General features: G+C 46.8%; 53 protein-coding genes, 1 tRNA gene, 2 rRNA genes and 1 riboswitch (2 of these 57 only partly in view). Of the genes, 19 read left to right on the top strand and 37 right to left on the bottom strand.

Features of this window, described 5'->3' with window-relative positions; all coding sequences use genetic code 11:
* From rho to rpoE, 6 genes are all read right to left on the bottom strand, one after another.
* Positions 1-625: the beginning of a transcription termination factor Rho gene (gene rho, locus MKX46_RS16195; protein ID WP_029514891.1), read on the bottom strand. Its footprint begins 713 nt before the window's first position; only the first 625 of its 1,338 coding nucleotides appear in the window; its start codon is at positions 623-625; its stop codon lies beyond the left edge, outside the window.
* A gap of 259 nt (positions 626-884) precedes the next feature.
* Entirely contained in the window at positions 885-2,138 is a 1,254-nt protein-coding gene (locus MKX46_RS16190; protein ID WP_029514892.1) for a UDP-N-acetylglucosamine 1-carboxyvinyltransferase, read from the bottom strand.
* A gap of 226 nt (positions 2,139-2,364) precedes the next feature.
* Entirely contained in the window at positions 2,365-3,219 is an 855-nt protein-coding gene (gene fba, locus MKX46_RS16185) for a class II fructose-1,6-bisphosphate aldolase (RefSeq protein WP_013308219.1), read from the bottom strand.
* A gap of 248 nt (positions 3,220-3,467) precedes the next feature.
* Positions 3,468-3,836, bottom strand: coding sequence for a response regulator (locus MKX46_RS16180; RefSeq protein WP_013308218.1), 369 nt, complete (start codon positions 3,834-3,836; stop codon positions 3,468-3,470).
* A gap of 213 nt (positions 3,837-4,049) precedes the next feature.
* Positions 4,050-5,651, bottom strand: a complete 1,602-nt coding sequence (locus MKX46_RS16175; protein WP_013368772.1) for a CTP synthase — start codon at positions 5,649-5,651, stop codon at positions 4,050-4,052.
* 402 nt (positions 5,652-6,053) lie between these two features.
* Positions 6,054-6,599 carry a DNA-directed RNA polymerase subunit delta gene (rpoE, locus tag MKX46_RS16170; protein WP_029514893.1) on the bottom strand — a complete coding sequence of 182 codons (546 nt, stop codon included), beginning with the start codon at positions 6,597-6,599 and terminating at the stop codon, positions 6,054-6,056.
* Positions 6,600-7,002: 403 nt separating this feature from the next.
* On the opposite strand from rpoE, the gene MKX46_RS16165 reads away from it, so the two are divergent.
* Entirely contained in the window at positions 7,003-8,163 is a 1,161-nt protein-coding gene (locus tag MKX46_RS16165) for a S8 family peptidase (RefSeq protein WP_029514895.1), read from the top strand.
* Positions 8,164-8,177: 14 nt separating this feature from the next.
* On the opposite strand, the gene MKX46_RS16160 is transcribed toward MKX46_RS16165, so the two are convergent.
* The 4 genes from MKX46_RS16160 to MKX46_RS16145 are packed head-to-tail and all read right to left on the bottom strand — an operon-like array spanning position 8,178 to position 13,324.
* Entirely contained in the window at positions 8,178-9,563 is a 1,386-nt protein-coding gene (locus MKX46_RS16160; RefSeq protein ID WP_341071910.1) for an MBL fold metallo-hydrolase, read from the bottom strand.
* Complete coding sequence (locus tag MKX46_RS16155; protein ID WP_341071460.1) at positions 9,560-11,230, bottom strand: ABC transporter permease; 1,671 nt, start codon at positions 11,228-11,230, stop codon at positions 9,560-9,562. The genes MKX46_RS16160 and MKX46_RS16155 overlap by 4 nt, the downstream gene beginning before the upstream one ends.
* Positions 11,231-11,234: 4 nt before the next feature.
* Complete coding sequence (locus tag MKX46_RS16150; protein ID WP_029514900.1) at positions 11,235-12,305, bottom strand: ABC transporter substrate-binding protein; 1,071 nt, start codon at positions 12,303-12,305, stop codon at positions 11,235-11,237.
* Between the two features lie 20 nt (positions 12,306-12,325).
* Positions 12,326-13,324 carry an ABC transporter ATP-binding protein gene (locus MKX46_RS16145; RefSeq protein ID WP_340931157.1) on the bottom strand — a complete coding sequence of 333 codons (999 nt, stop codon included), beginning with the start codon at positions 13,322-13,324 and terminating at the stop codon, positions 12,326-12,328.
* A 202-nt stretch (positions 13,325-13,526) separates the two neighbouring features.
* Between MKX46_RS16145 and MKX46_RS16140 the strand changes: the two genes are divergently transcribed.
* Together MKX46_RS16140 and MKX46_RS16135 are read left to right on the top strand one after the other, a co-directional pair.
* Positions 13,527-14,420 carry a LysR family transcriptional regulator gene (locus MKX46_RS16140; protein WP_029514902.1) on the top strand — a complete coding sequence of 298 codons (894 nt, stop codon included), beginning with the start codon at positions 13,527-13,529 and terminating at the stop codon, positions 14,418-14,420.
* 126 nt (positions 14,421-14,546) lie between these two features.
* On the top strand, positions 14,547-15,407 hold the full coding sequence (locus MKX46_RS16135; protein ID WP_069011481.1) for a hypothetical protein: 861 nt from the start codon (positions 14,547-14,549) through the stop codon (positions 15,405-15,407).
* A 110-nt stretch (positions 15,408-15,517) separates the two neighbouring features.
* Here the strand turns inward: MKX46_RS16135 and argS are convergent, their stop codons facing one another.
* The 3 genes from argS to MKX46_RS16120 all read right to left on the bottom strand — a co-directional run bounded on the left by argS (position 15,518) and on the right by MKX46_RS16120 (position 18,617).
* Entirely contained in the window at positions 15,518-17,197 is a 1,680-nt protein-coding gene (gene argS, locus MKX46_RS16130) for an arginine--tRNA ligase (RefSeq protein ID WP_029514906.1), read from the bottom strand.
* Positions 17,198-17,199: 2 nt separating this feature from the next.
* Positions 17,200-17,634, bottom strand: coding sequence for a DUF1934 domain-containing protein (locus tag MKX46_RS16125; RefSeq protein WP_080658551.1), 435 nt, complete (start codon positions 17,632-17,634; stop codon positions 17,200-17,202).
* 92 nt (positions 17,635-17,726) lie between these two features.
* Positions 17,727-18,617 (bottom strand): LysR family transcriptional regulator, encoded by an 891-nt coding sequence (locus MKX46_RS16120; RefSeq protein ID WP_209950358.1) that lies wholly within the window; start codon positions 18,615-18,617, stop codon positions 17,727-17,729.
* Positions 18,618-18,770: 153 nt separating this feature from the next.
* Here MKX46_RS16120 and MKX46_RS16115 point away from each other — a divergent pair, with 153 nt between their 5' ends.
* From MKX46_RS16115 to MKX46_RS16100, 4 genes are all read left to right on the top strand, one after another.
* Positions 18,771-20,525, top strand: a complete 1,755-nt coding sequence (locus MKX46_RS16115; RefSeq protein WP_340953626.1) for an ABC transporter ATP-binding protein — start codon at positions 18,771-18,773, stop codon at positions 20,523-20,525.
* Positions 20,522-22,261 carry an ABC transporter ATP-binding protein gene (locus MKX46_RS16110; protein WP_340953625.1) on the top strand — a complete coding sequence of 580 codons (1,740 nt, stop codon included), beginning with the start codon at positions 20,522-20,524 and terminating at the stop codon, positions 22,259-22,261. The genes MKX46_RS16115 and MKX46_RS16110 overlap by 4 nt, the downstream gene beginning before the upstream one ends.
* Before the next feature lie 208 nt (positions 22,262-22,469).
* On the top strand, positions 22,470-22,784 hold the full coding sequence (locus MKX46_RS16105) for a MazG nucleotide pyrophosphohydrolase domain-containing protein (protein WP_029514913.1): 315 nt from the start codon (positions 22,470-22,472) through the stop codon (positions 22,782-22,784).
* Between the two features lie 13 nt (positions 22,785-22,797).
* Positions 22,798-23,379, top strand: a complete 582-nt coding sequence (locus MKX46_RS16100; protein WP_029514915.1) for an LOG family protein — start codon at positions 22,798-22,800, stop codon at positions 23,377-23,379.
* Between the two features lie 151 nt (positions 23,380-23,530).
* On the opposite strand, the gene MKX46_RS16095 is transcribed toward MKX46_RS16100, so the two are convergent.
* Positions 23,531-24,823 carry an MFS transporter gene (locus tag MKX46_RS16095; protein WP_341071459.1) on the bottom strand — a complete coding sequence of 431 codons (1,293 nt, stop codon included), beginning with the start codon at positions 24,821-24,823 and terminating at the stop codon, positions 23,531-23,533.
* 272 nt (positions 24,824-25,095) lie between these two features.
* A complete protein-coding gene (gene speE, locus MKX46_RS16090) occupies positions 25,096-25,923 on the bottom strand; it encodes a polyamine aminopropyltransferase (protein ID WP_029514919.1) in 828 nt (275 codons plus the stop codon).
* Between the two features lie 282 nt (positions 25,924-26,205).
* Between speE and MKX46_RS16085 the strand changes: the two genes are divergently transcribed.
* The gene (locus MKX46_RS16085) at positions 26,206-28,263 is read left to right on the top strand and encodes a transglycosylase domain-containing protein (protein WP_318628408.1); all 2,058 of its coding nucleotides are present in this window, start codon (positions 26,206-26,208) and stop codon (positions 28,261-28,263) included.
* A 146-nt stretch (positions 28,264-28,409) separates the two neighbouring features.
* Here MKX46_RS16085 and MKX46_RS16080 read toward each other — a convergent pair whose 3' ends face one another.
* Positions 28,410-28,874 (bottom strand): transporter, encoded by a 465-nt coding sequence (locus MKX46_RS16080; RefSeq protein ID WP_069011486.1) that lies wholly within the window; start codon positions 28,872-28,874, stop codon positions 28,410-28,412.
* Positions 28,875-28,982: 108 nt separating this feature from the next.
* Entirely contained in the window at positions 28,983-30,059 is a 1,077-nt protein-coding gene (locus MKX46_RS16075; protein ID WP_341071458.1) for a hypothetical protein, read from the bottom strand.
* Positions 30,060-30,177: 118 nt separating this feature from the next.
* On the opposite strand from MKX46_RS16075, the gene MKX46_RS16070 reads away from it, so the two are divergent.
* Both MKX46_RS16070 and MKX46_RS16065 read left to right on the top strand, forming a co-directional pair.
* On the top strand, positions 30,178-30,570 hold the full coding sequence (locus MKX46_RS16070) for a VOC family protein (RefSeq protein ID WP_029514926.1): 393 nt from the start codon (positions 30,178-30,180) through the stop codon (positions 30,568-30,570).
* A 118-nt stretch (positions 30,571-30,688) separates the two neighbouring features.
* A complete protein-coding gene (locus MKX46_RS16065) occupies positions 30,689-31,501 on the top strand; it encodes a pentapeptide repeat-containing protein (protein WP_069011488.1) in 813 nt (270 codons plus the stop codon).
* A gap of 225 nt (positions 31,502-31,726) precedes the next feature.
* Here the strand turns inward: MKX46_RS16065 and MKX46_RS16060 are convergent, their stop codons facing one another.
* Together MKX46_RS16060 and MKX46_RS16055 are read right to left on the bottom strand one after the other, a co-directional pair.
* The gene (locus MKX46_RS16060) at positions 31,727-32,080 is read right to left on the bottom strand and encodes a YunG family protein (protein ID WP_318628410.1); all 354 of its coding nucleotides are present in this window, start codon (positions 32,078-32,080) and stop codon (positions 31,727-31,729) included.
* 57 nt (positions 32,081-32,137) lie between these two features.
* Complete coding sequence (locus MKX46_RS16055; RefSeq protein WP_250241640.1) at positions 32,138-32,683, bottom strand: histidine phosphatase family protein; 546 nt, start codon at positions 32,681-32,683, stop codon at positions 32,138-32,140.
* A gap of 141 nt (positions 32,684-32,824) precedes the next feature.
* On the opposite strand from MKX46_RS16055, the gene MKX46_RS16050 reads away from it, so the two are divergent.
* Complete coding sequence (locus tag MKX46_RS16050) at positions 32,825-33,574, top strand: MBL fold metallo-hydrolase (protein WP_165150536.1); 750 nt, start codon at positions 32,825-32,827, stop codon at positions 33,572-33,574.
* A 100-nt stretch (positions 33,575-33,674) separates the two neighbouring features.
* On the opposite strand, the gene MKX46_RS16045 is transcribed toward MKX46_RS16050, so the two are convergent.
* Positions 33,675-34,181 carry a PTS sugar transporter subunit IIA gene (locus MKX46_RS16045; protein ID WP_029514933.1) on the bottom strand — a complete coding sequence of 169 codons (507 nt, stop codon included), beginning with the start codon at positions 34,179-34,181 and terminating at the stop codon, positions 33,675-33,677.
* Between the two features lie 438 nt (positions 34,182-34,619).
* Entirely contained in the window at positions 34,620-35,126 is a 507-nt protein-coding gene (locus tag MKX46_RS16040) for a YwhD family protein (RefSeq protein ID WP_029514934.1), read from the bottom strand.
* Between the two features lie 124 nt (positions 35,127-35,250).
* Here MKX46_RS16040 and MKX46_RS16035 point away from each other — a divergent pair, with 124 nt between their 5' ends.
* From MKX46_RS16035 to MKX46_RS16020, 4 genes are all read left to right on the top strand, one after another.
* Positions 35,251-37,263: a M1 family metallopeptidase gene (locus MKX46_RS16035; protein ID WP_069011489.1), complete on the top strand. Its 2,013-nt coding sequence runs from the start codon at positions 35,251-35,253 to the stop codon at positions 37,261-37,263.
* A gap of 11 nt (positions 37,264-37,274) precedes the next feature.
* Positions 37,275-38,102, top strand: a complete 828-nt coding sequence (locus MKX46_RS16030) for a hypothetical protein (RefSeq protein WP_029514937.1) — start codon at positions 37,275-37,277, stop codon at positions 38,100-38,102.
* Between the two features lie 276 nt (positions 38,103-38,378).
* Positions 38,379-38,516, top strand: a riboswitch (cyclic di-AMP (ydaO/yuaA leader).
* A 5-nt stretch (positions 38,517-38,521) separates the two neighbouring features.
* On the top strand, positions 38,522-39,022 hold the full coding sequence (locus tag MKX46_RS16025; protein ID WP_029514939.1) for a C40 family peptidase: 501 nt from the start codon (positions 38,522-38,524) through the stop codon (positions 39,020-39,022).
* 305 nt (positions 39,023-39,327) lie between these two features.
* Entirely contained in the window at positions 39,328-39,834 is a 507-nt protein-coding gene (locus tag MKX46_RS16020; RefSeq protein WP_209950353.1) for a GNAT family N-acetyltransferase, read from the top strand.
* Between the two features lie 78 nt (positions 39,835-39,912).
* On the opposite strand, the gene MKX46_RS16015 is transcribed toward MKX46_RS16020, so the two are convergent.
* The gene (locus MKX46_RS16015; RefSeq protein WP_007428083.1) at positions 39,913-40,212 is read right to left on the bottom strand and encodes a 4a-hydroxytetrahydrobiopterin dehydratase; all 300 of its coding nucleotides are present in this window, start codon (positions 40,210-40,212) and stop codon (positions 39,913-39,915) included.
* A 117-nt stretch (positions 40,213-40,329) separates the two neighbouring features.
* Positions 40,330-40,623 (bottom strand): hypothetical protein, encoded by a 294-nt coding sequence (locus MKX46_RS16010; protein WP_013308186.1) that lies wholly within the window; start codon positions 40,621-40,623, stop codon positions 40,330-40,332.
* A gap of 187 nt (positions 40,624-40,810) precedes the next feature.
* Between MKX46_RS16010 and motA the strand changes: the two genes are divergently transcribed.
* Entirely contained in the window at positions 40,811-41,605 is a 795-nt protein-coding gene (gene motA / locus MKX46_RS16005) for a flagellar motor stator protein MotA (RefSeq protein ID WP_029514943.1), read from the top strand.
* Positions 41,598-42,425 (top strand): flagellar motor protein MotB, encoded by an 828-nt coding sequence (locus MKX46_RS16000; protein ID WP_029514945.1) that lies wholly within the window; start codon positions 41,598-41,600, stop codon positions 42,423-42,425. The genes motA and MKX46_RS16000 overlap by 8 nt, the downstream gene beginning before the upstream one ends.
* Before the next feature lie 134 nt (positions 42,426-42,559).
* Here the strand turns inward: MKX46_RS16000 and rluF are convergent, their stop codons facing one another.
* Together rluF and MKX46_RS15990 are read right to left on the bottom strand one after the other, a co-directional pair.
* Complete coding sequence (gene rluF / locus MKX46_RS15995; RefSeq protein WP_029514947.1) at positions 42,560-43,261, bottom strand: 23S rRNA pseudouridine(2604) synthase RluF; 702 nt, start codon at positions 43,259-43,261, stop codon at positions 42,560-42,562.
* 51 nt (positions 43,262-43,312) lie between these two features.
* Entirely contained in the window at positions 43,313-45,589 is a 2,277-nt protein-coding gene (locus MKX46_RS15990; RefSeq protein WP_341071457.1) for a PAS domain S-box protein, read from the bottom strand.
* 328 nt (positions 45,590-45,917) lie between these two features.
* On the opposite strand from MKX46_RS15990, the gene tadA reads away from it, so the two are divergent.
* Both tadA and MKX46_RS15980 read left to right on the top strand, forming a co-directional pair.
* On the top strand, positions 45,918-46,418 hold the full coding sequence (gene tadA, locus MKX46_RS15985; protein ID WP_069011491.1) for a tRNA adenosine(34) deaminase TadA: 501 nt from the start codon (positions 45,918-45,920) through the stop codon (positions 46,416-46,418).
* A gap of 60 nt (positions 46,419-46,478) precedes the next feature.
* Entirely contained in the window at positions 46,479-47,045 is a 567-nt protein-coding gene (locus MKX46_RS15980; RefSeq protein ID WP_069011492.1) for a GNAT family N-acetyltransferase, read from the top strand.
* Positions 47,046-47,132: 87 nt separating this feature from the next.
* On the opposite strand, the gene MKX46_RS15975 is transcribed toward MKX46_RS15980, so the two are convergent.
* The 12 genes from MKX46_RS15975 to MKX46_RS15920 all read right to left on the bottom strand — a co-directional run.
* Positions 47,133-48,209, bottom strand: coding sequence for a hypothetical protein (locus tag MKX46_RS15975; protein ID WP_029514954.1), 1,077 nt, complete (start codon positions 48,207-48,209; stop codon positions 47,133-47,135).
* A gap of 199 nt (positions 48,210-48,408) precedes the next feature.
* Complete coding sequence (locus MKX46_RS15970) at positions 48,409-48,564, bottom strand: small acid-soluble spore protein P (RefSeq protein WP_029514956.1); 156 nt, start codon at positions 48,562-48,564, stop codon at positions 48,409-48,411.
* A gap of 72 nt (positions 48,565-48,636) precedes the next feature.
* Entirely contained in the window at positions 48,637-48,807 is a 171-nt protein-coding gene (locus tag MKX46_RS15965) for a hypothetical protein (protein ID WP_007428073.1), read from the bottom strand.
* A gap of 26 nt (positions 48,808-48,833) precedes the next feature.
* Positions 48,834-49,175 carry a hypothetical protein gene (locus MKX46_RS15960; protein WP_029514958.1) on the bottom strand — a complete coding sequence of 114 codons (342 nt, stop codon included), beginning with the start codon at positions 49,173-49,175 and terminating at the stop codon, positions 48,834-48,836.
* A 144-nt stretch (positions 49,176-49,319) separates the two neighbouring features.
* A tRNA-Ser gene (locus MKX46_RS15955) sits at positions 49,320-49,408 on the bottom strand.
* 89 nt (positions 49,409-49,497) lie between these two features.
* On the bottom strand, positions 49,498-50,781 hold the full coding sequence (serS, locus tag MKX46_RS15950; RefSeq protein WP_318628413.1) for a serine--tRNA ligase: 1,284 nt from the start codon (positions 50,779-50,781) through the stop codon (positions 49,498-49,500).
* A gap of 35 nt (positions 50,782-50,816) precedes the next feature.
* Complete coding sequence (gene pdxT, locus MKX46_RS15945) at positions 50,817-51,383, bottom strand: pyridoxal 5'-phosphate synthase glutaminase subunit PdxT (RefSeq protein WP_340931149.1); 567 nt, start codon at positions 51,381-51,383, stop codon at positions 50,817-50,819.
* Positions 51,384-51,399: 16 nt separating this feature from the next.
* The gene (gene pdxS, locus MKX46_RS15940) at positions 51,400-52,281 is read right to left on the bottom strand and encodes a pyridoxal 5'-phosphate synthase lyase subunit PdxS (RefSeq protein WP_025720037.1); all 882 of its coding nucleotides are present in this window, start codon (positions 52,279-52,281) and stop codon (positions 51,400-51,402) included.
* Positions 52,282-52,412: 131 nt separating this feature from the next.
* The gene (locus MKX46_RS15935; RefSeq protein ID WP_029514963.1) at positions 52,413-53,801 is read right to left on the bottom strand and encodes a D-alanyl-D-alanine carboxypeptidase family protein; all 1,389 of its coding nucleotides are present in this window, start codon (positions 53,799-53,801) and stop codon (positions 52,413-52,415) included.
* 336 nt (positions 53,802-54,137) lie between these two features.
* On the bottom strand, positions 54,138-55,595 hold the full coding sequence (gene guaB, locus MKX46_RS15930; RefSeq protein WP_013308172.1) for an IMP dehydrogenase: 1,458 nt from the start codon (positions 55,593-55,595) through the stop codon (positions 54,138-54,140).
* Positions 55,596-55,941: 346 nt separating this feature from the next.
* A 5S ribosomal RNA gene (gene rrf, locus MKX46_RS15925) occupies positions 55,942-56,058 on the bottom strand.
* Between the two features lie 144 nt (positions 56,059-56,202).
* Positions 56,203-57,671 (bottom strand): 23S ribosomal RNA (locus MKX46_RS15920); it runs 1,460 nt beyond the window's last position.

The raw sequence follows: 57,671 nt of genomic DNA, 5'->3' as shown, positions 1-57,671 counted from the left end.
GTTCATCAATCAACAAGACAAAAAGCTCGATCTCGGGATTGTTGGTAGAAATGCTATTGGCAATTTCTTTGAGGAGAAGCGTCTTCCCAGCTTTGGGAGGTGCTACAATGAGTCCGCGCTGTCCAAGTCCGACAGGGGCCAGTACATCCATAATTCTCGTAGACAAATGGTTGGGGGAAGTTTCAAGGACTAATTTGGTTTGCGGATACAGTGGAGTCAGTGCAGGAAAGTGTAGCCGCTCAGCAGCTTGCTCAGGACTTCTTCCATTGACGGCGTTAACTTGAAGCAATCCAAAATATCGTTCATTCTCTTTTGGCGTTCGGCACTTACCGGAAACAAGATCGCCTGTTCTCAAGTCAAACTTGCGGATTTGTGAAGCAGAGATGTAAATATCTTCGGTACTCGGGAGATAATTGATCGGCCTCAGAAAGCCGTAACCTTCAGGAAGGATTTCCAGAACCCCTTGCATAAACATCAATCCGCTCTTCTCAGCTTGTGCACGCAGGATAGCGAAAATTAGTTCTTTCTTCTTGAGCGTTCCGTAGTACGGGATCTGGTATTGCTTGGCCAGCTTGTACAGGTCGGTCAGCTTCATTTCTTCCAGATCGGAAATTTGCAGATCCATATAATAACCACCTATTCAATTATTAAGTCCATTCATACATCTAAATGATAGACAATGATATCATAAACACCATTAACATAATTTTAACCAAAACAAATAAAGTTATGCAGCCATCTGCCTGGATTATACCGAATTATTCCGGTTTTCCGATAATTGATTGTTAGGTATGAACCACAATCTTTTATCAAGCAGCGGCTGCACAGGTGTTGCCCGTTCTATCGCTTTCGTTCCAGGAGTTCGAAAAAATTGCACGGCTTAATTATTCAGTCTGCCGCCATACATCCGCGCCCAAAAGACGCAGGTTAGAGACAAGGTGATCATAACCACGGTCAATGTACTCGACACCCGTCACCTCGGTTACGCCTTCGCTTACTGTAAGTCCAGCAATGACAAGGGCCGCTCCGGCGCGCAGATCTGCCGCTTTTACTTTAGCTGCATTCAATCGACCACCCTCTATAATGGCAGACCGACCCTCTACGCGAATTTTAGCCCCCATACGCACCAGCTCAGGGACGTGCTTAAAACGACTGCTGTACACAAAATCGCTCAATACACTGACACCCTGCGCTTGGGTAAGCAAGCTGGTCATGGGAGATTGTAAATCTGTGGCGAATCCGGGGTATATCAAGGCTTTAACGTCGACATGTTCATAAGAAGGTGCACCCAGTACGCGAATACTTTCATCATATTCCTCGATACCGATGCCCATTTCCTGCATTTTTGCAGTGAGAGCCTCCATATGTTTGGGGATTACGTTGTCAATCAATACATTTCCACGGGTTGCCGCAGCAGCAATCATGTATGTGCCCGCTTGTATACGGTCAGGTATAATGGAATGACGGCAGCCATGTAGCTCCGACACACCTTCAATTCGAATCGTCTCCGTACCGGCGCCTTTAATAATGGCCCCCATAGAGTTTAAAAGGGTTGCTACATCTATAATCTCAGGCTCTTTAGCCGCATTTTCGATAATTGTGGCGCCTTTGGCACGTGCTGCCGCCAGCATAATATTAATGGTAGCGCCTACGCTGCTAACATCCAAGTAAATCTTGGTTCCGCGCAGTTCTTTGGCGTGCAAATGAATAGCGCCGTGCTCGTTCGTAACCGTGGCACCCAGCGCTTCAAAACCTTTGATATGCTGATCAATGGGCCGGGGTTCGAAATTGCACCCTCCTGGCAAACCGATGATCGCTTCCTTGAATCTGCCCAGCATGGCTCCCATCATATAATAAGAGGCTCGTAATTTCTTAACAGGCCCATTCGGCATAGGAATGGATTTAATAGAGGATGGATCTATTTTCATCTGGCTACCTTCCCAGGCAACCGTTGCACCAAGTTCCTCCAGTATCTCGGAATACACCGCCACATCACTTAACAGTGGCAAATTGTCCAAAATGACTTCCGACTCTGCCAGAATGGCTGCGGGAATCAAGGCGATGGCACTGTTTTTGGCACCGCTGATGGAAACTGTACCCTGAAGCGGCCGTCCACCGGTGATCATCAATTTTTCCATAAGCTTGAGGGTCCCCCTACGTGTTTTGCAGTCGGTCAAACAATAATCTCAAATCAAAATTTTTAACTTTTTTAGTGGTGAAAATGGAAAGACACCGGCTAAGCGGTGTGCTTTCCATACCAAACTATTCAACTGTACAGATTTAAGTATTTTGTGCAGCAGAACTACAGCTACAACTAAGAAATACATCTAGCCTGTGCAGACGCACGACCAGTTTAACTTATTATTACGCTTTGTTGTTGGAACCGAACTCACGAATTTTACCGATAACGGTTTGTTTAATCGCTTCACGACCTGGAGCGATGAATGTACGTGGGTCATAAGCATCCGGTTTCTCAGCAAGCACTTCACGAACCACTTTCGCAAATACGATTTGGTTCTCAGTGTTTACATTGATTTTGGAAGTTCCCAAGGAGATTGCTTTTTTAATGTCATGTGTTGGGATGCCAGTACCACCGTGCAGAACGAGTGGAAGTTTGATTGCATTGCAGATCTCTTCCATTTCTTTGAATCCGAGGTTTGGCTCGCCTTTGTATGGTCCGTGTACGGAACCCAGTGCAGGTGCCAGTGTATCGATACCTGTTTCGTTAACGATACGCAGACAGTCGTCCAACTTAGCGTACATTACGTCGCCGACAACATCATCCTCTTGACCGCCAACCATTCCAACTTCAGCTTCAACAGAAACGCCTTTGGAATGAGCATATTCAACCACTTTTTTCGTTGTAGCAATGTTTGTGTCGATTGGGCTGTGGGAATCGTCAATCATAACGGATGTGAACCCAGCGTCGATAGCTTCTTTACATTTTTCAAAGCTGGAACCGTGGTCCAAATGGATCGCAACCGGAACGGTGATTTTCATGTCATGAATAAGACCTTCTACCATTTTAACTACAGTGTAGAATCCGCCCATGTGACGTGCTGCGCCTTCAGAAACACCCAAGATTACTGGGGATTTTTCTTCTTCAGCAGCGCCCAAAATAGCTTGAGTCCACTCCAGGTTATTAATGTTGTATTGACCTACTGCGTATTTTCCTTCGAGTGCTTTGTTCAACATGTCTTTCATAGATACCAATGGCATGGTTACAGTCCTCCTAAAGGTGTTTGGGTTTGTCTATATTTTTAGCCGACATCACATACGGGCTTATTATACCACAACCCATGTTAAATACTAAACAAGCTTTTGCATATCAACACATACAAAAATCACGCTCAGGACGCCGTTTTTCGATAGAATTGTATAAGGAGAGGATTTACTTTCAGTATTTCCCATAATCACAAACAAAAAACCCTGTTGTGTTAACAGAGTTCTCAACCACCGTGACTCACCTAGTCACCTCTGAGTTGTTTGTTCACAGCAATCCGCATTTCGTCAATATCAAAGGGCTTGGTAAAATGCATTAGCGCACCTAGCTCCGTCGCCTCTTTAATCATGTCCAGTTCTCCATATGCTGTCATCATAATAACCTTGATATCGGGATTCATGGTTTTTAGATGTTTCAGAATTTCGAGTCCGTCCATACCTGGAATTTTCATATCGAGCAGAACCAGATCAGGTGGTTCCTTCTCAACAATTTCAAGTGCAATTTTCCCGTTCGCCGCCTGAAAGGTCTCATAACCCTCACTTCCGAACACTTCCATCAGTAAAATCCGTATTCCATTCTGGTCATCGACGATTAATACTTTCTTCTTTTCCAATGTTTTAACCTCCTAAGATCTTAAAACGAGGATCATGCAGCTATTGCCATAACAGCGTCCGATGACGTACAATATCCGTCCCATACCTAAAACTATATTCGCTCCTGCAAAAAGAAAATCCTTCTCTAATACATAATTGTGGAATATTCTTTCATAATCAGGAAGCATGGGATAAAAAAAGACCTCCCGTAGGAGGTCTTTCAAGCCGTAGCATTAACCTTGAAGCTGCAATGCTGCCTTTACAAATTCACGGAACAAAGGCTGCGGACGATTCGGACGGGAAGTAAATTCCGGGTGGAATTGTACCGCCAGGAACCACGGATGCTCAGGGAGCTCCACGATTTCCACCAAGCGTCCATCCGGTGAAGTACCGGAAATGCGAAGACCCGCTTTTTCAATAACTTCACGATATTCGTTATTGAATTCGTACCGATGACGGTGTCTTTCGTACACCAGCTCGTCGTTGTAGCAAGCCGAAGCCAGGGAACCTTCCACCAGTTTGCATGGATACAAGCCAAGACGCATCGTACCGCCCAGATCTTCGATGTCTTTTTGGTCGGGAAGCAAGTCAATGACAGGATAATCCGTTGCCGGATTAATTTCCGAGCTGTTGGCTCCTTCGAGACCAGCCAGGGAACGTGCAACCTCAATGACAGATACCTGCATACCCAGACAAATACCGAAGAACGGAATTTTTTGCTCCCGTGCATAACGGATAGTACTAATTTTGCCTTCAATTCCGCGATCGCCGAAGCCACCTGGTACGAGAATGCCGCCAATGCCGCCCAGCATGTCAGCTACGTTCTCGTCCGTCACTTCTTCAGCGTTCACCCAACGGATTTTTACGTCTGCATTCGCATCAAATCCAGCGTGCGAAAGTGATTCAACCACACTTAAATAAGCATCATGTAATGCAACATATTTACCAACAATAGCAATTTCAACCGTTTTATCCAGCTTGCTGATTCGATCAACTAACCCTTCCCATTCGGTCATATCTGGTGCAGGTGTTGTCAGCTTGAGATGGTTAACTACGATTTCGTCCAAGCCTTCTTCACGTAGGTTCAACGGAACCTCGTAGAGGGTTGAAGCATCGCGGCATTCTACCACTGCATTCGCATCAATATCGCAGAACAATGCAATTTTAGCCTTCATATCGGAGGACAGTTCATGCTCTGTACGGCAAACAATGACATTCGGTTGGATGCCGATGCTGCGCAGTTCTTTTACACTGTGCTGGGTTGGCTTGGTTTTAACCTCACCAGCAGCTTTAATATAAGGAATGAGCGTTACGTGAATATACATCACATTTTCGCGCCCAACTTCGCTTTTGAGCTGACGAATAGCTTCCAAAAATGGCAAGCTCTCAATATCGCCCACAGTACCGCCGATTTCTGTAATAATTACGTCCGAACCCGCTTCACGGCCTGCACGGTACACGCGCTCCTTGATTTCGTTCGTAATATGAGGGATAACCTGCACCGTACCGCCCAAATATTCTCCGCGACGCTCTTTGCTGATTACGCTGGAATATACCTTGCCTGTTGTGACATTGCTGTTCTTGGACAGATTAATATCAATAAAGCGCTCATAGTGTCCCAAGTCAAGGTCCGTTTCCGCACCATCATCCGTTACAAACACTTCACCGTGCTGGTAAGGACTCATCGTACCCGGATCGACATTCAGGTAAGGGTCAAATTTTTGAATCGTTACCTTCAGTCCCCTGTTCTTCAAAAGCCTCCCCAGTGAAGCTGCCGTAATCCCTTTGCCCAAGGAAGACACAACCCCGCCTGTCACAAAAATATACTTTGTCACTGTTCAAAACCCTCCTAGATAAGATGCAAAATTCAGGCGACATTATGATGTTATCGTAACCCGTTTGCACGGATTATCATCCATGAAGAAGGCAGCGGAATCATTTTCCATGTCCGCCGCCCTTAGCCTTCTTTCATGAGTGAAAACACCCCTATAAAAAACAAAAAAGCACTCCCGTAGTACGGGGCACTTTTATAAAAAAAGCAAACATATAAGTGAATCAATCATAAGCCCAAGCAATAGTTTACCCCGTGTCCAATCCGCTGTCAAGGAAGTTATATGTGTTAATTTGTCCATTGAACCAGATTGGAGAGAATCCACCTGAAAGCTTTAAATCAGAAGAGGTTTTCAATAAAACGGTCATGAAAAAGGGGAGAACGCATCTCCCCTTGCAGCCTGTTCCTAACGAAGTGAATCGTCGTCTTCCGTCGACTCATCGTCATTTTCATCTTCTGAATCTTCCTCATCACTGAGGTCCTCGTCGTCTATAACCACGTCTTCATCACTATCATCATCATCTTCTCCGTCGAACAGCTCGTCTTCGCCGTCCTCGTCTTCGCTATCTGCATCGAAGTCGTCATCAGAGTTGTATGTTTCTTCTTCATGATAGTCATCTTCGTCGTCATCGTCTTCGTCGTTAATAATACGAGGACGCTTGGCGCCTGTCAGGGCATCTTCGGATTTATCTACCGGATACCAACGTTTCAAGCCCCACAGATTCGTACCGACACAGGCAAAACGCCCGTCAATGTTGATTTCAGTATATAGCTGAGCAATAACGTCATTAATTTCTTCGTCAGACAAGCCGCGCAATTTGGCGACTTCCTTCATCAGGTCACGGTAATAATATGGAGTATTGGCTGCTTTCAATACCATAAATGCCAAGTCCACCATTGGAGTCTCGTGGACTTTCTCCGGGTCAATCTTCAAGTTGAGTGGGGTACTCACCTAGGGACACTTCCTCTCACACGTAATTCACAAGAACATGTTTCAGAGCATACACGATACATGCAATACTAACATATCCATTATCAAAACTAAGTAAAACCTATTTGGAAGCAAATTGCAAGTTAAAGATGGGTATCGTCATAATTTCCAGGAATATCCCCCTAAACAAGACGGCACACGTAAAAAGACGGGGTCCCCCCCGTCTTCGACTGTACCCGCTTCGGGAGAACCCCCAAAGTTGTTGCACAAGAGCTTATGCCCTCCATGTATCGTATGTGTCCACATCCACTTTGACACGACAAGCAGGCCTATTTACTTAAAAAAGGGGCAGGTTTCCCATGCCGCAGCTGACGCTTGCTCATACTATACCTCAGCATGGCTCATCGGAGGGGGACCGTCTCAAATGGACTATCCGGATTTTTTGCAGCGTTTGCATGAGGGTATTTCGGAGCCGTCCGGCAGTGGACGGAACAAACAGATTATCACGTTCGATAAGCCTCACCAATACCGGGAATGCCTGTCCTATCTCAGGAAGCTGAAACCCGAGCTTGCGGGATTACGGCAAGTACAACCGGCCAGACTAATCCGTGCTTTAATCGCTCCGCTTTCAGGGGGAGACAGGCTGGGCAAATATCACAACGGTGTTACCGTTGAAGAAGATACCCGCATGAAGGTTCACGCTGAAACTGCTCATATACCAAAAGCAGAGAAGAATCTTTCCATGCCATGGGGAGTCAAACAGGTACGTGCATACAAGGCTTGGCCTTCCTCGACAGGGAATCGGGTCAGAATCGGTGTGATCGACACAGGAGCGGATTTTCAACATCCTGATCTTCGCCATTCTCTCGCCAGAGGTATTAATTTGCTTAACCGAACCATGCTACCCTATGACGATAATGGCCATGGTACTCATATTGCTGGAACTATCGCGGCTTCCAACTATGACGAAGGTATGGTGGGCGTAGCACCACGAGCTTTAATTCATCCCGTAAAAGCATTTGATCATAATGGAGCCGCCTACGTCTCCGATATCATTCTTGGTATCGACTGGTGTGTATTAAATCGTGTCGATATCATCAATATGAGCTTTGGTATGAAGTCGCGCAGCAAGGCATTACTTGATATGGTGAATAAGGCATATCATAACGGCATCGTCGTTGTAGCGTCCTCGGGAAACGAGGGCAAGCGCCGAAGTATTGACTACCCCGCCCGCTATTCCCAGACGATCTCAGTGGGGGCTACTGACAAATACAGACGCATTGCACCTTTCAGCAACCGAGGGCAATTTGTAGACGTGTACGCACCTGGCGAAAAGATCACATCCTCCTGGATCCATGGCAAGCATCACGAAATGAGTGGTACCTCTATGGCTACTTCCCATGTGACCGGAAGCATCGCACTTCTCCTTTCACTGAGGCCGGAACTGGGGCCTGGAGAAATCAAGGCGTTGCTTAAGCGTACCGCCACACCACTACGCCTGCGCAAAAGCGCTGGACGTAGCTCTATCTCGACCAAACTTGGCGAAGTCGATGCCTTCCGGTTGATGCAGGAGGGCACAAAGTGAATGATGATGTGATGCTAAACCTCTAGTGTAGCGCCCGGTTCCAGAGAATAGACTTCTCTAGCAGGACCTTCACACCCACTATTCCCTTCTCTTATCAACTCATCTCGTACCAGGTCGGTCTGCAGCTTTGGCGCATGAACGAGTACAACCTGTTTGCTAGGCAATTCCTTCAACATTTGCCGCACATCTGGTAATCCCTGGTGTACCTTGTAAATCAAATGCCGAGCTACACATCTGTCATTTTGATCCACACGTTCCAACAGATGTTTACCAAAAGAACCATGTGGAGCATGCCCGGTCAATATAACACTGTTGCTAATGCTTTCTCCGTTATCATTACCCTCCCTCATGTTGCGATTTTTCGATAGAAACTGATAGTACCAGCGCGCCTGTGGGGAATCCATCATGCCGTCTCTTGTTATGATAATAGCCGTTGGGTTCTGTTCCAGCAGACTCACTCGTTCCGCAGCATCACGAGGCACGAAGACCCTGTCACTGTTTAGCACATGTCTTATTCGCGCTGGGGCTTCCGGACGCAGCCATTCTTTCCAGCGGTTTAACTGTTTCAATCCCTGCCATATGTCGTGCTCTACAATCATTGCCTGTTCAGGAAATTGCTCGCTAGCCCATACGATCATGTCCTGTCCTCTGCCAAAGGCAGGCACCGGCAACAACACATGGCCACCAGACCATAGTATCCGCTCCATCTCGACCCTCAGCCGCTCCAGCTTAACAGGCTGCGGGTCTATATCCATGCCATACGCATTGTCCATAATGGATATGTCCGCTAGATTGGGCTCTGACTTCCATTCAGGCAGGTCATGCAGCCCCTCCCCAACACCCAAGTCTGGCGCATCGGCTGCAAGAAGCTCAGATTCGCGGCTGTAATCTCCAGAAAAAAACAACCGCTTCCCTTCCATTTCTACCACATACCATACTGCACCAGCCAAATGTCCACTGCGTCCCCACATGATTCTCATACCCGGACAAGCCTCGAGCCATTCTCCTGCTGGCGCCTCATCTTCTAGATAGCGATAAGCAATGGATTGGATGTTCTGTTCGTCGTATGGCAGTTCTGCTCCTCTTGATTCAACATAAGTATGCCAGGAGCGAAAATAGGAGCCTAACTGCTCAGCAGTGGCCTTGGTCGTCCAGACCTCCCCCTGGTATCCATACTTGTACAGTAGGGGGAGTGCCATGGAATGATCCTCATGTGCATGAGACAGCAATACAGCGGTCAGTCTCTCCGCCACCTGCGGTGGGAAAACCGGATATTGTCCGGTTCCTTCCTTTTTCACGCCACAATCCAGCATGACGCGATGCTGTTTTCCTTCAAAAACATAGCAGGAACGGCCATGTTCGCCCGCCCCTCCCCAAATCCTAAGCTTGGTCATGATTATTTCCACTTTCTTCGCGAGTTTAAGCTTTCCATTAAAATCAGTAGCAACGTGGTCATTCCGACCGATATGACAGCCATCGCCATCCCAAGCGACACCTGTCCCTGTTCAAATTGTGCAAATATGTAGGTTGCTGACGTCTGAACGGATGGTGGCAAAATCAGTAATGATCCTACCAATTCGCGTGAAGCAATGGTAAATGTCATCATCCAACCAGCGAGCATTCCCGGTACAATCAGCGGCAGTACAATCCGGCGGAATATATAAGACGGTCGCCCGCCAAATACCTGCCCCGCCTGAAAAAGGCCAGCGTCCACCTGTGTAAAGGCGCTTTTAACATACTGCACAGTATAAGGAACAAACAAGATAACATACGTCAGAATGACCATGCCGTATGTGTTATACAATGGAATCGGCATCCATGGTGAGTTCCACCACAAAATCAGGCCCACCACCATAACAATTCCCGGCACCGTATTCGGAAGCAAACTAAATGCATCAACCGTCCGTTGGATTCTTGTGCGTGAGCCGCCAATGACAAGTGCAAACCAAGTGCCCAGCACCACAGCAAGCGTCGATGCGCCCAAAGAGAGAGATACGCTGTTCAGGAGCGCCTCCATACTCTCTGATCCCCAAGACAGCAGTTCCTTGTAAGAGTCGAGCGTCAAATTATCCCAGGCAAGTCCCATTCCCCTCAGCTTCATCGTCGAGGCTGAAAGAATTGAAAAATAGGGAATGCCAATGGACGCAATGAGCAACAATAGAATGAATGCAACACTCAGCCCCGTAGTCCAACCGGATATACGAAGACGGGACGGACGCGAACCTTTACCCCCTACCAGTCTGTACGTAAACTTCCGGTTGATCACCGACTGCGCATACCACATGAGCAGGCAGGCGGTTAACAGCACCGAGGCCATCGACGTCGCTTTGCCAAAATCTATGGGCCAGCTGGAAATGTATTTGTGAATTTCCGAAGTCATGACCTCATACCCGATACGCCGCCCAAAGGTAGCGGGGGTGCCAAACTCGGCAATCGTTTTAACGAAAATGAGCAACGCGCCCATTCCGTAAGCTGAAAGCAGCAGCGGTAAAATGATTCGTCGGAACCTGTACAGAAAGTCGCCGCCCATTACGGCACCCGCCTCCTCCAGACTCCCGCCAATCCTCACCAGCGCCCCGCGCAGCAGCAGGTACAGGAATGGAAATAGATGTAGGCTCATGATCATCAGCATGCCACCAAGGCTAAAGAAGGATGGCGTTAAGAAATACAGGTCCGGGAACAACTGCTCCAGATATCCGTTTTTTTGCATAAACAGAATCCAGCCCATGGACCCGATATAGGGCGGGGTCATAAACGGAATTAGCAGCACGACATCCAACCAGCGCCAGTGCGCAAGACGAGTGTTGGACATGATCCAGGCTAGCGGAAGTGCAAGTACCGTTGTTCCTGCAATCACACAGATACCTAGCCAAATCGAGCTGAATAGCACTCCCGCAAATGGTGAAGCAGCTAACGTTCGAAAAGGTGCATCCCACTGAAATTCTTCATCAACATACACACTTTGGATAAAGATTTGCAGCAACGGCATCACAATCAAGAAAAGAAGCGCGATCAGAGCCAGCGTCAGACACCACGCTCTGATGTGTTTAACGGATAAGCCTCCCATCGGCTTATTTGAACATTTGCGTGAACTTCTCTGTCACGTCTGATCCATGTTCGCCCATCCATTCCCAATTGGTCTTCAGCAATGGGATCTCGTCCAGATTGGCACGCTTGTCAGCTTTGATATCCGTGCGGCCCGGGAGTAAGGAGGCATCCGCTACTAGTTTCTGTGCGTCGTCCGACAACAGATAGTCAATAAATGCCTTGGCATTCTGCTCATGCTGCGTTGACTTGAGAATTGCAGCAGGACGTGGGCTGATGACGGTTCCCTCTGTTGGATAGACGATGTCAATCGGCTCGCCTTTGGCTTTAGCCTTGTAGGTCATGTAATCGACCGCAGCAACGACTATACCTTTAGCTCCGGTAATCACGGGGTCCAGCGCTTCCTGATTGGCACCAGCCATGGCAACACCGTTAGCCTTGTACTGCTCGAACAACGTCCAGCCTCCATCGCCCTTGGCGCTCAGATAGCCTGTCATAAAGTCCAATGCTGAGCCGGACAGTGATGGGTCGGGGATGTTAACCTGATCCTTGTACTCAGGCTTCGCTAAATCGGCCCATGAAGTTGGTGGTGTTTTCACCAGCTTTGTGTTATACGCAATGCCCAGAGCAGAAGCACTGGTACTGAAGTAGTTGCCCTCCTTATCGGACCAGTCTGGATTTAGCTTGTCCGCGTTTTTGGCATCCGGGTAAGGCAGTGTTAGTCCTTCCTTTTTCAAGCCTTGTACAGACGGAAGCGATGCCAGCACAACCACGTCCGCTACCGGATTTGTCTTCTCGGCTTCCATACGGGCCAAAATTTTTCCTGTCGTTCCCTGGAACAACTCTACCTTCACTCCGCTCTGCGCCTCATATCCTGCTATCAGCTTTTTCGCCAGTCCATCCGGGCCTGCGCTGTAGACCACCAACTTCTGATCGGTGGATGCCGCCTCCGCTTGTCCTGCTGATCCATTAGCTGGCGCCCCATCCTTGGTTGGCGTTGCTGTTCCGCAACCCGCCACAGCGAGTCCAAAAGTCAAGGTTAATGCGAGCATCGTCCCTTTTTTCCATCCTGTACGAAAAACATGCCTATTCATCATCTTATATATACCCCTTTTCCTTATGCTTCAAGTTGGTGGATGTGTTGCGGTGATACCCAAATGTGCATTTTTTCGCCAATCGGCAAACGGGTGGAGTGATATGCAGTCCATTGCTCACCGTTCTCGGCTAGTATACGAATTTCATAACGATCGCCGACATAGCTGACATGCAGGATCTCTACTGTAAAAGCGTGCTGATCCGCTTGCTCCTGTTCCCAACGGACATGTTCAGGACGAAATAGTGTCCGTTCCAACTCCAGCCAGTTGGATTTGCCGATAAACCTCGCCACCTCTGGATGAGCTGGGCAACCGTAGATCACCTCTGGTGTTCCGGTCTGCAAAATATGTCCACTTTTCATAACAACCACTTCATCAGACATGGACATGGCCTCGATCTGATCATGGGTGACATATAGGGCGGTCAGCCCCAGATCGCGCACAAGCGACAGCATCTCAATGCGCATCTCCTCCCGTAGCACCGCATCCAGCGCACTGAGAGGCTCGTCGAACAAAACCAGTCGAGGCCGGATAGCAACCGCTCTTGCGAAGGCAACCCGCTGCTGCTGACCACCGGACAGCTGATGAGGATACCGATCCTCCATCCCTGACAATCTGACCATGTCGAGCGCCTCCAGCACCACTGTCCGCAGTTTCTTGTCTCGGGCGCTGGCAAACCCTTTCCCGCGCCTGCCCGCACGCAGGCCGAAGGCCACATTTTCAAACACCGTCATATGCGGCCACAACGCGAAATCCTGAAAGACCATACCAAAGTGGCGGAGATGCGCGGGAATATCCTTTTTTCGTTCTGCCGAAAAAAGAATTTCCTCTCCCATCGTGATTGTGCCGGTATCCGGTGTCTCCAGACCAGCAATCAAGCGCAAGAGCGTTGTTTTCCCACATCCGGACGGTCCGAGCAGTGTTGTGAATTTACCCCGTCGTACGACCAGATTCGTCTCATGCAGCGCTGTTATTTGGCTGAAGGTTTTACTTAATCCGTGAATATATAGATCCTGATTCATCGCATTACCTGCCTGTTCTTCTGACTGACCCCAGTGTAAAACTTGAATTCGCAAGCTGTGTTATTGGAAAGTTAAAACAAAATTAATTATTTCAATGAATTGTGTTAACACTCATAGATTTAATCTATATAGAGGGGATTGATGCTGCTACCCCTACAAATAGGCATGATTGTTCGATTAACCTGAAAGCGAGGCATTCTAAGTGAATTTAAGTCTTCTAAAGTTACATATTGTAGAACTGCTGAATAAGCACCATAAAATTACCACGGTCGCCGAGCTTCTTGGCCTAAAGCAACCCACTGTTACTTTTCATATGAAAAATCTGGAGCGTGAATTCGGCGTAAAGCTGTTTGACACACGCATGGGCAAAATCATCCTGACGGATGCTGGAAATGCGCTACTGCACTATGCCAGCAAAATTAATGCACTGGCTGCCGAAGCTGAGCGAGTCGTCCGCGAGTTCGATACGCTCCAGCGGGGAAGCATACGTATTGGCGCAAGCTATGTACCCGCTACCTACTTGCTTCCTGCTGTGTTGCACCGCTTTGCCCGTGAGCATCCGGGCATTCACATCGCCTTGTCTGTGAAAACTGCGCCCGTGATCAAGGACATGCTCGCTCGTCACGAAATTGATCTTGGCATCATTTCGGCAGAGCCGTTTCAATCCCCAACGCTACTTTCAGAATCCTTGGGCGAAGATGAACTGATGCTCATCTGCTCACCCACTCATCCGCTCGCCAACGAAACCGATTTGACACCCGAGCTTATCGCTTCTTCCTCCTTCGTATTACATGGCAAGGATTCCAGCACACGCCACGTGACCGACAAATGGCTGGAGCGTGGGAGTCGGCGACTTCCCTCCTATCTGGAGTTGGATTCACTGGAAGCCATCAAACAGGCGGTTATGCTGGGAGAACACATCTCCTTTGTCTCTCGCATTGCCGTTCAGTCAGAGGTTGAGCGGGGCTTACTGGTTGTAAGACCTATTCCGGGGCAGTCTGTTGAGCGGTATATTTATATGGTCAGCAACAAAGACCGCCATCGCTCGGCACTCATTCACAGATTCACCGAATATTTATCATGGAACCAAGATTAAATCTTACCTGTCATATAGAAATTATGTCTTTTTTTTACCGGAGTACCCTCTTGCTTTGACATACGACTGACAATACACCCATAAAGTGTAGCGTGTAACCTATTCGGACGAACAGGAGAGGATGAAATGAAAACAGGCCTTCGTATCACCCAATTGATGTCGGTAGTAACTCTGAGTGCAGTACTGCTCGTAACAGGATGGAAAGGAGCAGAACCGGTACAAGCTGCCGCCAATGCCACACCAAGCTATGAGGTGAAGCTACTACTGGATACGGCTCAGGTGCTCAATGCGGATGGCTCATTAAAAAGTGGCATCGTGAACGAGTTTCAAATTAGCGACGATGCACAACGATTGAGCGTCGAGTATTTTGATACAAATTCATTGCAATTAAATGACGAGGGCTGGAACGTGAGGTTTCGCAAAAAAGAGGACAAAAAAAATTATGAATTAACCTACAAAAAGCGCTATACGGTCACAAATGGAAATATCGACGCGGCGCTCACCCAAGCGAATAAAGAAGGGTTCAGCGCATCTGATGATAATTATGAGGCTGAGGTGGATTGGGGATACAGCAAGCAAACACTAAGTTTTTCCAATGATAAAAAAACAAACGCCTCCAAAGGATTGGCTCTGCCTTCCCCAGATCAAGCATTAAAGCAACTACAGGATAATCTTCCGGGCAAGCTGCAAAACTGGAAATCCAGCAACTGGGGCAAGAAAACTCTGGCAGACTCCAGAGTACGCGGTCCGGTACAGGTCAGCAAATATGAAGGTAGCTTTCAGGGACTGGATACCGACGTTGAAATATGGCCTATTCGCAGCGCAAACGGATCAGGTACAGAAAATATTATCGAAATCTCCTTCAAAACCTCGGATTACAGTGTTGCCGCCAGCAACCGCACCAAGCTGATGAACCTGTTGCAATCCAAAGGATGGCTGGTTCCCGCCGATTCCCTGAAAACGAATTTGGTACTGGAACGCTACTAAGCTAATCCAACATAAAAAGGAACCGAGGCGCCAACCTGTTGAGAGTGGCGCCTCGGTTCCTTTTATTATTATTTATATGACTACAAGGTCATGATGTTAAAGTTGCTTGCTTACATACGTTCCGGTGCAGACACGCCCACTAGCTTCAGTACGTTGGCAATGGTCGTGCGCACCGCGCCAAACAACGCCAAGCGTGCCTGCGTTTGAGCAGCATCCTCTGTGATGACGCGCTCTGCTTTATAGTAGCTGTGGAACAATGAAGCCAGCTCATAGACATAGCGAATCATACGGTGTGGCGCAAAGTTTGCAGCCGCCACCGATACTTCCTCCGGCAGCTCGCCGATTTTGCGGAGCAAATCGTATTCATGCTCAGCCGTCAGCTTGGACAAGTCAACTTCTGCCAACGGCAGCACAGCAATCCCCTGCTCTTCAGCTTGACGATATACGCTGCATGCACGTGCGTGCGCATATTGTACGTAGAATACTGGATTCTCATTGGAAGTGGAAATCGCCAAATCCATGTCAAAATCCAGGTGCGAATCCATGCTGCGCATAGTGAAGAAGTAACGGATCGCGTCTACACCCACTTCTTCCATCAGATCTTCCATCGTCACGGCCTTGCCAGTACGTTTGGACATTTTTACTTTTTCCCCATTTTGGAACAAGCTGACCATTTGGGCAATCAACACTTTAAGCTTATCCGGGTCATTACCCAGTGCTTCCATTGCTGCCTTCATCCGTGGAATATAGCCATGGTGATCCGCTCCCCAAATGTTGATGATCGTGTCATACCCACGAGCATATTTATCGCGATGGTAAGCGATATCCGGGGTCAGGTACGTATATGTACCGTCATTTTTGATCAAGACACGGTCTTTATCGTCGCCGTACTTGGTCGTATTCAGCCATGTAGCTCCGTCCTTCTCGTAAATCTCTTCACGGTCACGCAGCTCATTCAGCGCTTTAAGCACTTCACCATTTTCATACAGCGACGTTTCGCTGAACCAGGAGTCAAAAGGTACACGGAACAGCTCCAGATCACGCTTAATCTTGTTTAGTTCCTTTTCCAGACCGTAGTCACGGAAATAAGCAGCACGATCTCCCGGTTCCATGGACAACAGAGAATCGCCCTTTTCAGCCACCAGTTCCTTGGCAAACCCGATGATATCCTCACCATGGTAACCATCTTCCGGCATCTCCGCAGGCTGTCCCAGCTCCTGCAAATAACGCGCTTCAATAGAGCGGCTCATGTTGTAAATCTGGTTGCCCGCATCATTAATATAGTATTCACGAGTTACTTTGTATCCGGCAAAATCAAGCACGTTGCAGAGAGCATCCCCTACGGCTGCACCACGTGCATGACCTAAGTGAAGGCTACCTGTCGGATTGGCGCTGACAAACTCGATTTGTACCTTTTTGCCTGCACCTTCCTGTATACGCCCGTAATCTGCCCCCTGCTCCTGCACTTGTCCAATGACTGCATACAGGTAGCTCTTGTTCAGACGGAAGTTAATAAAACCCGGTCCAGCGATTTCCGCACTTTCAATAGAAGCGGAAGCTAAATCCATATTCGCGATCAAATCTTCAGCGATTTGCCGCGGGTTCTTCTTCGCAATGCGGGTGAGCTGCATCGCAGCGTTGGTAGCCAAATCACCGTGTGACTTGTCCTTGGGCACCTCCAGCGTAATGGTCGGCAGCTCTTCGCGGCTCACGATTCCGGCAGCCAGCACCGCCGCCTCAATTGCTGAAGTCACCTTTTGATTAATAAGTTCCAGTGGATTGCTTGTCATGATTATTGCTCCTCCTGTATATGCAAACTGATGGCAAAATGCCCCGAGAAATCCTCAAATACGTACAGATCATAGGTCCAACTCACATGTCCGCTGAATCCATCCATCCGAATATCGAGCTTCTGCGTATGCGCAGACATGTTCAGGTTTAAATAAGGCGAGCGGTAAAATCCAGGCAACCTGCGTCCCAGCGCAAACGACTGCTCTGATTGTACCTCACCGTGACGAATCAGCTTTAGCTCATCCGGTCCGATTTTGACTGTGTTCCGTGTCGTACCGCCCTCAGGACTTTCTTGCGGCTCATCGTACCTTATATATAGATGCTTCCCACGCACAATCGCTTCTCCGGGAAGTTCCTGTACCACATCTTCTCCGTCATGATGACTATGAAGACGGATTCGGACCTTTGCATTATGTGGCATGTATTCAAACTCCATTCTATTGCTATCCTACTGTACTACTATATCCAGTTCCCGATTGCAATTCAAATGAGTTTTTACAAAAAGATGCTTTCATCCAAAAAATTTAGCTACCTTAAGTCAGCTCCATCAGATGCTTGGCTAAAACTTTCAATGAATCGAGAGGCTAGAGAAGACATGTATTTATCCTTCATCCAGACAGCCGCCACACGTGTATGCAATTCTTCACACATAATTTCCTTAACGATTAACTGGTTATTGCTTCCGAGTGACAACGCAGACCGCGAAATCATACCGATCCCCAGCCCTTCATTAGCCCAATGAAGCGTGGTGCGAGCATCATCGTTTTTGCAAAAGAAATTTGGCTCAAAGCCATGCTTTATACAGGTATCGTGGATCAATTGTTCAAAGCGGCGATATACGATGAGCGGCCTGTTTTTCAAGCCAGACAACGGGATGGTCTTCTGTTCGGGGTTCCAGTCATGTTCTTCTGTCATCACTGCGATCATCGGTTCGGAGGACGCATATCTGCACCCTAAATCAGTGGTATTAAAAGGGGTTCTGACGATACCGACCTCGACAATTCCTTTGTTCAAAAGATCGAGAATCCTAAAGGTATTTCCCTCATGAATTTCAAATTTTACACCCGCATAGGTTTTATGAAATTCGGAAAGCCTGTCTTTCATTAGGGCTGCGCCGGAAGAGGAGACCGTTCCAATGGTAAGCGTACCCTTCATCCCCAAGGCAAAATCGTTAATTTCTCTCGTTGTGGCATCTGTCAGCTCCAGAATCTGCTTGGCCCTATTCTGTAAAATGATGCCGGCCTCCGTCAACTGGATGCTTCGCGAGCCTCGATGCACGAGCTTTACACCAAGCTCTTCCTCCAGTTGCATGAGCTGCTGACTTAAGGGAGGCTGTGCGATTTGCAGCTTTTTGGCTGCCGCTGTAATCTGTCCGGCCTCTGCGATCGCCAAAAAATACTTGAGATGTCTCAATTCCATCATTATGGCCCTCCGGTACTGATATATGTAAAACCTATACCTCTAATATATATTAAATATTATTCATATGGTTGGGGATATGACATAATCAAATTCAGATATGCTATTGCGGCATGAGGCTATATACATTATTTAGGTTAGGTGATGGTTTATTTGCTGAAATTTGCTGTTTTTTTGAAACCCTATAAAAAGGAAACGATTCTTGGGCCTCTATTTAAACTGATTGAGGCCATCTTGGAACTATTGCTGCCCACTATGGTTGCCTTAATGATCAATCATGGTGTAGGTAAAGGAGACACCCATTATGTTTGGCAGATGGGTCTTTTGATGTTACTCATGACTATACTGGGCTTTGGCAGTTCATTAGTGTGTCAGTTTTACGCAGCCCGTGCCTCCCAAGGATTCGGGACTACGCTGCGCAATACGATGTTTAAACATATTTCATCGTTTTCTTATGCTGATCTCGATAAGTTCGGTACGCCCTCGCTCATCAACCGGATTACGAATGATGTCAATCAACTCCAAACGGCTGTAGCGATGCTGATTCGTCTGGTCATTCGTGCTCCTTTTATTTGTATCGGGGCTATTATCATGTCCATGATCCTGGATTTCCGCCTGGCTTTGGTGCTGTTGGCGGCTACACCGGTTCTAGCTTTGATCCTGTATGTGGTCATTACGAAGGCTTCACCACTGTATCGTCGGTATCAAAAAAAACTCGATAAAATCGCTCTGGTACTTAGCGAAAATCTTACAGGCGTACGGGTCATACGCGCATTTGCCAAAAGAGGCGCTGAGCGAGTTAAATTCAAGGCCGCTTCGGATGACCTGACTCAGACCGCTATTCGTGTCGGACGTATTTCTGCTTTGCTAAGCCCTGCCACCTTGCTGGTGGTAAACGGAGCTATTATTGCAATCCTGTGGATCGGCGGCATCCATATCCAATATGGATCACTTACACAAGGGGAGATTATTGCCTTTATTAATTACATTACGCAAATTTTATTAGCTCTGATTGTGGTGACCAATTTAATTATTTTGTTCACCAAGGCTGCCACTTCAGCAGCGCGGATTCAGGAGGTCCTAGACACGCAAGCTTCGATTTCCGACACTGCTGCTACTTCTACATCTATAGACAGGGAGGGAACAAGTGGGCATGGCGCTGTACCAGCCATCTCTTTTGATCATGTTTCCTTTGGATACAATAAGACAGGACAACTGGCACTTAGTGATGTAGTCGTAAACATCTATCCCGGTGAGACGGTCGGCATCATCGGAGGGACAGGTTCGGGGAAATCCACTTTTGTGAATCTCATTCCCCGTTTCTATGATGCGGTAGAGGGTCGTGTGCAGGTTGACGGCATCGACGTTCGGCAGTATAAGCTTGAGCAATTGCGGCAGAAAATCGGTATTGTTCCTCAGAAGGCGCTGCTGTTCACTGGGACGATAGCGGATAATATCCGTTGGGGACATGAACACGCCACCGACGAGGAAGTCGCTCAAGCCGCAGCAATCGCGCAAGCGGATGAATTTATTTCTAACTTGCCGGAAAAATTCGATGCCCCGATCACCCGAGGAGGACTTAATCTATCGGGAGGACAAAAACAGCGACTTACCATTGCCAGAGCTATTGTAGGCAATCCGGAAATTCTGATTTTGGACGATTCCTCAAGCGCACTTGATTTTGCAACCGATGCCGCTCTCCGTAAATCGCTACGGGAAAATAGCACCCGCATGACTGTCCTACTGGTCTCGCAACGAGTAAGCAGTGTACAGCATGCCGATAAAATCATTGTATTTGATGAAGGCCGGATTGTCGGAATCGGCACACATGATCAGTTGATGAGCAGCTCGGAGGTATATCAGGAAATTAATCGCTCCCAGCTCTCAACGCAGGAGGTGGACCAATGAGTGGCAAGGAAACCTGGAGAAGATTGTTAACCTATGTCGGTCAATATAAAACAACAACATTTTGGGTCATCGTCAGTGCGATTCTCAGCGTGCTTGCCAGTCTGATCGGACCCTACATGATTGGTCAAGCTATCGACCACATGGTGAATAAGGGAGCAGTGGATTTTAAAGGTATTGTACAGATTCTAGCTGGATTAGGCATTGTATATGTTGTAGGCAGTCTGTTTAGCTGGCTGCTCACGTATTTGACGAACCGTATTGCTTTTCAGACCGTAAATGATATGCGGCGGAAGTTATTTGATCATTTTAATATCCTTCCGTTAAGCTTTCATGACACTCATCCGCAAGGAGACAGCATTAGCCGTTTTGTGAACGATATGGATGCTGTGTCGGATGGATTGCTGCAAGGCTTTTCCACCTTGATTACCGGGATTATTACGATTATAGGCTCCATTGTACTCATGCTGTATATCAGTCCGATCATGACGTTGGTCGTATTGGTGTCTGCCCCGATCACATACGGTGTGGCACGGTTCATTACGACAAGGTCACAGCGTATGTTCCGCGAACAGGCCAAAATTTTAGGAAGCCTGAACGGTTACGTAGAAGAAATGATTGACGGACAACGGGTAGTTACTGCTTTTCATTATGAAAACCGCTCGCTTGAGGAATTTTCCGCCAGAAACGAACAATTGTATCAAGCCGGGGTGAAATCACAGTTTTACGGATCATTGTCCAACCCCTCCACCCGATTGGTGAACAACATGACTTTTTCAGTCACCGCCATGATTGGTTGTATCTCCATCATTTTGGGTGGGATCTCGGTAGGTGGATTGTCGAGCTTTCTGATTTATACCAATTTGTTCGCCAAGCCCTTTAATGAAATTACGGGTGTTCTCACCCAGTTCCAGGCAGCCACGGCTTCTGCTCAGCGCATATTTGCGATTTTGGACTCACCGCCAGAGCAGCCGGAAAAATCGAACGCCGTACAGCTGGAGCGCAGCAAAGGCACGATTCTTTTTGATCATGTCAAATTCTCCTATAACCCGGAACGTACGCTCATTACGAACTTTAGTTTAGAAGTTAAGCCAGGCACTCGTGTGGCCATTGTCGGGCAGACCGGAGCTGGCAAAACCACACTCGTCAATCTGCTCATGCGGTTTTACGATGTAGACAGCGGCTCGATATCCATCGACGGGGTGAATATCAACGACATGAGCCGGGACAGCCTGCGGACTAACTTTGGTATGGTGCTTCAAGATACATGGCTGTTCAGCGGAACCATTCGGGACAATATCGCTTACGGGAAGCCGGAAGCCACGGACGAAGAAGTCATCGCGGCTGCAACAGCTGCCAATGCGCATAGCTTCATCAAGCGACTGCCTCATGGCTACGATACGGTCATCAGCGGGTCAGGCGACAGCCTGTCGCAAGGCCAAAAACAGCTGCTTACCATCGCGAGGGTAATCCTCGTCGATCCACCTATGCTGATCCTGGATGAAGCGACCAGTAGCATAGACACTCTGACAGAAGCGCGTATCCAAAAAGCATTTATGAAAATGATTGCCGGGCGCACCAGCTTTGTGATTGCCCACAGACTATCGACCATCCGCGAAGCGGATTTGATTTTATACATGAAAAACGGCGATGTCGTCGAAAGCGGTACCCATGAGGGGCTGCTTGCCAGCGGGGGCCACTATGCCTCGCTCTATAACAGCCAGTTCACTACAGCTTAAAAGACTGAACGGATACGGTCGGATCATTAAGGTCAACGTTCTTTAAAAAAGTCGGTTGCTTTTTAAGCAAACGGCTTTTTAATTTTTCTTTGATAAATCCCCCCCTTATATTATATAATAAAACACGAACAAACGTTTCCGTTTCATCTAAACCTTATGGTTTGTGTATAGCCAACATCATGCATGGGTTTCAGTTGGGAGGCTGAATATGGATATTAATGAATTTCAAAAGTGGGTCAAGCAATATTATCAGGAGAGGAACTGGTCTGATTTAGATATCTTCGTCCGAATTGGTTTCTTGGCAGAGGAAACCGGGGAGGTTGCGAGAGCTATTCGCGCCCTGGAAATCGGCAGAGACCGGCCTGATGAGATCGATGGTTCATTCGAGGAGAACAGGGAGCATTTAACTGAAGAACTTGGAGACGTACTGGGTAATCTCATCGTGATCGCCAACAAGTATGACATCACCTTGGAGGATATATTTCGAACACACCAGCAAAAACTTGCAAAAAGATATACATAAAGGAGAATCTCATATGAAAAGCATTGCTGTTTTTTGCGGTTCCAGTAATGGAGCGTCTGAGATTTATCGAGAGCATGCTGTTGCTCTGGGCAAGGCACTTGCCGAACAGGAAATAAGCCTGATTTATGGAGGAGCAAGTGTTGGTTTAATGGGTGCAGTGGCTGACGCGGCACTTCATGCAGGAGGTCACGTCATCGGTGTACTCCCTCACTTTTTGCAAAGCCGTGAAATTGCACATAATGGCCTGAGCGAATTAATCATTGTTGATTCCATGCACGAACGAAAATCTAAAATGGCAGAGATTGCGGACGGATTCATTGTTTTACCAGGTGGCCCAGGTACAATGGAAGAATACTTTGAAATTTTCACATGGGCGCAATTAGGCTTGCATGAAAAGCCATGCGGTCTTTTAAATATTAACCATTATTACGATCCTCTTATTTCCTTGTTTAATCGTATGGTTGAGGAACAATTTATGCAGGAAAAATATCGTGCGTTGGTAATTACGGATACTACTTCGCAAGGAATCCTACAGCAATTTACAAATTACACTCCTCCTGCCGTCAAAACATATCTCACGAGCAAACGGACCTGACATTAGGATTTGGCACGTATTGCTCAACAGACATACCATTTAATTTTAATATGATATGAAAGGAACACCACCGTCAACGTTATTCCAGTGGTGTTCCTGTAAAATTGAACTCATTCAATGAATGCTGTCACGCCTAACGGGAACCCCAATTTTAAATCCCAGCGCCCCTAGCGGTTGGATGGTCCACTTGCTCACTTTCCTGGAAGTCCCTGCGGTAGAACCAGCCGATCAGAACAGCAATGGTAGTCATGGCCGCAGCCAACAAATACACCTGCACCATACCGAAACGGTCTGCATACCAGCCCATGAATAACAAAGACAGGCCAAAAGCGAGATTTGTAAGCACATCAATTCCCGCCATCACTTTGGGCAGCTGAGCTGGCGGTGCACTGGTTTGCAGCAAGGTGCGGCGTATAATCCCCGCCATTTGAACTGGTAAGCCTGATACAGCAAAAAGAATAAGCGCAGCAACGGGGATGGTATTCAGCGCAAATACAATGGTAATCAGTACATACACCAGCAATGCTCCGAGCATGTACAAAAAGCTGTTCTTTTGCAATCGCTTGACCAAGCCAACCACAATCAATCCACCCAAAATCGTGCCCGAAAAGAAGGACGCATTCATAAAGCCCCACCAGCTCGCATCCCGATGCAGCACTTGGCTGACGTACGCCAGAATAAATACCCCAAGCCAGGAGACTCCCCCAATACTATCCACACTATCAACGATCATCAGTGAACGAATACGACGGTTGTGCCAAATGATTGTCCAGCCTTCCCCAAGCTCTTTCCAATGGGAGCCTTTTTCCTTTGCCTTTGCAGGCTCTACTGCATTTGTCGAGGAATCCGAAGCTTCAAGACTTAATTCCTTCTGATCCAGCGGATCACGAATGAAGGACGTGACAGTTACAGCCACGAGATAACAACAGGATGCAATCACAAGCGTATTCAGGGAACCCAGCCAAGCCACAATAATTCCGCTCAGCGCCCAGCCTGCACACCTGACCACCTGATCACTGACCGCTACCATGCCGTTGGCACGCATTAGCCCTTCACCCGTAGCCAAACGGGGTACAAGCGCATTACGCGCAGGATTGGTCCAGCCATCCAGAAAAGACATACCGAACACCATCACAAAAATAAATAGAAACGACCTCTGCTCAGGTACAATCCACAAATAAAGCAGCAGTAGCGTAAAAATGACAAACTGACCAAACTGGGAAAATAGCAACACGCGTGTTAGCCGAAATCGGCCGAGGACGATCGGTGCAACGAGCCCACTAAGCACTTGGGCAGACAATCGGAACAACGGGATTAAAATAGTCGTCATTAAGGAATTACTTGAGCTGAACACCAATACCACTACACTCAACATGTAGATGATATCTGCTACATTGGAGATCGTCTGAGACCCCCACAGGTAATAAAAAGAGCGTCTGATCAAAAAAGTTTCCCCCTCTTTGGTACATCGCCGATTTATGTATTTCCATAACCAAACCGTCCCTGTTGACATTACAAATCTGTTAAATGTCTGGTTTTTTGTATATTCTACACACACCCTTAAATTTCCTTCTTTTATCTTAAAAGGAAATTCGGTGTCCAGTATGCTTTCATGGCCATTTTTAAATCTTATTCAACACAAAAAAGCGCCTATAGCGCTCCTTTCCGCCCAAAAACAGGCAATAAAGAACACTAAGACGCTTTTTCTTAAAATGTTTACTTCGTTAAATCCTCTACAAACTTAGGTAGTACAAACGCCGCTTTGTGCAAACGCGGACTATAATATCGGGTGTCCATCTCTGGAATTCGGTTTTCGTCTACTTCGAGCGGATCATACTTCTTACTACCCAACGTGAATGTCCATAGACCACTCGGATAGGTTGGAATGTTCGCACCATATACACGCACAATCGGGAAAATTTCCTTCACATCTTTGTTAACCTTCTGAATCAGATCTGCCTTGAACCAAGGATTATCCGTTTGTGCAACGAAAATACCGTCTTCCTTCAATGCTTCAAAAATACCTTGGTAAAACCCGCGCTCGAACAGCGGGGCTGCCGGACCTACCGGCTCCGTCGAATCGACCATAATGACGTCGTATTCATTTTTGTGTTCAATAATGTGCATGTATCCGTCATTGACCAGCACTTCTACATTAGGCTCGTCCAGCTTTCCGGCAATTTCAGGCAAATATTTTTTAGAATATTCTATCACCTTACCGTCAATCTCCACCAATACAGCCTTTTCCACTTCAGGGTGCTTGATGACCTCACGAATAACGCCGCCATCGCCACCGCCCACAACCAAAACCTTTTTCGGATTGGGATGTGTATTCAAAGCTGGATGTGCTACCATTTCGTGATACACAAATTCATCCTTAACCGTTGTCATCACCATGCCATCCAGAACAAGCATATTGCCGAATTCCTCTGTCTCGATCATAGCCAGATCCTGAAAATCTGTTTTCTCAGAGACGTAGGTTTGTTTGATTTTTGCTGTAATACCGAAAGAGGGAGTCTGCTTCTCCGTAAACCACAAGTCCATCATTCCAACCTTCTTTCTGATCAAAGTATGTGTCCGGCAATCCGGTAGCATAAACGTTGACTTTCCTTATATCAGTAACACGCAAACGCCAAGTTTGCTATATTTATTGTACCAAACACATTGGAATTTCACACTTTTTGCATTATAAGTGATACCTGAATGAGCTGCTAAAGCAATTTGGAGATTTAATCTTGTTTAAAATAGACACGTATGTGTATCTGATGAATAGACGCTTTCGGATTGACTATACTGAGAACATCAACTATGGAAGGAGGTGGCATGATGACCGATACGACCGGACGATCCCCCAAGCGTAAACCGCTTTGGCTTCGATTGTTTCAAGGACTGATGTCTCTCACGATCCTGACGGTCATCGCCGCCTGCATCCTGCTCGCCTATTTGTACACGACCAGCCTTCCGCTCGCGGATACGGATCGGAATTCACGTCTGCTCGATAGTCAGGGGAAAGTCATCGCCACTTTCTCTGCTGGAGGCAAAGAATCCATTCCGGTCCAGCTTGATCACATTTCACCCGATTTGATTGCAGCTACCCTGGCTGTGGAAGATCGGAAGTTTTACGATCATTTTGGCTTTGATTTCAAAGGTCTGGGCCGGGCGGTAATCGTTAATCTGACCCACTGGGATATGTCGCAAGGGGCCAGCACGCTGACTCAGCAGCTTGCACGCAATCTATACTTATCTCATGAGAAAACGTGGACGCGCAAGGCCAAGGAGGCCATCTATACTGCACAGCTTGAAATGAAGTACACCAAAAATGAGCTGCTACAAATGTATTTGAACGAAATTTACTATGGTCACGGCGCCTATGGCATTGAAGCAGCTTCGCAAATGTATTTCGGTAAATCCGCAAAGGATCTGGACTTGGCCGAAAGCGCCCTGTTAGCAGGTATTCCGAAAGGGCCGACCTACTATTCACCGTATAATCATATGAAAAATGCAAAGGATCGGCAGAAAATTGTTCTGGACTCCATGGCGCTTATCGGCAAAATTACACCGGCTGAAGCCACCAAGGCCTATGAGGAAATGTTAGCCCTGCGGCCCGAGAGCCAGCGTCGGACAGTGGAAACCGCTCCCTGGTTCCGCGATTACGTCCGCCAGTTGGTGACACATCAGCTCGGGATTAGCGAAGGGGTGCTTGAGCATGGCGGCCTGAGTATTTATACCACGCTGGACATGCACATGCAGCAAGCAGCCGAGGCGGCTGTAAACGAAGGCATGAAGAACAGCAACGGACTGGAAACCGCGTTAATCTCCATGGACCCGCGCAACGGACATGTCAAGGCCATGGTCGGCGGAACGAACTATGTCGGGAATCAATATAATCATGCGCTGGCCACAACCCGGCAGCCTGGCTCCTCCTTCAAGCCGATTATGTATCTAAGCGCACTGGATTCCGGCGAATTGACGAGTACGTCCAAGTTCGAAAGCCGACCGACGTTGTTCCACTACGATAACAACCGCAAGACCTATAAGCCCAAAAATTTTGGAGACAAATACTTGGGCGAAATAGATCTTCGGCGCGCAATTGCGGCGTCCGATAATATCTATGCCGTAAGCACCATTTTGAAGGTGGGAACGGATAAGGTCATGGATCTCGCCAGCAAAATGGGCATTACAAGCGAGCTCAAGCCCGTACCTTCGCTAGCGCTGGGTGTGTCGCCCGTCAGCCCGTTCGAGATGGCCTCGGCCTTCTCGGTCATCGGTAGCGGCGGGCAAAAGGTGGCTCCGGTGGCAGTGCTGCGCATCACCGATGCTGCCGGGCGGTCGCTGTACGAAGCGCCCCAAGCCGCGCCCGTGCAGGTGGTGAAGCCCGCCTCCGCCTACGTCCTCACACGCCTTATGGAAGGCGTGTTCGAGGAAGGAGGCACTGGCAACCGGGTCGCGAAGCTGATCAAGCGCCCGGTTGCCGGCAAGAGCGGCACGACCAACACCGATGCGTGGATGGTCGGCTTTACCCCCGAGCTGTCCACCGCTGTCTGGGTCGGCTATGACAAGGGCAAGGACATCAGCACACAGGATGCCCGACGGGCGGCTCCGATTTTTGCGCAATATACGGAGAAAGCGCTGGAGAATGTGCCACCCAAAATCTTTCCTATCCCTGACGGCGTAGTCAGCGCTTATATTGACCCGGCCAGCGGCAAGCTGGCTGCACCGGACAGCCCGGACAAGCGGCTGGAGGTATTCGTCAGCGGCACGGAGCCGAAGGAGACGCTATCGGGGCAAGATAACCAACCGGCATCCACACCAACTGACCAAGCGGAGCGACAAGCTGAAAAGAAATCGTGGTGGGGCAATTTTAAGCGTTGGTGGATGGATTAATAGCAAAAAAAGACTGGGGGAACGCGATGAGCGCTCTCTCAGTCTTTTTATTTTCGCATCACTTACCTCATATGCCCATTTACCTCTCTTGCCAGTGCCATCAGCCATCATCCCGTTAAACCCCGCTCTTCCCTAAAGCTGCGCTATTACCAATAACAGCTAAACGACTCAATACGGTTGAGGTCTACACCATAATAAAACCAAAAACGTCCACTCCACCGAAAACCCGCTACCGATGTTCTGCCTACAAAGACAGGGTACAGCCAAAAACGCTCTCCGTTCGTCAGCCATACAAACGTGTTGCGGAACAAACAACCGAAGATGGCTCCAGGGTCAACAGCATAGGCCGAAACCAGCGGCTTCGGTGGCGTAAATTGCGGTGGTGGAGAAGTGGGTGCTTGAGCTTGCTGCCCACCTTGCGGACCGAACGGCCCTTGCGGCGGCGGTGAGAATGGCTGTGGCGAAAATGATCCTGGGCCTGGTGGCGGACCTATCGGAGACGGGAACGAATCCTGCATATCAGGAAATTGTGGAATCGAAGGACTTGACGGCGTGAATGGACCCGGAATACCCGGTTGCGTTCCGAAAGGAACTTGTGGCAGTAAAGACATGTGTTTCACTCCTTGTGTCTAGGCTGATGTATCCTATGCGGGACACCAGCCCGCGGACTGGGCGAATCCCCATATCTCCGCCAAACTCCGCTATTTCGTCCTTTTACATCAAAAATTCTTATTTCCTGATACGATTAACTTCCTTTTTTGAACATGCTCCAGCTCAATTTCATGTATCATTTTAATCTCGACTCGTTTCCTGAGCGCATCATACTGTTCCAGCAGCCGATGCTTATACCCTAAATTGTCGTTCATCCAGCCTATCATAGAGTCATCCTTATGCTCTGTGGACCAGCTAAATAAATCGCTATAGAGCCGACCAAATGATTCCTCGTTACAGCGAGCGAACCGGATCGGTCGGGCTGTATAGCTTAGCTTGAGTTCCAACATCTCATATAGCACGTCTAAACGGTATTCCAATGCCTGTACATCTTCTATGGATGCATCGTAGCTTTTTATATCCTGAATAAGCTCTCTAAAGGTCAACCCTACATGCTGCATAGCAATATAAGACCACACACAGCTTCCCGTAGCTGTTCCATGAGCCTCCCAAAGCGGATTCCACAAAATAGACCGAATCGTATCCCTTTGCTCCTCTCCAAACAAGGCAATTCCAGCAATAATTCCCGCATTACAGTCTACCGAGGCATGTCGTTCTCCCCAATGCACCAATCGTGGAACCATATCTTCAGTAGTGCATTTGAAGCTTAGCAGAGGTAAGAATTCATTAAACAAATGCTGATCCAACACTTTTTCCAATTCAGCCGCCAGTTTCTCACGGTACGGTTCGCATGGAAGATGTACCAGTCCCAAACAGGCATCCACAGACACAGCTCCATACGGTCCGTTCACCAAAGCGACAAGATCAGCAGCAGCCTCCACATAACCCAAATAACCTAGCACATACAGCACGCCGTCAGGTATATGTTCTGGGGATGCCTGATTTCGCACATAACGCTCGTACATATCCTGCGCCAAAGTAACATCCCCGCATCTCATGATCGGCTGGAGGAGCAACCCCCTGATATAATGGTGGGGATCTTCTACAAAAAGCCTATATAACTCCCACGCATCCTCCACTGTCCCATATTGGGCAACCACATCCGTATAGGCGGAAATGATGCTGGCGTCCAGCTTCTTGCCTGAGCCGAACATATCCATAAGTCTTGCTGTCGTGTCCATCATCCTGTTTTCTCCTTTCACGTGTGTACGTCTTCATAAAGCAATTCTCTAATGCTGAATATTTCTATTAAAAAAGAGGAAAGATGTTACCATCTACGATCCAGTCTAGGGAGCTGATCTCATGCATGATTCCAATCCAAAAATTACAACATTTTTCATGTTCTCTGGTCAAGCAGAAGAAGCCATGCAATATTATACCTCTGTCTTTAAGCCGTCTGGTATCATGAGCATTTTCCATCAGGAAGATGGGACCGTGTTACATGCCGTATTCAACCTCAAAGGGCAAACCTTTATGGCTATAGACTATAACCATCAGGACAAACACCCTTTTACCCCAGCTCTATCGCTATTCGTCACTTGTGATTCGGAAGAAGAAATTCATCGTGTGTTTGGTCAGCTATCTCAGGAAGGCCGAGTTCTAATGCCCCTTGAAGCCTCGCCCGTAAGCCAACAATTTGGCTGGGTTGAAGACAAATACGGTGTTTCATGGCAATTAAATTTGGCAAAAGACTAAATTTCTTCTCTAAACGATCCAGCAGACTCTAGAAGTCTATAGAAAAACAATAGACCATGCTCCATCTTTTTTTGGTAATATTATATTTAATAGGTGCCAATAAAAGGATGTGTGTTTATTGTATAGTGCAAATTGTGAACAATGTTTTGGTTTATGCTGTGTAGCCTTGCCTTATGCTAAATCAGCCGATTTTGCTTTTAATAAGGACGGAGGAACCCCTTGTCAAAACCTAAATGCCGATTATCGTTGTAATATTCATAAGAACCTAAGAAATAACGGCTTGCGAGGCTGTACAGTATATGATTGCTTTGGAGCAGGCCAAAAAGTTTCCCAAGTTACATACAACGGAAAAAGCTGGCGAGACGATCCGGCAATAGCTGAGGAAATGTTCAATATATTTCCCATCATGCAACAGCTTCATGAAATGCTTTATTACCTAAATGAAGCCCTTAACTTAAAAGAAACTCATCCCATCTATACAGACTTACAAAAGGCTATGGCGAAAACCGAGCAGCTTACGAATCAAGATCCAAAATCTCTCATAAATCTTCATGTACCCACCCATAGGGCGTTAGTCAATGATTTACTTTTACAAACAAGTGAGTTAGTACGAGAAAAAGTTAAGAAAAACATAGAGCACAACAAATATAGTAAAAAGATCAGGAGTAGAGACCTTATCGGGGCCAATTTGAGAGGCGCTGATCTTAGAGGTACCAACCTGAGAGGAGTTTTACTGATTGCTGCTGATCTGCGAGAGGCTGATCTGAGAATGACAGACTTGATCGGTACGGATTTTAGAGATGCTGATTTAAGTGGGGCTAATCTGGAAGGAAGTATCTTTCTTACACAGGCGCAATTAAATTCGGCTAAGGGCAATTGTAAAACCAAACTGCCCCCTTCTCTAAGCATTCCAAACCATTGGCTGCATTAGTTTTTTTCTAAGCAGTGGTTGTATATTCGAGTCGTGTTAGCGCACGACTCCTTTATTATTCTCACCTCAGTATATAGCTCATTTTATAACGTAAATACAGCTTTTATCTTCAAGAATTTTACTGATTACTCAGTTCTTTAATGTATATTGGGCAACAAAAAGCACCTTCCATTGGATCAGGTTCAAAAATCACGCCTTTATGACTGTATCCAGATTTAAATCCCCTTATTCTTCTTCGTTTAGAAATTCCTTTAATCTCTGACTTAAGGCTGCATACTGCTCTGCATTGGTGTCTGAGAATGCTTCTTCCCGGTTGGAGTGTACATGCTGATACTGTGGAAGGCTTGAAAATTGCGACCTCGTAAAATCTATAATGTCCTCACCAATGCGGTTGTAATAGTGCCAACCACTATCCAGCCATGTTTTCAAAATATCGCCGCCAAACCTGTCCTGAACGACGAGTGCTGTGACACCACATTGCCCAGACGCAGGATTATTTGCGGTCCATTTAGAGCTAGACTCCAAAGACCAAGCTCGAAACAACGCCTTTTCTAATTCTAAAAAACGGTTTGCCTTCAACATGCGCCTCCCCTTTCGATTCCATTCTGCACTTATGGTGAACGTGCTTTATTTATTTCAACCCGTATTCCACACTCTGTGAATCTTGGCTTCTGCTTCTTTCAGTTCTAGCAAATACACGTCGGGATTCGAAAGCTTTTTCCAGTCCTCAAACCCAAACTGCGGATCGTAATGTCGAATGAGAAGAGATAGTAAAGCTCCATGAGTTACAATGATAACCGTTTTTTCCGCCCGCTCTATAAGCTCCTGAACAAGCTGGATTCCTCGATCTACTGCTTCACGGGATGATTCCCCTCCCTCCAGCTTCAAGTCCTCGTCCAAATAGGTCTGTTCCAGCACGTCCAGCCAATGATCCAAATGCTCATGGCTAAGTACCCGTTCTTGAAGACGTACATCAGTATACACCTGCAACTGTTTCCGTTCAGCCAAGGGCTGAATGGTTCGCACGGCCCGTTTCCACGGGCTGGACACAATATATTCCACACCTACATTCTCCATAAAATCAACCAACTGCTCAGCTTGTCGGGTACCCTCATCGGTAAGTCGGGCATCTGGTTCCTGTCCTGTTGCTTGGGCATGTCTGACAAAATAAATTCTCTTCACGTCATCACTCCTAACTGTCACACAAATTTAAAATTCTACATATTTACAAATAATTATTTTTATGATATAGTATAGGTTTACATATTTATGTTTAATGATACGATTCCTTTGTATTACATCAACTCTTATGGGAGGGATTCGATGCAATTAGACAAGGGAATACACATGCTCCAGGTTTCTGCTAACATTATGGGAAGTATAGAGAGTATTCACCCGACTTTAGTGTGGGACGAAGATAACATGATTTTAGTTGATACGGCTTACCCCGGGCAACTCTCACTTTTACATGAGGCTATTCTAGACACCGGATTAGCAATCCATAAACTTACCTCTATATTAATAACACACCAGGACCTTGACCATATCGGCAGTTTAGCAGATATAGTCCGAGCCTCTTCATCCCCAGTTCAAGTATTAGCCAGTTCTATCGAAAAGCCCTATATACAGGGAGAAAAACAGCTTATAAAGCTGACTCCAGAAGCAATAGATCAAGCTGTAAGCTCCATGCCCGAATCCGTTCCGGTAGAGTGGAGACACGCATTCCGGCGTACACTTGAAAATCCCCCAAAGGCTATTGTAAACTCCACCATCGTTGCCGGAGAGGAACTGCCCTTCTGTGGGGGGATCGTAGTTATAGATACTGCTGGACATACACCAGGACACCTAAGTTTCTATCATAAATCCAGTCAAACCCTGATTGCAGGAGATGCTCTACGCGTGGTAAGCGGCAAATTACTGGCTCCAGACCCGCAATATTGCTGTGATTTCAATATGGCCAAAGAATCTCTTAAAAACCTGCTGCCATATGATATTAAAAAAGTGGTCTGCTTTCATGGAGGGCTGTACGAAGGCAATTGTAATCAGCGGATATCTGAAATATATGAATCCTAACCTTTGATTTACATGGTCGTACCCACCCCTTGACTGGTCAGTGAATCATCTAAAGAAAAGACTAACCAGGAATTCCTGGTTAGTCTTTTTTGAATGAGAACTAGGCTTTTAAGTGAACTCTTAATACAGGTACTTCTGGAGAGGCAGATGTACCTTCCAGGATTTCCACATGGCTAATCATCTCTTGCCCATCTGGAACGATTACCGGCGTAATTACAGGCAATCCACCCTGTTGAATTGCATCCAGGTCAAACTCCATCAATAATTGCCCAGCTTTAATGCTATCTCCTACTTGGACATGAGGATTAAACCCTTGTCCTTTGAGAGAGACGGTATTAATCCCGACATGTATCAAAACTTGTACGCCGGATTCATGTTCAATAATCAGAGCATGCTTACTTTTCTCCATGACATGGGCAACTTTTCCCGCGAAAGGAGCGGTGACCCTACCCTCAGACGGATGAATAGCGATGCCATCCCCCATAGCTTTCGTAGAGAACGCAGGATCTGGAACCTCCTCCAGGGAAACCACTTTTCCTTTGATTGGTGCTATCATTTCGAATTCTTCAATACGAGGAGCCGCCTTCTTTTTCAACCATTTAAACATAACGATGCCACCTTATTTAGAGATTACATTCATAAACAGTAAATAGGACTTAACTACATCTTTCAAGGAACCGGTTCCACAAAATGAATAGAAAGAAGAGTGGAAGCGATTTCTATCTGAATTATAGTGAATGCCTTTCCAGGATGTCAAGGAGCTATCAGTTCATAACTACATATCTGTTACAATAATTTTCATGCAACTTGGAGGTGCTCTAACAAATTGCGGATTTAAGTGTTTTATCTCTTAAAAACAGATTTTTTATAGTATACTTTTCCAGCAATTTCTTTGATGATCATGTTTGGCATGTTCATTCAGCATTGCTTACCTACATGAAAAAGAAGTAGACCGCCCCCAACCAAGGTATCGGTCTACTTCTGAACCTTACTGCCGACTGCTCTTTAAGCAGTTGTGTACACTGGAATCGTGTTAACGCTTGGCCTACCCTTCCAGCGCCTGCTTCAATTCCTCAGGCGAAGCGTCCCACCATTCCTCGTTATGCGAAATGAGCAGGCTTTTGAGCGCTGCCTTATCTTCGCTGCCGAGATCCTCCAGCATGAAACGACGCTTGAGCGCGTAATCCATACGGTTGACGTGATCGGCGAGGATTTTCCAGCCGCGTTTGGCCTCGTCGTCAATCAGCATCTCGCAGGCGGTGGCGCCGCCGTACATACGTCCTTCGGCTGTACGGTCCACAGCTACCCATACGAGCCATACCTGGCGTCCGTTCGGTACGTCCTCTTTATTCGTAGAGAACTTGATACCACGTTCTACTTTACTTTTGGCATGCATGGCACCGATATCAATTTTCGCCTCTCCTCGGTCAATGATGACCGGTGACATGCTGTTCAGGTCAATTGAGCCTGCGCCGAAACCCTTATGTTTACTCTTGCCACTGACAATGTTCAGTGCAATCTGTTTTTTGCCGTCCGGCTGATTTTCACTCATGCGTCACTAGACCTCCATTTTCCGTCTTCACACTCATTCTACACTATAAATATTTTAACTAATAATCTCCTGAAAGCAAACATATACATGCTGTAGATGCTTGTCAACGGGAGGTATCCATTGTATGACCCCAGCACGCACTAAAATCGTTTTATTGTCTACACTAGCCCTCGGTCTCCTCGCAGGGACGTTATGGTTTGCCTGGCAGCCCCAATCGCAATCCGACCCGCAGTCCATAGGCCAACCACTATACGGCTCCCTGTCTGAGTCTGCGCTTGCCCCAAATGTGGGCAAGCCTCTAGGGGCAAACATCCTGCCTGACCTGCCCAAGAACCCTCCACAACCCGCTACAGAAATCCTCAGCAAACGGGTGGTAGAGTACCACATTGATGTATCTCTGGAAAAGGGACAGGTTTTGCGAGGCACTGAGACACTGACCTGGAAACATCCGGGCAAGAAAACCGTGAATGATCTGTATCTTCATCTATACCCGAACGCCTTCTCTTCCATGGAAACCACCTTTATGAAGGAATCCGGTGGAAAGCTGCGCGGAGACACCATGCCCAAAGACGGCTTTGGCTCTATGACGCTGACTGAACTAAAAACAGAAGACGGTTTATCCCTCATGCATCGCATCCAATATGTGCAGCCAGATGACGGTAACGCAGGCGACCGTTCGCTCATGAAGGTGCGTCTACCCAAGCCAGTACGAGGTGGCGAAGAAATCACATTATATATGAAGTTTGAGGTAAAACTGCCTGCCATCTTTGCTCGTATGGGTGGGACAGATGATTTTGTAATGGCAGGACAGTGGTTCCCGAAGCTCAGTGTCTACGAGACTGCAGGGCAGCGTGGACGCGCCGAGGAGGGCTGGAACCTCCACCAGTATCATGGTAACTCCGAGTTTTATGCCGATTTTGGAATTTACAGCGTACGGATTCGGGTGCCTGAAACTCATATCGTAGCAGCGACCGGATTTCCCACCCGTGGTGCCGTCCGACAGAACGGACAAAAAATATATCAATTTTATGCCGATGATGTACACGATTTTGCCTGGTCCGCTTCACCCAACTTTGTAGCCGTAGAAGAACCCTTTTCTTCTGCTGAAGTCCCTGGTGTCAAAATCAAGCTCTACCTTGACCCATCGCACAAGGAGCTCAAAGGACGCTATATGAGCGCAGCGAAGGCCGCTCTTTTGTACTACAGCAAATGGTACGGGCCTTATCCATATTCCACCCTGTCCATCGTGGTTCCACCTAAATCAGGCAATGGAGCTGGCGGCATGGAGTATCCGACACTCATCACGGCCGCTGCTGCGGGTAATCTCAATCCTGGCTATAGTCTGGAACGGACATTAGTTCATGAGATTGGACATCAATATTTCTATGGAATGGTAGCCAATAATGAATTTGAGGAGCCGTGGCTGGATGAAGGCTTCACCTCCTATGCAGAGGAGCGACTTATGGAGCAAGAATATGGGCTTACCCCCAACTTGCCATTACAATCGGGACAGGTATCCTCCCCACAGCCGCTAAACCGTGAGTCATGGAAGTACGGCTCGGCTGCTGAGTACGCGCAAAATGCCTACTCTCGAGGCAAGCTGGTACTACGGGGCATTGAACGTCAGGTGGGTATGAAAAAAATGGATCGCATTATGCGGACCTACGTCCAGACGTACCGATTTAAGCATCCGTCCTCACAGGATTTTCAACGTATCGTGGAGAGAGTCACCGGACGCTCATGGAGCCACTATTTTGAACAGTATGTATATGACGGCCAGATGGCGGACTTTTCAGTGGATCACATCACAAACCACAAGCTGGAGAATGGATATGAAGCAGTCGTGACGGTCAGCAAAAAAGGGGCGGATTATCCCAAGATCCCTGTCCAATTTACCTTCAAGGATGGAACCACGAAATTCAAGGCTTGGGACGGTGCGGGCAAAAGCACAACTTTTCGGATCAAAAGTACTTCTCCCGTTTCCTATGTAACCCTTGATCCCCTATATACCATTGCACTGGAGAACAAGCATATTAACAATACCCTAAAAGCCGAATTGGACGAAAAGCAACAAACCCGTTGGAGTATAAGTGTAACCAAGCTGTTGGAGACACTGCTTGGAAGTCTGTCATGGTGAGGTGTCTATAGATGCGGACTGTTATAAAAGAGGGCTGGGCGCTGGTGCGCATACGATTTTATATCGTTATCATTTTGTTTCTGTATCGATTACTGTGGGGGGTGTTTCTCTATCGGCTGGTACAATCTGCCGTTATCCCGCTACTGCTCCGTTATCCTGATCAGGGTCAAAACGAGCTGGGACAGACCTTGTTTTGGATGGAGAGCCAGATTGCTCTGATGGACAGCCGGGAAGTACATGTGTATTTGTGGATACTACTAGGGGCGACTGTACTACGCATACTGATCACTCCCTTCATTAGAGCCGGAATATATCAAAGCCTACATACCGATGCGACTGAGCCGCAAAGCCTGTCCTTTTTCAAAGGTATGAAACGCCATGGCATGTCGTCGCTGTTGTATTACATCATCGAGTTGGGACTGCTGCTGATTCCCGCCTTTTGGGTAGTACCGAGACTCTACCCTATTGTAGCAGGTACGCTTCAATCTCCCTCTTACCTGCTGCACTTGTTGCCCTATGCCATGGGATGGATGGCATACGGATGGTTCATTCGGCAGTGCATCCTGTATATGCAACTAGGCACTGTCGGTGGTCACGCCATACTATCGTCCCTGCTCGCCTTCTTTCGCCAGCTTCTCCCAGCTGTCGGTATATCCCTTTTGCTCGGTGCTTGTGTGCTGCTGGTCTTCGGTCTATTTGGCACCGTGGCGATGATTTGGACTGGCATGCTCGCGCTCATTCTCCAACAATCGTATCATTTTGTTACTAGTCTGGTCAGGCTGTGGCATATCAGTTCGCAGTACAGACTATGGCATACCGATATCTCCAGTAGAAGCTAAGCCCTTCCTTTATGTTAATCACTTCATTTCCGTCTGTCGAAAAAACTTTATGCATAACCGCGCAAACGGCACATAACTGAATACTGTTAACAAGATCTGTTCCTGGGACATTAGGAGCAGATTTTTTTTGTAACTTTTTGCAATGAAACATTTGCCAAAGCCAGCCGACTTTGTTACAATAATCGCAGTGAACTGATAGTAACAACTTTGTAATCTTTATTGTAACCTTTATCTCAAAAATATCGTTATTGTGAATACTGCTCTCCAAGGTGCACATCTTAAGTAAAGCCTAATTCCTGGCACCTAGGAAGCGGGGGAACCAGTTTGGGTGAATTGATCTCGCAACAGAGTGGTCATAGGGGAACCTTCTACCGAATCCTTAAGCTAACCTCGCAGGCATTGGAAGGGGTATATTTTTTTTGAAGAAGAAGCTAACGATCGCAGCTATGAGTCTTGCCATTGCCTTTACATCTTTTACATTCGGTGGCGGCAGTGCATTTGCAGACTCCAAGATGGACCAGGTCATCCAAGATGCCAAAGGAACGAACTACAGAAGCGGAGGCACTACACTCGAGGGATTCGATTGCTCCGGCTTCACAATGTATGTATTCAACAAACTGGGAATTAAACTTCCGCATCAATCTGGATCACAATTCAAAATGGGATCTTCTGTATCCCGCGATGAAATGAGGCCTGGGGACCTGGTGTTCTTCAACACCACAGGAAGAGGCATTTCCCATGTAGGTATCTTCGTAGGTGAAGGGAAATTTGCCCACTCCTCGACTTCACGTGGTGTAGTAGTTAGCTCACTGAACGAAAATTATTACGCTAACCGCTATGTCGGTGCAAAAAGAATTATGAGCACAGACGCTTACCATTCTGTAGCTTCAGATATTCCTGATGACGATAACGTAGAATAACTAACGCACAGCAAGCTAACCCTAGCCGCAATTTGATTCTGGCCGGAATCGAATTGCGGTTTTTTATGTCCACAACATCAGCAATGATTATCTTTACTGACGAACTGACACCTCAAAAGGTTTCAATTTTAGCGAACATCGTCGGTTTTACCGTCACCGCTGGGGGAGCATATGAGCAGTAATTCCTTCTTATTGAATGTATACCCGACTTAGGTATGAAATAAACACGCTTGCCATTCCCCTGCAACTTGTCTACAATCTGTTGTTAATGATTGAAGTACCTGTGTAAAAGGAGGATGGAACACATGCCGGCCTCAATATCCAACTATCGGATCGTACCGATGGACGAGCATCAAGCGGCTGCAATCTGTGAGTGGCGCTATGATCCACCTTATAACATATACGGTTGGCTCCCCTGGGAACAAATGAAGGCGCTTGAAGTCGAATTTGGGAGTCCCACGCTTCGCCAAGAGCAATATGTTGCCGTACTGGATGAAGAGAACAAGCTGACAGGATTTGCTCAATATTTTCCTATGATCGGTGTGACCCGGCTAGGTCTTGGAATGCACCCTGACAGATGCGGACATGGCAAAGGATCAGATTTTGTCCGTGCCATTGCAGAGGAAGCCCAACGACGCAACCCGAAGAATGAAATTGATCTAGAGGTGCTCACTTGGAATGGGCGCGCTATTCGGGCCTACAAGGCGGCTGGATTTGAGCTTACAGATACCTATGAACGCCAGACTCCCGATGGCAAAAAACCGTTTTATTGTATGGTATATCGTCCAGACCACCCAACCCAGGTTCTATGATAAAAGCGCCTTCGGCATACAACCACGATGTTGTATAGCGAAGGCGCTTTTATCATCATACGACAGATCATTACAAGCTCAATGACTGCTACGCATTTTTTCAAAAGCTTCATTATATTGTTGGGCTTCCTTAATATCCACGGCCATAATACCGCCATCGTCCCAAGAGGTCAAACGCAGAGTCACGGTCTTGTAATCAATCGTAATAAATGGATGATGATTGAATGCTTCAGATATAGCGGCAACTTCATCCACGAATGCAATCCCTTTCATAAAACTGGAAAAATTATATTTCCGAACGATCCAACGTCCTTCCTCCAGCTCCCAGCCCTCCAGTTTCTCCAGATGTGCTTCAATCTCTTCTTGTGTAAAAGGCATGTTACGAACTCCTCCCCGTTTATACGGAAGCCTTTCGACCGCTTAAATACGGCCAAAACTACGATATATTGGTGTACATATTACCACGGCCCCGTTGATAAATCCATAAGACGGACCTCAAATCAAAGGGACTGACGTCAGCTCCTCGTCCCCAATCAGTACATAGATACGATGCTGCTCCGGCTCATAGATCACAACGCCACTCCCTACAGTGATTGTGGGCTCTGTACCCAGTGCATAAAATAAGTCTTCTGCCAAAGCTTCATTGACTTCCTGACGTCCCGCCGGGTCCAGCCTGTCCCAATCTTCTGCTTCCATCTCAAAAAATTCATAGCTATCTGGGATGCGCCCCACAGCCTCTGTCAAATCGTTCAAAATTTGTTCATACTCACGTCCATGCTTTACTCCCATGCCATTTCCTCCAATGGTTCCGCCATTCAATACATAATCACCTTATTATACCGGAAATTCGCACTTAACAAAAAAGAGAGTTTTGTCGATAAATACTATAATCCGTCTTGTAATGACGCGCTTGGGGCAAGGACGACCCCGGCGGCATGAAAGGATTCAAAATCTATTCTCATGGATGAGGTGTATCATGCAAATTTCAACCATTATTGGACTTGTGCTCGGGATTTTGTCACTGGTCGTCGGGATGATCTTAAAAGGCGCTCCGGTCGTCAATCTGGTCAATAATCCCGCTGCTTACATGATTATTTTCGTCGGAACGGCAGCGAGTATATTTATGGCCTTCCCGATGGCAGAAATCAAACGGATTCCGAAGCTGTTCAAGGTTATTTTCACCGAACAAAAACTGTTAGACCGCAAAGAGCTCATCGGTACGTTTACCGAGTGGGCATCCATTACCCGTCGTGAAGGTCTGCTCGCCTTGGAATCCAAGGTAGAGGAAATCGACGATCCCTTTATGCGTGGCGGCATGCGAATGATTATTGACGGCAATGATCAGGAATTCGTACGGGACGTTCTAATGGAGGATATCAATGCCACCGAGGATCGACATCGCTCTGGCGCGCTGATCTTCTCCCAAGCCGGTATGTACGCTCCAACGCTCGGGGTACTCGGTGCGGTTGTAGGTCTGATCGCCGCTCTGGCCGACCTTAGTGACATGGAAAAGCTCTCTCATGCCATTGCAGCAGCCTTCATTGCGACGTTGCTCGGTATTTTTACAGGTTATGTCCTGTGGCATCCGATGTCCAACAAGCTGAAACGGTTATCCAAAAAAGAAGTCGAGCTTAAATTAATGATGGTCGAAGGTCTGCTTTCCATTCAATCGGGGATATCGACGATCGCCATCAGTCAGAAACTGACGATCTTCCTGACTCCGACCGAACGGGCTACGATGACCCAGAAGGATGGCGATTCCAGTGAGTAAAAAGAGACATGAACCGCATGAAGAGCATGCTGACGAAAGCTGGCTGTTGCCATATTCCGACTTAATGACCCTTCTGTTGGCTCTTTTCATTGTCTTATTCGGTATGAGCTCGCTCGACGCCAAAAAATTTGAAACTATGGCTCAATCCCTGAGTGCAGCTTTTAATGGCGGCACTGGCGTGCTGGATCACTCAGCCGCGAATCCGTCGTCACAATCCATGGATATGGGCAAAAATAAAGAACAAGTGTCACAACCCGTAAAATCGAAAGCTACTTCTACCTCTGAACTGCAAAAACAGCTGGCCCAACGGGAAGAAGAAGATTTAAAAAAGCTTAAAAAACAGATGGATCAATACATTCAAAATAACGGCCTGACCCCGTTGCTGAATACCAAGCTAAACCAATCGCAACTAATGATCACCATTAGTGATAATGCCTTGTTTTCATCCGGGCAGGCCGAAGTAAAGCCGGAAGCAAGAAAGCTGGCCAAGTCCATTTCTAGTATGCTCCAGCAGTTCCCTGGCTATGATGTTATCGTATCGGGTCACACGGATAATGTACCGATCTCCAACAGCCAGTTCCCGTCCAATTTTGATTTGAGCGCCAAGCGCTCTCTGAATTTCTTGCGTATCTTGTTGCTCAATCCAGATCTCGACCCAACCAAGTTTGTATCCATCGGTTATGGCCAGTATCGTCCATTGGCAAGCAATCAAGATGGTCAAGGACGCTCTAAAAACCGTCGTGTTGAAATATCTGTTCTCCGCAAATATCAGAACGGGACACAAGTCATCAGTCCTACCTCAAGCTCGAGTGAAGGTTGATTATGCATATGTTATATGAACAAAGGCACCGCCGCATTTTTATGCAGCTGGTGCCTCTTTGTTTAGTGCTTCCTGTACTTTGCCCTTTCAGATACGACGATCATACGCTCTAGGCTATACGAGCCCCTCTGGCATTAGCTAAGCGTATAATCGAGCATCTGACCAAGCTCCAGCTTCTCAGCCTCTGTCAGATCACGCCAGGCACCTTTCTGAAGTGACCCCAACCGAATATTCATGATTCGCAGCCTTTGCAGTTTTTTAACTTCATAACCGAAGGCTGCACACATACGCCGGATCTGACGATTTTTCCCTTCAGTCAGGATAATACGGAATACATACTCAGATACACGCGTCACCTCACAAGGTAGCGTCCGCTGACCGAGTATTTTCACCCCGCTAGACATGCCCTGCACAAAAGAAGGTACGACAGGGCGGTCCACTGTTACAATATATTCTTTCTCATGCTTGCCCTCTGCCCGTAGAATCTTATTCACAATGTCTCCATCGTTGGTAAGTAAAATGAGACCTTCCGAATCCTTATCCAGGCGTCCAATCGGGAATATCCGCTGCGGGTGCCCCACAAAATCAACAACATTGCCCCTAATGTGGCTCTCCGTTGTACTTGTAATGCCCACCGGTTTGTTCAATGCAATATAGACGTGATCAGACTTATCGCGCAGTGGCTTGCCGTTCACGCGAACATCATCGCCTTCTTCCGCTTGACTACCCAGCACAGCCACTTCGCCGTTAATCGTCACGCGACCGCTCTCTACCAGCTTGTCTGCCTCCCGGCGCGAGCAAAAACCGGTTTCGCTGATAAACTTGTTAATGCGCAACCTGTGTACCCTCCATTTCTACTAACACACTTCCTCCTGCGCCCCAGCCCGTTACTCCGGCTTGGCAATCGGAAGCTGCACCAGGGCTGTCGTTCCCTCTCCCTCTGTGCTTTCAATATCCAGTGTGCCTTTATGACTCTGTATAATACGCTGGCTGACCATAAGTCCTAGTCCTGTACCTGTTTCTTTGTTTGTGAAAAAAGGTTCTCCCAACTTGGACAGCATTTCTGCGGGAATACCCGCTCCCTGGTCCCGTATGAAGATTTTAACGTTTTCTCCCTCCAAGAACAAATGAATCGTGATGATGCCACCTTTACTCATAGCCTCCATGCTATTTTTAAGTAAATTAATGAATACTTGCTTTAACTGATTTTCTTCAGCGTATACCAGGGCAGGCTCGTCCGTGACCTGAAGGTTGAATACAATGCCCAGCAGATGCGCCTGACTATCTAGTAAAGAAATCACGTCGCTCACAATATAACGAACATCTTTTTTCTGAAAATGCACTGCCTGTGGCTTCGCCAGTATTAAAAACTCGCTAACGATCAAATTAATGCGATCCAGCTCAGACATCATAATATCGTTGTGTTTCATATTCAACACTTGATTTTGCTGCTGTAGTTGGAGAAAGCCACGTAGCGTGGTTAGCGGATTACGAATCTCATGCGCTACGCCTGCCGCCAGTTGCCCGACGGTTGTCAGTTTCTCTGATCTGCGCAACAACTCCTCCATCCGGTTGCGACCCGTGATATCACGCGACACGCAGATAAACCCCAAAATCTGGCCTTCTTCATCCAGAATAGGCGATGTGCTCATACTAATCTCTACTGTACTTCCATCCTTCCGCATTCTAAGGGACTCACTTGATACGATGCTCTCTCCCTGAAGCAGGCTCTTCTTCTGAAATTCATATTCCTCCTGTTGCTGTGGAGGTACAAATTCCAACTTACGACCAACCAATTCTTTCTTGGTCCAGCCGTACAAAGCTTCAAAGGCATGATTGACCCGAACGACGCGATCCTCCTCGTCGGTTACATGAATCGCATCTGCTGTCTGATTAATAACCGATTCTAGATGTTCCTTTACAGAACGGTTCTCTTCATACATCTGCTCGAGTCTTCTCGTGTACATCCCTAGGTTGTAGGCCATCGCATTGATGCGCTCACCCAACTGTGCAAGCTCATGACCACCTTTTATTTCTAGCCGTGTATCAAAATGACCGTCAGCCATCTCATTCACTTTCCCCAGAATCGACTGAATTGGGCGGACAAACAGACTTGCCAGCACATAGCTTCCAATGATCACCACCTCTAAAAGGACAATGGAAATGGCAATTAAACTTATCAATTGCTTGGAAATAACAGAAGTGATCGTATCATAATTCATAACAATACGGATAACATAGGCATCACGATTAGCCGGATAAAAAGGTATGTAACTGACGAGAACCCGCTCACCTTTAATATAGCAGTCTTGTACAATACTCTCCCCCGAGAGGATAGCTCTGGACACGGCCAAACGATCTTCCTGCACCCTTGTTAGTTGATACGTGCCGAATTGGATCGGTTTGTTGTACATGTAATAGTATTTCGAATCGTTTCCGTTCTTGTCCATCGAAGCGCCACCAAAGGTTGCAGGGTTAATTCCTGTAATCTCCATGATGCGATAATCCACTTGTTGAGTTTGCTTTACGATCTCATCGGGGCTCAGGATGGTTATGAAATTTTGTACTGAAGTATCCTGAAAGGAAATTCGAATTAAGTAGTTACGTTTTTGATCATAATAAAATCCCCATTTGTTAATATCTGAGGAGTCTGAACCGGTGTAGTCAAATGACCCCGTCCAAAAATGATCCAGTTTCTGACCTTGCACCATTGCAGCCTGTCCGTGCTCATATAATTGGTCAACTGCATTTTTCCAATATCCTGTCAATGGATCGGATGGCGTTACTTCTTTAGGATCCGAGGATCTAACAACCTTATACCCCTGCCCGTCTCGAATCATCAAGGAAATATTAGTATCTCTGTGGAGTGAGGCCACCTTTTGAAGCTGTTCCTGCTGAATATTTCGGATGTCAGGACCGAGTTGATTGGCAGCCAACGTGGCAGAAAGCCACAGATTATATCCGAGCTGCTTGTCAACGGCCTCCCAGCTATGTTGGGTTTGTTCGATAGCTCCTCCGATAATTTTAGCCGTCAGAACCATTTTAGTTTCACTGTCACTTCTTAGGTTTTCGTGGGTCGTGTAATAATTAAGTGCGATGTTTAATAAAAGGATAAACAGGACGGACCCCGACAAAATGATCGTTATTCTGATTTTTATCGACACACTGATTTCTCACCTCTTGCCGCATGCTGGCGATTACTGGGAATTGCTAACTCAATGATACCGTAATAGCGCCTGTGATACCAGCATTTACATTTACCGGATATACATAAATACACACCTTGTGTACAGTATTGTCAATAGACGAGGATTTGCCTACAATATAAAAGATAATCATCCACAGGTAGTCCACAAATACACAGATTTTATTATAAACTGTGGATAAACCTGTGGACAAGTACCTTGTTATCCACAATTTTATTCACATCATGTTAACAACGGAATATTTGTTCGTTGGATAATTCCGCGTTTTGAAAGGAGCATTTTCCCAGTGACCACCATGGATCACGCCTATTGGATGAAAGAAGCCATTCAGGAAGCGTATAAGGCAGAAACGTTAGGTGAAGTCCCTATCGGGGCTGTCATCGTAAAAGATAATGAAATCATCGGTCGCGGCTACAATTTGCGCGAGACGGATGCTGACCCAACCGCACATGCAGAGATGGTCGCCATTCGTCAGGCCAGTGAGCACTTAGGTGCCTGGCGCCTGCTGGATTGTAGGCTGTATGTCACTCTGGAGCCGTGTCCAATGTGCGCCGGAGCCATTGTGCAATCACGGGTTCCCCATTTGATATACGGCACTACAGATCCCAAGGCAGGCTGCGCAGGCACGCTGATGAATTTATTACAGGAGCCTCGGTTCAATCATTGTACAGAAGTAACTAGTGGTGTACTGCAGGAGGAATGTGCATCGCTGCTAACGAGCTTCTTTCGGCATCTGCGGCAAAAAAGAGCGGCAGCCAAATTGTCTCCTCCCCCGTCTTCATTCTGAGGAGACACAGTCCAAAATACCTCATCTCATTGCTAATTCCCCATGGAAGGAGATCACCCCATGCCTATGAGCTTGTATAATACGCCTCAAGGTATCTTTTTACGGCCATTTAGCTTGGCGGATAGCGAAGCCCTTCTCGCCCTTAGGCACCGAAATAGGGATTCCCATGCGCCTTATGAGCCGCTTTACGAGGATTCATTTTTCACATTAGAGAAACAACAGGACTACATCCGTCAGAAATTGCGGCAAGCCGAAGAAGATCGAGGTTACGTATTCGGTATCTTTCTCTTAAAGGAAGAACGGCTCATCGGTTATATCTCCATTTCCAATCTAGTACGTGGAGTTGGACAATTCGCTGATATCGGCTACATGATGGATCATCATGAACAGGGTAAAGGGCATATGACCGCCGCCTTAAAGTTGATCATACAATATGCCTTTCGTGCCTTATCTCTACATCGTCTTCAAGCGGGTACTCTTTTGCATAATGATCGCTCACAACGTGTATTAGAAAAATGTGGCTTTCGACCAGAAGGCATTGCTCGCAAGCTTGTACAGATTCAGGGCACATGGCAGGATCACCAGATGTTTGGACTTTTAGCCGAGGATGACGTGTGGCAGAGCTAAATGACTGTACAGGGACAACATTAAAAGTAAACAAAAAACCGCCCGGCCTATGCCGAGCGGTTTTCTTGCAATCATGTTATCCCATACTTAAGGAGCAACAGTTTGCATTTTTTGTTGCAGTTGTTCCATCGTCAGGACTTGATCAGCTGTTGGAATACCTACTTTAAATGCTGCTTTAGCATTGATTTTGTTGTATTGCGTGTAGCCCGTTACAGACAATTTTACATTGTCTTTTGTAGCCGGATCATTCATCTCTACATTCGCATTCAGGTCTTGATACACAGGAATGTTATCCTTGTTCAAAGCTGTGTTAATGTCAAACTGCTTCACTGTCAAGTAGTTTTTCAACTCATCCAGCTTTTTGCTAACTTCGCTGGTGTTAGATTGCAATTCTTTCTTCGCTTCAGACAGCTCTTCCTTCTTCACTTGAAGCATGCTAGCATATTCGTCCTTAGACATTATATCAAGGACTTTAGGAAGCGCCTTAGTGATAAATGTATTGGTTGCTTGCTTCACGTTGTCGTTCGTTATTTTAAACTGAACTACTTGTTTAGCTTCAACGCCTTGTGGCAACTTAGCGTCTTTAGGATCAATATCAAAGAAGTACGTAGCTTGATCATACTCGTTCATAATAGCAGCGATCACTTCATTCGCAAATTTCTGCGATTTTTCTTGATCCATAGCTGCAGGGTTAAATTCTTGTCCCGATTGTTTAGCCAGTTCTTGTGGATCAATGATCAGGAATTTACCTACAACATCCTGTGGGAGCGGGTAAAATGGAATATTAGGAATTTTAACGTACAGTTTATCTTTAGTCATCACCATTGGAATCGTGAAGCTGGTGGAAAGATCACCTTTCAAATGAATGCCGAGCGTCATTTCAGATTGGAAAGGTTCTTTTTGATATACACCGTCCAGCGTAATGTCTGCATTTTTCAGCATACTGGTTATCATTGCACTTTGTTCACTTGGTAAAGTAGCAGATGAAATTGTCAGATCCTTAACGGTAAATTGACTTTTGGATTCATAAGAATTCAACTTCATTGCATTTGCAGTACCGGTCGTAACTGCTTCCTTCGGTTCTAACTTCTTGCTACAACCTACCAGGGCTACCGTCAAAAGCAACACCATAGTGAGTACCAAGACGGATAACTTTTTACTCATTGTGTAGATTCTCTCCTCTCGTAATTAACCCCTTTTTTTATGCTAACAAAAAAATACACACCTCCTATTTTAACTCATATTCTCAAACAGCGAAACACTTATTGGAAAATTTTCTTACAATAAGCACAAAGACACCCTGGTTCTCCTAACCAGGGTGTACTATCGATGCAATATATTTTTAGGAGAAAGGTCTTCCTGCTTATGAACCTTCTCTGTTATGATGATCCACGTGATTCCGCTGTTTCACCTTCTTGGAACCAGATAACGGCTCCTGCTGATGACTACGCTCACGCTTTTCGTTACTTCCACCAGAATCCTGTGCTTCAGGGACAGGAATGGCTTTAGGCTTGCCCATTTATGCATCCTCCATTCTCAGTCTATATTTGTGGTACATCAACAAATCCGTTTATTACCATTAAAAATAGGACTATAGATGGTGTAGATCTTCTGTTTTATCGTGGTTTAGTGAATCCTGATGACGGCGATCATTACGATCCTGCTGCACTTGCTGTGCCTGATGACTATTCACTGGACGTTGCTCCAAATCATCAACAATGTTAGATAGGTTTTTATCCAGTCCGTTTTTGGCTTTTGTCATGTATCCTTCCTCCTCATTCCTTCATACTACGAATGCGTCAATGACTGTAATGTTTGGGCACATTGGTGAATATGCCGAGTATAATCGGACACCAGCTGTTGAATGATATCTGTTCGTTCATCTACAGACTGTCCATCCCGCTCTACATCGACTAAGCTAACCTGCACTTCCCGGGAATCTACATAAGTACATGCAAAATCAAAGGAGTACATTTGTCGGCCTTCTACCTCGATGTGGATTCGTATAGCCCGGTTGTCAGCTTCATCTGCCTGTACCTGCGATTTATCCCCTGAATTCAAAAGAATCGGCAGTTGTTCCTGCCAGGCCTCTACCAGCTTTTGCTGATCTACTGTCATTTCTCGATTCATGCCAGCACCTCCATATCTGATAACGTGTGAAAAAACCGAGCTTTTTATACAACAAAAAAACCATTCTCCACGATTCCTGATCATTAGCATCTAAAGGCTAATGTACCAGCTATCGTATTTGAATGGCTTGGTTTATTTAGAATATGGCGGAGAGGATGGGATTCGAACCCATGTGAGCTTGCACTCTAACGGTTTTCAAGACCGCCCCGTTATGACCGCTTCGGTACCTCTCCAGGTGGTAAATGGATAAAGCTGCTTCCCTTTTAAACATACTCAGGCGCAACAAAATTATTTTACCACAGAATTTCTAAGAATGCAATACTTACTGTTTAGGAGCAATAACCTCAATGCCTCGCATGTATGAACGCAGTACTTCTGGGATCACGATGCTTCCATCCTCTTGCTGATAGTTCTCCAAAATAGCAGCCACAGTCCGCCCTACAGCCAATCCTGAGCCGTTCAGCGTATGTACAAATTCAGGCTTCGCCTTCGAATCTGGACGAAACCGGATGTTCGCACGACGCGCTTGGAAGTCTTCTGTGTTTGAACAAGAAGAAATCTCGCGGTACATGCCACTCTCAGGCAACCATACTTCCAGATCGTACGTTTTGGCAGATGTAAAACCCATATCTCCCGTGCAAAGTGCCAGCACACGATATGGAAGTCCGAGCAGCTGTAAAACACGCTCAGCGTTATTCGTCATTTTCTCCAATTCCTCATAAGAGGTATCCGGGTGAACCAGCTTAAGCATCTCTACTTTATTGAACTGATGCTGACGGATCAGGCCACGTGTATCACGTCCCGCTGATCCTGCCTCCGAGCGAAAGCATGAGCTGTATGCCACATAATATTTCGGAAGCTGCTCCGCATTCATGATCTCTTCACGATGGTAGTTCGTTACCGGAACTTCAGCCGTAGGAATGAGATAATACTCCGTATCACGCAGCTTGAACAAATCTTCTTCAAACTTCGGAAGTTGGCCCGTTCCGTACAAGCTGTCCCGATTTACGATGTATGGAGGAAGCATTTCTTCATAACCATGCTCACTGCTGTGCAGATCCATCATAAAGTTAATCAGCGCACGCTCTAGTCTTGCTCCCAGTCCTTTGTAGAACGTAAAACGAGAACCCGTTACCTTGGCTGCTGCTTCAAAATCAAGAATATCTAGATCCTGAGCCAACTCCCAATGCGCTTTGGGTTTAAAGGAAAACTCGCGCGGCTCCGACCAGCGACGGATTTCTACATTATCCTCTTCCGATGCGCCAACAGGTACTGTTTCATTGGGAATATTCGGAATAGACATCACCAGTTCGTCGATCTGAACTTCCAGTTCGCGTACTTGCTCATCTAATTCTTTGATACGATCGGAGACTTGACGCATTTCTGCAATAAGATCATCCGCATTTTCCTTATTCTTCTTCAACTTGGCTACTTCACCGGATACCACGTTCCGACGATTTTTGAGCCCTTCACTTTCCTGAAGTAACTCACGACGGCTTACATCCAGATCTGTAAAACCATTAATCAGATCCAGAGATTTCCCCCTGTTCTGCAAAGCTTTCTCAACCCTACCAAGCTCATTACGTAAAATCTTTATATCTAACACAGGTAATCCCTCCTACACTACAAACCTGACTTTCACTATTCGCGGACCATATCCACAAAATATTGATGTAACCGGTAATCGTCTGTTAACTCCGGATGGAAGGATGAAGCCAGCAAATGACCCTGACGGGCTGCCACGATCTCGCCGTTATACTCAGACAGCACATCTACTCCCGTTCCAACAGACTGTATTAATGGTGCGCGTATAAATACGGCACGAACCGGTTCCTCAATCCCTTTAATGTTCAAGTCTGTTTCAAAGCTGTCTCTTTGGCGACCAAATGCATTACGCGATACTGTAATATCCATGAGTCCCAAATGTGCTTCTTCCTGTCCTTGAATCGTTTTAGCCAGTACAATCAATCCTGCGCAAGTGCCAAATACAGGCTTGCCTTGATTGGAAAACTGACGTATAGCCTCTATAAAGTCATACTTGCGCATTAGCTTACCGATAGTGGTACTTTCACCACCGGGAATGATAAGACCGGACAGCTCATCGAGCTGTTCGATCTTCTTCACCGCTATACCTTCCGCACCCGCACGTTCAACGCTTCGTATATGTTCAGCTACAGCGCCTTGCAGCGACAATACACCTATTTTCATGCCGGTCCCTTCTTTCTTACCAACCACGATCCTGCATGCGCTCATGCGGTGCCAGTTTGGAAATTTCAATGCCTTTCATAGGAGTTCCCAAATTCTTGGAGACTTCTGCGATCAGCTTGTAATCCGTATAATGAGTAGTCGCTTCCACGATTGCCCGTGCAAACTTCTCAGGGCTATCCGACTTGAAAATACCAGAACCTACAAAGACGCCATCAGCGCCTAAATGCATCATTAACGCGGCATCAGCAGGTGTTGCTACACCACCCGCTGCAAAGTTAACCACTGGCAGCTTGCCAAGCTCATGCACTTCTAACAGCAGTTCATATGCAACTCCGAGGTTTTTCGCTTCTGCATACAGCTCGTCCTTCGACAAGTTTTGCACCTTGCGAATTTGACCATTGATAAAACGCATATGACGAACGGCCTCAACAATATTCCCAGTTCCCGGTTCACCCTTCGTACGGATCATAGATGCACCCTCACCAATGCGACGCAGTGCTTCTCCCAGATCCTTGGCTCCACAAACAAATGGAACGGTGAACTCCCGCTTATCAATATGGAAAACTTCATCCGCAGGTGTCAATACTTCGCTCTCATCGAGATAGTCAACACCGAGAGATTCCAGTACCTTTGCCTCTACAAAGTGACCGATGCGAGCCTTAGCCATAACAGGAATAGAAACAACCTTCATAACTTCTTCCACAATCGTTGGGTCAGCCATACGAGCAACCCCACCAGCTGCACGGATATCCGAAGGTACCCGTTCAAGAGCCATTACAGCTGTAGCTCCTGCTGCCTCTGCAATTTTAGCCTGCTCAGCGTTCATGACATCCATGATTACGCCACCTTTTTGCATCTCTGCCATACCTCTTTTTACACGCGAAGTTCCCGTTTCCATGTCGTTGCCTCCTGTAAGGGTTACGTTTAGATTCTAACTAAATATTTTACCGCACCAATGCCAAATACACAATCATTTCAATCTACAAAATAAGTAATGAAAAACAAGGTAGGTCGCTTAGCTCTGCTTATTTAGAAGAGATTCTTAATTCCTTGGAACAGATCTCCGAAGAAATCACCGATTGCCCGGAAAAGCATTCGGAACCAGCCGCCCTCTTCTACTGCTGTCGTAGTAACCAGATCAACGGTTTTCGTCTGCCCTTTATCCACACCGTCTGTCTTGTACGTGTACGTAATGGTTCCGACTTTGGCCCCTTGCTTCAAAGGTGCTACAAGAGAGCTTGCTGGTGTAATGTTCGTTGTAAAGGTTACCTTGGGATTGCTCGCACCCTTGGGTACGATAAAACTTACTGCATCTTTTGTAACGATCGGCACTTCTGTTTCCGTACCTTTGGTCACTGGCACATTCTCAACACCCTTAACCACCGTCTTTGGGGCAATAACCTGCTTCACTTCAAAATTATCAAAACCATAGTTCAGCACTTTAGCTGTCTCTGTAAAACGGTGTGCATCTGAATCAGCTCCCATAACTACACTGATGAGACGCATTCCATTGCGTTCAGCGGTTCCTGTAAAACAGTTGCCAGCATTGGCCGTATGGCCTGTTTTCATCCCGTCTAAACCTGGGTAAGCAAACTTTCTAAAGTTAGTAATATTTTTGTTTGCTTCCAGCATCCAGTTATAGTTAATAATCGGCGCCTTGTCAGTAGGACGGAATTTGTAAGATTGAATTGTCGTGAATCGTGTGTAATCCGGATGATCTTTAATGATGTAACCAGCCAGAGTAGCTGCATCTCTCGCTGTCATCACCGTTTCCCGGTCTGTATCCGGCTGGAAGCCTTTCGGCATATCACCACGGTCCAAACCAGTCGAGTTGATAAAATACGTATTTTTCATGCCCATTTTCTGAGCTGTTTCATTCATTAGTTTTACAAAATCCTGCTCAGTTCCGGATACGCGTTCAGCAAGGGCTACTGTTGCATCATTAGCAGAACCTACCGCCATGGCAATATAAAGCTCTTCTACCGTATGTTGATCCCCTTGAGCCAAAAAAATACGTGATCCAATGCTCTTAGAAGCATTCTCGTTAACCGTAACCTTATCCGTCCACTTGAGTTTGCCTTGCTTAACCTGTTCAGCCACGATGTATTCTGTCATCATTTTAGTCATACTTGCTGGTGGAAGTGGCTCATCTGGATTCATAGACAGCAATACTTGCCCCGTGGAAGGCTCGATCAAAATGGCAGAACGTAGTGCCAGACTAGGGGGGTTAATAGAACCTGTCCCCGTAATATTGGTTGCCTGTGTTGCCGCTCCAGCTGCAAAAGTAGCCACGCTCGGATCGAAATTGCCTACAACAGGCAATGCCGACATATACATCATATTGAGCACCATGACTGCAGTCACGCTCTTTTTAATCATGCTGCGTTTTGTATTTTGCTTTAAATTGTTCGCTTTCAAATGAATACAAACTCCTCTCGTACCTCAACCCGATCCGTTATGTACAACGAGACGGTGGTTACAGCCTCTACTTGGCCAATGTAATTAATGTTTTAGTGTTAAAATCCAGTTCCATTTCGTTTTATTTCGTTTTCTTAGTTGTATCCTGTCATGAGCATTTTCTGCTCGAATCTTCTTTACTGGTAGGAATCATCCAAAAGACCTACGTGCCCTAATTCGTCAATAATTTCGTCATAAAGGCGGACACTTGTCTATTCTATCACAGGGGTATCTCTAAAAAAAGACAGGCAGAGCGAAATACGCTCTGCCTGTCGTCAAGTCTACTACAGCCGAACTTTATAGAGAGTAGTTTGGTGCTTCTTTCGTAATTTGCACATCATGCGGATGGCTCTCACGCAGACCAGCACCTGTAATACGGATAAAGCTTGTATCGTTACGAAGCTCCTCAATATTAGCTGTACCGCAATAACCCATACCGGAACGAAGACCGCCCAACAGCTGATGGACAGTGTCGGAAAGTGGTCCTTTATAAGCAACGCGTCCTTCAATGCCTTCCGGTACCAATTTCTTGTCGTCATCTTGGAAATAACGATCTTTACTACCTTGCTTCATCGCAGCCATAGAGCCCATACCACGATATACTTTAAAGCGGCGTCCTTGATAAATTTCAGATTCGCCCGGGCTTTCTTCCGTACCTGCAAAAAGACTTCCCAGCATTACCGCAGAAGCGCCTGCCGCAATGGCCTTTGTAATTTCACCGGAGTATTTAATACCGCCGTCTGCAATAATCGGAATATTATATTCACGTGCTACTGTTGCACAATCATAAATTGCTGTTACTTGTGGAACACCTATCCCTGCGATTACGCGTGTTGTACAGATGGAGCCTGGACCAATACCGACTTTTACGACCGATGCTCCTGCTTCAATCAATTCGCGCGTTCCGTCTCCAGTAGCTACATTACCTGCTACAATCGTCAGATCAGGATAAGCTTCACGCAGCTTGCGGACCGCTTCAATGATGTTAATATGATGGCCGTGAGCAGAGTCCACAACAATCATATCCACACCCGCTTTTACAAGTGCTTCAGTCCGATCAAATGTATCCTTGGAAATACCAACAGCCGCACCGACCAGAAGACGACCTTGTGCATCTTTCGCTGCGTTCGGAAATTGAATAGCTTTCTCAATATCTTTAATGGTGATAAGACCTTTGAGATAATTTTCATCATCAACCAAAGGGAGCTTTTCAATCTTATGCTTTTGCAAAATGACTTCCGCTTCCTGTAAAGTCGTACCTACAGGTGCAGTTACCAGTTCTTCCTTCGTCATGACTTCACTGATTTTAAGGTTAAAATCGTGAATAAAGCGAAGATCACGGTTAGTAATAATACCCACCAGTTTGTTTTCTTCGTTTACAACAGGTACACCAGAAATACGGTATTTACCCATAACTGCTTCAGCATCAGATACCAAATGATCCGGAGTCAATGAGAATGGATTGGTGATAACACCGCTCTCAGAACGTTTAACCCGATCCACCTCTACCGCTTGCTGTTCAATCGACATATTTTTATGAATAATACCGATACCGCCCTCACGAGCCATCGCGATTGCCAACACTGCCTCAGTAACAGTATCCATACCAGCACTCATCAAAGGAATATTCAGTTTTACGTTATCACTCAAACGTGTCGCCACGCTTACTTCTTTGGGCAGAACCACCGACTTGCGAGGTACCAGCAAAACATCGTCAAAGGTAAGGCCTTCCTTACCGAATTTATCTTCCCACACCAAGATGATCCTCCTTCAAATTGTTTAGTCTGTATTGGTCTTGTTGTCTGTCCGACATGGACAAATCAAGGCTCTCTGAAAATATATTATTGCAATCTTAGCAAAGCGGTATAGGGGTGTCAAGCCTTCAACAATAGCCCTAACCTTTAGTATTTCCCTGTACAAACAACTGTACTCCTACGGAGGACAACCTTTAAAAATAAGCGTTTTTAAGAGTAATAGCTATTCACAAGAGCGTATCTCTTCTTTGAATGCGCAGCATAGAAGCAATTATACAAGTGGTTTGTACCCTAATATACCAAAGAGGACCATGATCTCATTGAGATCATGGTCCTCTTTACTTGTTGCTTGGCGACGTCCTACTCTCCCAGGACCCTGCGGTCCAAGTACCATCGGCGCTGGAGGGCTTAACGGTCGTGTTCGGGATGGGTACGTGTGGAACCCCTCCGCTATCGCCACCAAACATGAATCTGCTGAGCAAATTCTTTTTCAGGAATCAGCATCGCCAAATGCTGTGTGTTCGCTTGTTCCATATAAGCCACTTGTGCTTATACAATACAAAACTTACACCCTAAAAACTGGATCCGAAACTCATTGCGTCTTATCTTAGGATAAGCCCTCGACCGATTAGTATTGGTCAGCTCCATGCATTACTGCACTTCCACCCCCAACCTATCTACCTCGTCGTCTTCAAGGGGTCTTACATACTGGGAAATCTCATCTTGAGGGGGGCTTCACGCTTAGATGCTTTCAGCGCTTATCCCTTCCGTACATAGCTACCCAGCGGTGCTCCTGGCGGAACAACTGGTACACCAGCGGTACGTCCATCCCGGTCCTCTCGTACTAAGGACAGCTCCTCTCAAATTTCCTACGCCCACGACAGATAGGGACCGAACTGTCTCACGACGTTCTGAACCCAGCTCGCGTACCGCTTTAATGGGCGAACAGCCCAACCCTTGGGACCTACTTCAGCCCCAGGATGCGATGAGCCGACATCGAGGTGCCAAACCTCCCCGTCGATGTGGACTCTTGGGGGAGATAAGCCTGTTATCCCCAGGGTAGCTTTTATCCGTTGAGCGATGGCCCTTCCATGCGGTACCACCGGATCACTAAGCCCGACTTTCGTCCCTGCTCGACTTGTAGGTCTCGCAGTCAAGCTCCCTTCTGCCTTTGCACTCTTCGAATGATTTCCAACCATTCTGAGGGAACCTTGGGGCGCCTCCGTTACTCTTTAGGAGGCGACCGCCCCAGTCAAACTGCCCACCTGACACTGTCCTCGCACCGGTTTACGGTACCAAGTTAGAACCTAGATACGATCAGGGTGGTATCCCAAGGATGCCTCCCTTCAAGCTGGCGCTCAAAGTTCGACGGCTCCCACCTATCCTGTACAGATCGTACCCAAATTCAATATCAAGCTGCAGTAAAGCTCCATGGGGTCTTTCCGTCTTGTCGCGGGTAACCTGCATCTTCACAGGTATTAAAATTTCACCGGATCTCTCGTTGAGACAGCGCCCAAGTCGTTACGCCATTCGTGCGGGTCAGAATTTACCTGACAAGGAATTTCGCTACCTTAGGACCGTTATAGTTACGGCCGCCGTTTACTGGGGCTTCGGTTCATAGCTTCGCTCTTGCGAGCTTACCACTCCCCTTAACCTTCCAGCACCGGGCAGGCGTCAGCCCGTATACTTCGCCTTGCGGCTTCGCACAGACCTGTGTTTTTGCTAAACAGTCGCTTGGGCCTTTTCACTGCGGCCCCCTCGGGCTATTCACCCTACCGAGGCACCCCTTCTCCCGAAGTTACGGGGTCATTTTGCCGAGTTCCTTAACGAGAGTTCTTCCGCGCGCCTTAGAATTCTCTTCTCGCCTACCTGTGTCGGTTTGCGGTACGGGCACCTTCTCCTGGCTAGAGGCTTTTCTTGGCAGTCTGAGATCATGACCTTCGCTACTACAATTTTCGCTCCCCATCACAGCCCAGCCTTAACGATATGCGGATTTGCCTACACATCAGCCTCACTGCTTAGACGGACATCCATCAGTCCGCGTCACTACCCTACTGCGTCACCCCATCGCTCATAA

Source organism: Paenibacillus sp. FSL P4-0113 (assembly GCF_038009305.1).
GTDB lineage: Bacteria > Bacillota > Bacilli > Paenibacillales > Paenibacillaceae > Paenibacillus > Paenibacillus polymyxa_D.
This window is presented reverse-complemented; position numbering and strand designations above follow the sequence as displayed.

What these genes read in the sequence shown, in the direction of transcription:
- MKX46_RS16040 (WP_029514934.1), bottom strand. Translation starts at nt 35,126, where the DNA reads ATGAGTGAAAATCAGCCGGACGGCAAAAAACAGATTGCACTGAACATT.
- MKX46_RS16010 (WP_013308186.1), bottom strand. Translation starts at nt 40,623, where the DNA reads ATGGGAGTAAAGCATGGACGTGAGTATGAACAAATTTTGAACGATTTG.
- pdxT (WP_340931149.1), bottom strand. Translation starts at nt 51,383, where the DNA reads ATGAAAATAGGTGTATTGTCGCTGCAAGGCGCTGTAGCTGAACATATA.
- MKX46_RS16070 (WP_029514926.1), top strand. Translation starts at nt 30,178, where the DNA reads ATGCATGATTCCAATCCAAAAATTACAACATTTTTCATGTTCTCTGGT.
- pdxS (WP_025720037.1), bottom strand. Translation starts at nt 52,281, where the DNA reads ATGGAAACGGGAACTTCGCGTGTAAAAAGAGGTATGGCAGAGATGCAA.
- MKX46_RS16190 (WP_029514892.1), bottom strand. Translation starts at nt 2,138, where the DNA reads ATGGAAAAATTGATGATCACCGGTGGACGGCCGCTTCAGGGTACAGTT.
- MKX46_RS16110 (WP_340953625.1), top strand. Translation starts at nt 20,522, where the DNA reads ATGAGTGGCAAGGAAACCTGGAGAAGATTGTTAACCTATGTCGGTCAA.
- MKX46_RS16015 (WP_007428083.1), bottom strand. Translation starts at nt 40,212, where the DNA reads ATGCCTTTTACACAAGAAGAGATTGAAGCACATCTGGAGAAACTGGAG.
- argS (WP_029514906.1), bottom strand. Translation starts at nt 17,197, where the DNA reads ATGACAAGCAATCCACTGGAACTTATTAATCAAAAGGTGACTTCAGCA.
- speE (WP_029514919.1), bottom strand. Translation starts at nt 25,923, where the DNA reads ATGGACTTGTGGTTTACGGAGAAGCAGACTCCCTCTTTCGGTATTACA.
- MKX46_RS15965 (WP_007428073.1), bottom strand. Translation starts at nt 48,807, where the DNA reads ATGACAAAAGCCAAAAACGGACTGGATAAAAACCTATCTAACATTGTT.
- MKX46_RS16100 (WP_029514915.1), top strand. Translation starts at nt 22,798, where the DNA reads ATGAAAAGCATTGCTGTTTTTTGCGGTTCCAGTAATGGAGCGTCTGAG.
- MKX46_RS15960 (WP_029514958.1), bottom strand. Translation starts at nt 49,175, where the DNA reads ATGAATCGAGAAATGACAGTAGATCAGCAAAAGCTGGTAGAGGCCTGG.
- MKX46_RS16155 (WP_341071460.1), bottom strand. Translation starts at nt 11,230, where the DNA reads ATGGGAGGCTTATCCGTTAAACACATCAGAGCGTGGTGTCTGACGCTG.
- MKX46_RS15970 (WP_029514956.1), bottom strand. Translation starts at nt 48,564, where the DNA reads ATGGGCAAGCCTAAAGCCATTCCTGTCCCTGAAGCACAGGATTCTGGT.
- MKX46_RS16080 (WP_069011486.1), bottom strand. Translation starts at nt 28,874, where the DNA reads ATGTCTTTACTGCCACAAGTTCCTTTCGGAACGCAACCGGGTATTCCG.
- MKX46_RS16075 (WP_341071458.1), bottom strand. Translation starts at nt 30,059, where the DNA reads ATGATGGACACGACAGCAAGACTTATGGATATGTTCGGCTCAGGCAAG.
- MKX46_RS16135 (WP_069011481.1), top strand. Translation starts at nt 14,547, where the DNA reads ATGAAAACAGGCCTTCGTATCACCCAATTGATGTCGGTAGTAACTCTG.
- MKX46_RS16150 (WP_029514900.1), bottom strand. Translation starts at nt 12,305, where the DNA reads ATGATGAATAGGCATGTTTTTCGTACAGGATGGAAAAAAGGGACGATG.
- MKX46_RS16035 (WP_069011489.1), top strand. Translation starts at nt 35,251, where the DNA reads ATGACCCCAGCACGCACTAAAATCGTTTTATTGTCTACACTAGCCCTC.
- MKX46_RS16020 (WP_209950353.1), top strand. Translation starts at nt 39,328, where the DNA reads ATGCCGGCCTCAATATCCAACTATCGGATCGTACCGATGGACGAGCAT.
- MKX46_RS16045 (WP_029514933.1), bottom strand. Translation starts at nt 34,181, where the DNA reads ATGTTTAAATGGTTGAAAAAGAAGGCGGCTCCTCGTATTGAAGAATTC.
- MKX46_RS15980 (WP_069011492.1), top strand. Translation starts at nt 46,479, where the DNA reads ATGCCTATGAGCTTGTATAATACGCCTCAAGGTATCTTTTTACGGCCA.
- MKX46_RS16050 (WP_165150536.1), top strand. Translation starts at nt 32,825, where the DNA reads ATGCAATTAGACAAGGGAATACACATGCTCCAGGTTTCTGCTAACATT.
- MKX46_RS16125 (WP_080658551.1), bottom strand. Translation starts at nt 17,634, where the DNA reads ATGGAGTTTGAATACATGCCACATAATGCAAAGGTCCGAATCCGTCTT.
- MKX46_RS16145 (WP_340931157.1), bottom strand. Translation starts at nt 13,324, where the DNA reads ATGAATCAGGATCTATATATTCACGGATTAAGTAAAACCTTCAGCCAA.
- motA (WP_029514943.1), top strand. Translation starts at nt 40,811, where the DNA reads ATGCAAATTTCAACCATTATTGGACTTGTGCTCGGGATTTTGTCACTG.
- MKX46_RS16105 (WP_029514913.1), top strand. Translation starts at nt 22,470, where the DNA reads ATGGATATTAATGAATTTCAAAAGTGGGTCAAGCAATATTATCAGGAG.
- fba (WP_013308219.1), bottom strand. Translation starts at nt 3,219, where the DNA reads ATGCCATTGGTATCTATGAAAGACATGTTGAACAAAGCACTCGAAGGA.
- MKX46_RS16120 (WP_209950358.1), bottom strand. Translation starts at nt 18,617, where the DNA reads ATGGAATTGAGACATCTCAAGTATTTTTTGGCGATCGCAGAGGCCGGA.
- MKX46_RS16165 (WP_029514895.1), top strand. Translation starts at nt 7,003, where the DNA reads ATGGACTATCCGGATTTTTTGCAGCGTTTGCATGAGGGTATTTCGGAG.
- MKX46_RS16085 (WP_318628408.1), top strand. Translation starts at nt 26,206, where the DNA reads ATGACCGATACGACCGGACGATCCCCCAAGCGTAAACCGCTTTGGCTT.
- MKX46_RS15975 (WP_029514954.1), bottom strand. Translation starts at nt 48,209, where the DNA reads ATGAGTAAAAAGTTATCCGTCTTGGTACTCACTATGGTGTTGCTTTTG.
- MKX46_RS16030 (WP_029514937.1), top strand. Translation starts at nt 37,275, where the DNA reads ATGCGGACTGTTATAAAAGAGGGCTGGGCGCTGGTGCGCATACGATTT.